The sequence below is a fragment of the Pseudomonas sp. AE27 genome (assembly GCF_037113495.1).
Lineage (GTDB): Bacteria > Pseudomonadota > Gammaproteobacteria > Pseudomonadales > Pseudomonadaceae > Aquipseudomonas > Aquipseudomonas palmensis.
In genome coordinates this window covers 915701-970861 of the sequence record NZ_CP146966.1, presented here as the reverse complement: position 1 = coordinate 970861, position 55161 = coordinate 915701, and the positions used below count along the sequence as shown (strand labels likewise).

Genomic DNA, 55161 nt, shown 5'->3' with positions numbered 1-55161 from the left:
TTCACCGAAGCGTTCAAGAACCCGGTCACCGATGGCAGCGGCATGATCCGCGAGCAGCAACGCCAGGCCTACAAGCTGCTGCAGGAAGCCGGCTGGCGCATCCAGGACGACAAGATGGTGGATGCCCAGGGCAAGCCGGTGGTGATCGAGTTTCTGCTCGCCCAGACCGAGTTCGAGCGCATCCTGCTGCCCTACAAGCGCAACCTGGCCGACCTGGGCATCGAGCTGAACATTCGCCGGGTGGATGTATCGGAATACATCAACCGCCTGCGCTCGCGCGACTTCGACATGATCGTGGGCGGCTTCCCGCAATCCAACTCGCCGGGCAACGAGCAACGCGAGTTCTGGCAGAGCGCCAGCGCCGACAAGCCCGGCAGCCGCAACTTCATGGGCCTCAAGGACCCGGCCGTGGACACCCTGGTGGACGGCCTGATCAATGCCGACTCGCGTCAGAGCCTGATCGAACACACCCGTGCCCTGGACCGCGTGCTGCAATGGGGCTACTACGTGGTGCCCAACTGGCACATCAAGACCTGGCGCGTGGCGTACTGGAACCATATCGGCCACCCGGCCACGCCGCCCAAGTACGACATCGGCATCAACACCTGGTGGATCAAGCCGGACGTGAAACCGGTGGTGCCGGGGGCCGCAGACGCCGCCCCAGCCGATGCTGCCCCAGCGGGCGAGGCACCTTGACATGCTGGCCTATATCTTTCGCCGCCTGTTGCTGATCATCCCCACCCTGCTGGGTATCCTGATCATCAACTTCGTGATCATCCAGGCCGCACCCGGTGGCCCGGTGGAACAGATGATCGCCAAGCTCGAGGGCTTCGACGGCGCCACCAGCCGCATCGCCGGTGGCGGCTCGGAAGTATCCGTGGCCGGCTCCAACTACCGTGGCGCCCAGGGCCTGGACCCTGCCCTGGTCAAGGAAATCGAGCGCATGTACGGCTTCGACAAGCCGGCGCCGGAACGCCTGTGGATCATGATCAAGAACTACGCCCGGCTGGATTTCGGCGACAGCTTCTTCCGCGACGCCAAGGTCATCGACCTGATTGCCGAGAAGATGCCGGTGTCGATCTCGCTGGGGCTGTGGAGCACGCTGATTATGTACCTGGTGTCGATCCCCCTGGGCATCGCCAAGGCCACCCGGCACGGCAGCCACTTCGACGTGTGGACCAGCTCGGCCATCATCGTCGGCTATGCGATCCCGGCATTCCTGTTCGCCATTCTGCTGATCGTGCTGTTTGCCGGCGGCAGCTACCTGGACTGGTTCCCCTTGCGCGGGCTCACCTCGAACAACTTCGATGAACTGAGCACCACGGGCAAGATCCTCGATTACTTCTGGCACCTGACCCTGCCGGTGACCGCGCTGGTGATCGGCAACTTCGCCACCATGACCCTGCTGACCAAGAACAGCTTCCTCGACGAGATCAACAAGCAGTATGTGATCACCGCCAAGGCCAAGGGCCTGAGCCCCAACCGGGTGCTCTACGGGCACGTGTTTCGCAACGCGATGCTGCTGGTGATCGCGGGCTTCCCCTCGGCATTCATCGGCATCTTCTTCACCGGCTCGCTGCTGGTGGAGGTGATCTTCTCCCTCGACGGCCTGGGCCTGATGAGCTTCGAGGCGGCCATCAACCGCGACTACCCGGTGGTGTTCGGCACGCTGTTCATCTTCACCCTGCTGGGCCTGGTGGTGAAGCTGATCGGTGACCTAACCTACACCCTGGTCGATCCGCGTATCGACTTCGACAGCCGGGAGCACTGAGATGACCCTATCCCCTCTCAACCGCCGCCGCTTCGAACGCTTCAAGGCCAACCGCCGTGGCTGGTGGTCGCTGTGGCTGTTCCTGATCCTGTTCGGGCTGAGCCTGGGCGCCGAGCTGATCGCCAACGACAAGCCGCTGGCGGTGCGTTACGACGGCGAATGGTACTTCCCCGCCCTCAAGCGCTACCCCGAGACCACCTTCGGCGGCGAGTTCCCGCTGGAGGCCAACTACAAGAGCCCGTACATCCGCGAGTTGCTGGCAGCCAAGGACAGCTGGGTGCTGTGGGCACCGATCCCGTTCAGCTACCAGAGCATCAACTACGACCTGAAGGTGCCCGCCCCGGCCCCGCCCTCGGCGCAGAACCTGCTGGGCACCGACGACCAGGGCCGCGACGTGCTGGCGCGGGTGATCTACGGTTTTCGCATCTCGGTGCTGTTCGCCCTGACGCTGACGGTGTTCAGCTCCATCATCGGGGTGATCGCAGGCGCCCTGCAGGGCTTCTATGGCGGCTGGGTCGACCTGGCCGGGCAGCGCTTTCTGGAGATCTGGTCGGGGTTGCCAGTACTGTACCTGCTGATCATCCTGGCCAGTTTCGTGCAGCCCAACTTCTGGTGGCTGCTGGGCATCATGCTGCTGTTCTCGTGGATGAGCCTGGTGGACGTGGTGCGCGCCGAGTTCCTGCGCGGGCGCAACCTGGAATACGTGCGCGCGGCGCGGGCGCTGGGCATGCAGAACGGCGCGATCATGTACCGGCACATCCTGCCCAACGCGATGGTCTCGACCATGACCTTTTTGCCGTTCATCCTGACCGGCGCCATCGGCACCCTCACGGCGCTGGACTTTCTCGGCTTCGGCCTGCCACCGGGCGCGCCGTCGCTGGGCGAGCTGGTGGCCCAGGGCAAGTCCAACCTGCAGGCGCCGTGGCTGGGCATGAGCGCCTTCGCGGTACTGGCACTGATGCTCAGCCTGCTGGTGTTCATCGGCGAGTCCGCCCGCGATGCCTTCGACCCGAGGAAATGAGATGAGCAACGACACCTTGATCGAAGTGCGCGACCTGTCGGTGGAGTTCGTCACCGGGGCGCAGCAGCAACGCGTGGTCGAAGGCATCAGCTTCGACATCCGTCGTGGCGAGACATTGGCATTGGTGGGCGAAAGCGGCTCGGGCAAGTCGGTGACCGCGCACTCCATCCTGCGCCTGCTGCCCTACCCGCTGGCCCGCCACCCCAGCGGCAGCATCACCTACGAAGGCCAGGACCTGCTCAAGCTGGAAGAAAAACAGATGCGGCGCATTCGCGGCAACCGCATCGCGATGATCTTCCAGGAGCCGATGACCTCGCTCAACCCGCTGCACAACATCGAGAAGCAGATCAACGAGATTCTCATGCTGCACAAGGGCCTGCGCGGCAAGGCGGCCACCGAGCGCACCCTGGAGCTGCTGGAACTGGTGGGCATTCCCGACCCGGTCAAGCGCCTCAAGGCCCTGCCCCACGAGCTGTCGGGCGGTCAACGCCAGCGGGTGATGATCGCCATGGCCCTGGCCAACGAGCCGGAGCTGCTGATCGCCGACGAACCGACCACCGCGCTGGACGTCACCGTGCAGCTGAAAATCCTCGAATTGCTCAAGGACCTGCAGGCGCGCCTGGGCATGGCGCTGCTACTGATCAGTCACGATTTGAACCTGGTGAAAAGAATTGCCCACCGCGTATGTGTCATGCAGCGCGGTTGCATCGTCGAACAGGCGTCGTGTGACGAATTGTTCCGTGCCCCGCAGCATCCGTACACGCAAATGCTGCTCGGTGCCGAGCCCAGCGGCAAGCCTGCCGACAACCCGGTGGGCCCGCCGCTGCTCGAGGTCGAGGACCTGCGCGTGTGGTTCCCGATCAAGAAGGGCCTGCTGCGCAAGACCGTGGACCACGTCAAGGCGGTGGACGGCATCAACTTCAGCCTGCCCCAGGGCCAGACCCTGGGCATCGTGGGCGAGAGTGGTTCCGGCAAGTCTACCCTGGGCCTGGCGATCCTGCGGTTGATCGGCAGCCAGGGCGCGATACGCTTTGAAGGCCAGGCGCTGGACGGCCTGACCCAGCAACAGGTGCGGCCGTTGCGACGCCAGATGCAGGTGGTGTTCCAGGACCCCTTCGGCAGCCTGAGCCCGCGCATGAGCGTGAGCGATATCGTCGGAGAGGGCCTGCGCATTCATCGGATTGGCACGGAGGCAGAGCAGGAACAGGCGATCATGGAGGCGCTCGAGGAAGTAGGACTGGATCCGCAAACCCGGCACCGCTACCCTCACGAGTTCTCCGGTGGCCAGCGACAACGTATTGCCATTGCCCGGGCACTGGTATTGAAACCGGCGCTGATACTGCTGGACGAGCCCACTTCGGCGCTCGACCGGACCGTTCAGCGCCAGGTGGTGGAACTGCTGCGTACGCTGCAGACCAAGTACAACCTGACCTACTTGTTCATCAGCCATGACCTGGCGGTGGTCAAGGCGCTCAGCCACCAGTTGATGGTGGTAAAGCAGGGCAAGGTGGTGGAACAAGGTCCGGCTACGGGTATTTTCAGCGCCCCGCAACATCCCTATACACAGCAGCTGCTGGAAGCCGCCTTTTTGGCCCCCACAGCTGTCGATTAACCTGAAGAGGAACAACACATGGGTTTTCTCGCCGGTAAGCGCGTACTGATCGTCGGTGTCGCAAGCAAACTGTCCATCGCATCCGGCATCGCTGCCGCCATGCATCGCGAGGGTGCAGAACTTGCCTTCACCTACCAGAACGAAAAGCTCAAGGGCCGCGTCGAAGAGTTCGCCGCTGGCTGGGGCTCCAGCCCTGAGCTGTGCTTCCCCTGTGACGTTGCCAGCGATGAAGAAATCGCCAAGGTCTTCGAAGAACTGAGCAAGAAGTGGGACGGCCTGGACTGCATCGTGCACTCCGTAGGCTTCGCGCCGGGCGACCAGCTCGACGGCGACTTCACCCAGGCCACCACCCGTGATGGCTTCCGCATTGCCCACGACATCAGCGCCTACAGCTTCGTGGCCCTGGCCAAGGCCGGTCGCGACATGATGAAGGGCCGCAATGGCAGCCTGCTGACCCTGTCGTACCTGGGCGCCGAGCGCACCATGCCCAACTACAACGTGATGGGCATGGCCAAGGCCAGCCTGGAAGCCGGCGTGCGCTACCTGGCGCGCAGCCTGGGCCCGGAAGGCACTCGTGTGAACGCTGTTTCGGCCGGCCCGATCCGTACCCTGGCAGCCTCGGGTATCAAGAACTTCCGCAAGATGCTGGACGCCAACGAAGCGCAGACCCCGCTGCGTCGCAACGTCACCATCGACGAAGTCGGCAACGCCGGCGCGTTCCTCTGCTCGGACCTGGCGTCGGGCGTGAGCGGTGAAATCATGTACGTGGACGGTGGCTTCAACACTACCGCCATGGGCGACCTTACCGAGTAAGGTTGGCAGGATGGGAAAAGGCCGCTGATGCGGCCTTTTCTTTTGTCCGGGATCTGGCCATTCGCCGGCAAGGCCGGCTCCTGAAGAGGTTGCGATCCCTGTAGGAGCCGGCCTTGCCGGCGAACGCCCCCGTACAACCAACACAAAAACAGAAAGGGCCGCATCAGCGGCCCTTTCCGTCTACAGCAGCATCACTCAGTAACGGGTGATGTCCGCCTTCTCTTCCAACTGCTTGCGGTACGCAGCGAAGTCCTGCTGGCCAGCACGCGACGCCAGGAAGCGACGGTAGGCCGCCTTCTCTTCGTCACTTGCCGCAGCACCTTCGTTGACGCCGTTCAGGCGCAGGACCACAAAGCTGCCGTCGTTCAAGGTGACGCTACCGAAGGTCGGCTTGTCCTTGGCTTGCGGCTTGCTCATGCGGAACACCGCCTGCAGCTCGGCCGGGTCGATGGCCTCCTGGTTGCGTGTGACCGCCTCCTGGACCTTCCAGCTCTGCCCTTCCTGGCTGGCTGCCAGTTCGACCTTGCCGTCGCGCAGGCCGGCGATCAGCGCCTCGCCCTTGGCCTTGGCCGCCGCACTGGCGTGCTCCCTGGCCAGGTGCTTGCGAATGCTGTCGCTCACCACTTCCAGCGGCAGTTGCTCAGGCTTGCGGTGCTCCTTGACACGGATGACCACGACCGTCTCCGGGTCCAGCTCGATGGCGGTGCTGTTGGCACCCTCTTCCAGCACTTCCGGGCTGAACGCCGCCTGGATCACTGCACGGTTGGCCGTGATGCCATCGCCACCTTCACGGCCGAACGGCGCCGAGGTGTTCAGCTTCAGGCCAAGCTCCTGGGCCGGCTGGGCCAGGTCGGAGGCTTCGAACGCCGAGTCCTCAAGCTGCTTGGTCACTTCGACGAAGCGCTGTTCGACCTGCTGGGTCTTGAGCTCGCGGGTCAGCTTGTCTTTCAGGCTGGCGAAGGTCGGCACTTCAGGTGCCTGCACATCCAGCAGCTTGATCAGGTGCCAACCGAAGTCGGTACGCACCGGCGCCGATACCTGGCCCTTGTTCAGCGCATACAGCGCCTCTTCGAAGGCCGGGTCGTAGACGCCCTGGCCGGCATAGCCCAGGTCACCACCCGTGGCGGCAGAGCCCGGGTCCTGGGAGAACTCCTTGGCCAGCTTGGCAAAGTCTTCGCCTTTGTCCAGACGCTGCTTGATCTCTTCGATGCGGGCCTTGGCCTGGGCATCGTCAAGCTTGTCGTTGACTTCGATGAGGATGTGCGCGGCATGGCGCTGCTCGGCCAGGTTGGCGATTTCCTTCTGGTACAGCGCCTGGAGCGCCTCGTCGTCGACCTTGACCTGGTCGAAGAACGCGGCCTTCTTCAGCTCGATGTAGTCGATGACCACCTGATCGGGGCTCATGAACTCCTTGGCGTGCTCGTCGTAGTGCGCCTTGATCTCTTCGTCGGTGACCTTGACCGCGGCCGAGTCGGCCTTGAAGGTCAGCGAAGCGAAATCACGGGTCTGCTTCTCCAGGCGGGCAAATGCCTCGACCTGCGAATCGGTAACGAAACCGCTGCCGGCCAGGCCCGCACGCAGTTGGCCGATCAGCATTTCCTGCGCCAGCATGTCGCGGAACTGCAGGCGACCGTAGCCCAGCTGACGAATCACCTGGTCGAAACGCTCGGGGCTGAACTTGCCGTCAACCTGGAACTCCGGCGTTTGCAGGATGACCTGGTCAAGCGCGGCTTCGGAGAAGCTGAACTTGGCATCCTTGGCGCCCTGGAGCAGCAGCTTGCGCTCGATGAGGCCCTTGAGTGCTGCTTCACGCAGCATTTTTTCATCCAGCAGGGAGGCGTCGAAATCCTTGCCCAGCTGTTGCATCAGTTGCCGACGTTGCATGTCGACAGCCTGGCTCAGCTCATTCTGGCTGATGGTGTCGCCATTGACCTTGGCAGCGTCCTGGCTATGGGTGGTGGCCTGGAAGATGGCATCGAAGCCGGTCAGCGCCATCAAGGCCACGATGACACCGATGATGGTCTTGGCAATCCAACCTTGTGAATTGTCCCTGATATTTTGAAGCATGCGTCCCCCAGAAACGGCCGTACTAAATAAACAACCGCGGAGCGTGGGTAGAGTCCTGATAGAAGAAAGGCGCATCCGAGGATGCGCCTTCTCGTAACTGGCGAAGCACACGGGAATCTGTTTTTGCGATTCCCCGTGCTGCGCTACCAGGCCAGGCGAAACCCGACCCGGTTAGGCGAAGCCTGAAAGAGACGCCTTAGTTGACGGCTTCTTTCAGTGCTTTGCCGGCCTTGAAGCCTGGCTTCTTGGCAGCAGGAATTTCCAGAGTCTTGCCGGTTTGCGGGTTGCGACCGGTACGGGCAGGACGATCGGTTACCGAGAAGGTACCGAAACCGACCAGCACCACGGAATCACCGGCTTTCAGGGCGCCGGTGACGGATTCGATGACTGCGTCCAGCGCACGGCCGGCAGCAGCTTTCGGGATATCAGCAGATGCGGCAATAGCGTCAATCAGTTCCGACTTGTTCACTCTAAGTCCCCTTATCTCTATTTGAGTTTGTTTCTAAGTATGTAATGAAAAGCAAAACGATTGCCGGGTGGCCCACCGACAAGTGGGCGCCGCTTTATAACAAGGGCCCGAATTAACGTCGTGGAGGCCCCCCAGCCAAATACGTACTAATGGGTACTGATTCGTTCCTTGGAATCGCTGTCGCGCTTTTCATCCTTGGCGACAATCTCGGGAGCCACATCTGGCAAGGGCTCCGGGGCGTATTGCAGCGCAATTTGGAGGACTTCGTCAATCCATTTGACAGGTTTAATCTGAAGATCCTGTTTAATATTGTCAGGAATTTCCTTCAGGTCGCGCACATTCTCTTCTGGAATGATCACGGTCTTGATCCCGCCGCGGTGTGCTGCCAGCAGTTTTTCCTTCAAACCGCCAATGGCCAGCACCTGGCCACGCAGGGTGATTTCCCCGGTCATGGCCACATCGGCGCGCACCGGAATCCCGGTCAGGGCCGACACCAGTGCAGTGCACATGCCGATGCCAGCGCTCGGGCCGTCCTTGGGGGTAGCCCCTTCCGGCATGTGAATGTGGGTGTCGCGCTTCTCGTGGAAGTCGGCCGGGATCCCCAGGCTGCGTGCACGGCTGCGCACCACGGTCTGCGCGGCAGTGATCGACTCGACCATCACATCGCCCAGCGAACCGGTCTTGATCAGTTGACCCTTGCCCGGAATCACCGCGGCCTCGATGGTCAGCAGCTCGCCGCCCACCTGGGTCCACGCCAGGCCGGTTACCTGCCCTACCTGGTCCTGCTGCTCGGCCAGGCCGTAGCGGAACTTGCGAACGCCCAGGTAATGCTCGAGGTTGTCACCATCGACCTTGACGGCCACCTGCTTGAGCCCGGCATGTTCCTTGACGACCTTGCGGCAGATCTTGGCGATCTGGCGCTCCAGGCCCCGCACACCGGCTTCGCGGGTGTAGTAGCGGATGATGTCGCGGATGGCGGCAGTGTCGATCTCCAGCTCGCCCTTCTTCAGGCCGTTGGCCTTGATCTGCTTGGGCGAGAGGTACTTGACCGCAATGTTGATCTTCTCGTCTTCGGTGTACCCCGGCAGACGAATCACTTCCATCCGGTCGAGCAGCGCCGGCGGGATATTCATCGAGTTGGAGGTGCACAGGAACATCACGTCCGACAGGTCGTAATCGACCTCCAGATAGTGATCGTTGAAGTTGTGGTTCTGCTCGGGGTCGAGCACTTCGAGCAGTGCCGAGGCCGGGTCGCCACGCATGTCGCTGCCCATCTTGTCGATTTCATCGAGCAGGAACAGCGGGTTGCGCACACCCACCTTGGTCATCTTCTGGATCAGGCGACCTGGCATCGAACCGATGTAGGTACGGCGGTGACCGCGGATTTCTGCCTCGTCACGCACGCCACCCAGGGCCATGCGCACGAACTTGCGATTGGTGGCGCTGGCAATGGATTCGGCCAGGGAGGTCTTGCCCACACCCGGCGGGCCGACCAGGCACAGTACCGGGCCGCGGATCTTCTTCACGCGCTTTTGCACGGCGAGGTATTCGAGGATGCGTTCCTTGACCTCGTCCAGGCCATAGTGGTCGGCATCCAGGATCTCTTCGGCCTTGGCCAGGTCAAGGCGCACCTTGCTCTGCGCCTTCCACGGCACCTGCACCAGCCAGTCGAGGTACGAGCGCACCACGGTGGCTTCAGCCGACATCGGCGACATCTGCTTGAGCTTGTTCAGCTCGGCCTGGGCCTTGGCGTAGGCATCCTTGGGCAGGCCGGCAGCGTCGAGGCGCTTTTTCAGCTCTTCGACTTCGTTGTGGCCTTCGTCGCTGTCGCCGAGCTCTTTCTGAATGGCCTTCATCTGCTCATTCAGGTAGTACTCGCGCTGGCTGCGCTCCATCTGCTTCTTGACCCGGCCACGGATGCGCTTCTCGACCTGCAACAGGTCGATTTCGGCATCCAGCAAGGCCAGGACGTGCTCGACCCGGGCGCCCAGGTCGATGATTTCGAGAATTTCCTGCTTCTGCTCGATCTTCAGGGCCATGTGGGCGGCCATGGTGTCGACCAGGCGGCCCGGCTCGTCGATGCTGTTGAGCGACGAGAGGACTTCAGCGGGGACCTTCTTGCCCAGCTGCACATACTGTTCGAATTGCGACAGCAGGCTGCGCACGAAGACTTCGGACTCGCGATCGGCGGCCTCGACTTCGTCGATCAGCGCCACATCGGCGCGAATATGCCCGTCGACTTCGACAAAGCGCTCAACCGCACCGCGCTGCTCGCCCTCGACCAGCACCTTGACGGTGCCATCGGGCAGTTTGAGCAGTTGCAGTACGGTTGCGATGGTGCCGACACGGTACAGGGCATCTTCACCTGGATCGTCATCAGCTGGATTCTTCTGGGCCAGCAGGAGGATCTGCTTCTCGCCCGTCATCGCGGCCTCGAGGGCCTCGATGGACTTTTCACGCCCCACGAACAGCGGGATGACCATGTGCGGGTAAACGACGACATCGCGCAATGGCAAAAGAGGCAAGTCGAGGGTTGTCTTCATGATTTCGCCTCTACAGCGGCCTTATGGCCGTAATCCGATGGAAATTTGAGCATGGAGTTAATGTGGGGGCAGGCCCGCAAAAAAACAAGCTCTGCGACAGGAAAAGCAAAGGGGCCCGTAGGCCCCTTGCTGGTTTGCTGCCGTCACCCGACTCAGGCGTCGGGTGCAGCCTTAGCTTGCGGCTCGCTGTTCTCGTAGATCAACAGCGGCTTGGACGAGCCATCGATGACGCTCTCGTCGATCACCACCTTGCTGACATCCTTCTGCGAAGGAATCTCGTACATGGTGTCGAGCAGGATGCCTTCGAGAATCGAACGCAGGCCACGGGCACCGGTCTTGCGCTCCAGTGCCTTGCGGGCCACCGACTTGAGCGCATCGCTGCGGAACTCCAGGTCGACGCCTTCCATCTCGAACAGCTTGCCGTATTGCTTGGTCAAGGCGTTCTTCGGCTCGGTGAGGATCTGCATCAGTGCAGCCTCGTCGAGCTCGTCGAGGGTTGCCAGTACCGGCAGGCGACCGACGAACTCGGGAATCAGGCCAAACTTGACCAGATCGTCCGGCTCGACTTCACGCAGCGACTCGCCAACCTTCTTGCCTTCTTCCTTGCTGCGAACTTCCGCACCAAAGCCGATGCCACCGCGGGTGGAACGGTTCTGGATGACCTTTTCGAGGCCCGAGAACGCACCGCCGCAAATGAACAGGATGTTGCGCGTATCGACCTGCAGGAACTCCTGCTGCGGGTGCTTGCGGCCACCTTGCGGTGGTACCGAGGCAACCGTGCCCTCGATCAGCTTGAGCAATGCCTGCTGCACGCCTTCGCCCGAAACGTCACGGGTGATGGACGGGTTGTCCGACTTGCGCGAGATCTTGTCGATTTCGTCGATGTAGACAATGCCCATCTGGGCCTTTTCCACGTCGTAGTCGCACTTCTGCAGCAGTTTCTGAATGATGTTCTCGACATCTTCACCGACATAACCCGCTTCGGTCAGCGTGGTGGCATCGGCAATGGTGAACGGCACATTCAACAGACGCGCGAGGGTTTCGGCGAGCAGGGTCTTACCCGAGCCCGTCGGTCCGATCAGCAGGATGTTGCTCTTGCCGAGCTCGACATCGTCGTTCTTCTTGTCACGTTGGTTCAGGCGCTTGTAGTGGTTGTACACCGCTACGGCCAAGACTTTTTTCGCGCGCTCCTGACCAATGACGTACTGGTCCAGGATGCCGCTGATTTCTTTCGGCGAAGGCAATTTATGCGCGCTGCTCTCGGCCTGGGCTTCCTGCACCTCCTCACGGATGATGTCGTTGCACAGGTCGACGCACTCGTCGCAGATAAAGACCGAGGGGCCGGCAATCAACTTGCGTACTTCATGCTGGCTTTTGCCGCAGAAGGAGCAATAGAGCAATTTGCCGTTGTCCTCGCCGTTACGGGTGTCAGTCATTCGATCGATCCAATCCGGTAGGCTTGCAACACAAGATGAAGGCAATTGCGGGCTTTTTCAAGTCCACAGGTGGCGGGAGGGCCCGCCCACCCGCTTGGCTGCCTATCAAACAGGCCGCTTGTGGAGCACCGAGTCGATCAGGCCGTATTCGGCAGCACGCTCGGCGCTCATGAAGTTGTCGCGGTTGGTGTCACGCTCGATGGTTTCGAGGTCCTGCCCGGTGTGATGGGCCAGCAGCTCGTTCAGACGCGAACGGATCTGCAGGATTTCCTTGGCGTGGATCTCGATATCCGAGGCCTGACCCTGGAAGCCACCCAGCGGCTGGTGAATCATCACCCGCGAGTTCGGCAGGCAGAAACGCTTGCCATGGGCACCGGCAGCCAGCAGGAACGCGCCCATGGAGCACGCCTGGCCGATGCAGGTGGTGGAAACGTCGGGCTTGATGAACTGCATGGTGTCGTAGATCGACATGCCTGCTGTCACCGAACCACCCGGCGAGTTGATGTAGAGATGGATGTCCTTGTCCGGGTTTTCCGCTTCAAGGAACAGCAATTGCGCTGCGATCAGGTTGGCCATGTAGTCCTCTACCGGGCCGACCAGAAAGATCACCCGCTCCTTCAACAGGCGCGAGTAGATGTCATAGGCGCGTTCGCCACGAGCGGATTGCTCGATAACCATCGGGACCAGGCCGCCTGCGGCCTGGATGTCAGAGCTCTGCTGATAATAAGAATTGCGGGACATGTCCTGCACTCACTCCCAAATAGTCATGTCTTGAATACGCACAAGCCAGCTCGAAGGCTGGCTTGTGGTGTTTTCCTACAAGAGAAGGAAATCAGTCAGCGGCAGGTGCCTGCACCGGCTTGACAGCTTCTTCGTAAGAGACCGATTTGTCGGTCACAGTCGCTTTCTGCAGAACAGTATCCACAACTTGTTCTTCCAGCACAACCGAACGGACTTCGTTCAGCTGCTGGTCGTTCTTGTAGTACCAGGCCACGACTTGCTCAGGCTCCTGGTAGGCCGAGGCCATTTCCTGGATCATTTCGCGAACGCGGTCTTCGTCTGGCTTGAGGTCGAACTGCTTGACCACTTCGGCGACGATCAGGCCCAGCACGACGCGGCGCTTGGCTTGCTCTTCGAACAGCTCGGCCGGCAGTTGCTCAGGCTTGATGTTGCCACCGAACTGCTGAACGGCCTGCACGCGCAGACGGTTCACTTCGTTTTCCAGCAGGGCCTTTGGCACTTCGATCGGGTTGGCAGCCAGCAGGCCATCCATTACCTGGTTCTTGACCTTGGTCTTGATGGCCTGGCGCAGTTCACGCTCCATGTTCTTGCGAACTTCGGTGCGGAAGCCTTCGATGCCGGTTTCCTTGATGCCGAACTGGGCGAAGAACTCTTCGGTCAGCTCAGGCAGTTTTGGCTCGGAAACGCTGTTGACGGTAACGGTGAACTCGGCGGCTTTGCCAGCCAGGTCCAGGTTCTGATAGTCCTCGGGGAAGGTCAGGTTCAGAACGCGCTCTTCACCGGCCTTGGCGCCGACCAGACCTTCTTCGAAGCCTGGGATCATGCGGCCGGAACCCAGCACCAGCTGGGTGCCCTGGGCCGAACCACCGGCGAACACTTCACCGTCGACCTTGCCGACGAAATCGATGTTCAGCTGGTCTTCGTTCTGGGCAGCACGGTCGGTCGCTTCAAAGCGAACGTTCTGCTTGCGCAGCACTTCCAGCATGTTGTCCAGGTCGGCGTCAGCCACTTCGGCGCTCAGGCGCTCGACGTTGATCGACTCGAAACCGGCAACGGTGAACTCAGGGAACACTTCGAAGACGGCAACGTATTCCAGGTCCTTGCCCGCTTCGAGCGACTTCGGCTCGATCGACGGCGAACCGGCCGGGTTCAGCTTCTGCTCGACCACGGCTTCGTAGAAGGAGGACTGGATCACATCGCCTACTGCTTCCTGGCGAGCGTCAGCACCGAAACGGCGCTTGATTTCGCTCATTGGAACTTTGCCTGGACGGAAGCCAGCGATCTTGGCCTTTTGGGCGGTCTGCTGCAGACGCTTGTTGACCTGGCTCTCGATACGCTCAGCCGGCACGGTGACGCTCATGCGGCGCTCGAGAGCGGAAGTATTTTCAACAGAAACTTGCATGGATATTCCTCGTTGCACAGACGTTAGCCGGCGATACCGACTCCAGAATCAAGGGCAAGCATTCTAGTGACTCAAACACCAGAAGTCACCCCGTTCAAATCAAGGAGAACAGGCCGCGGCACATTTGAATTTCGCACAACTGCCCCGAAGCCTCTTGCCTGGGCGCCGGAACCCGCCGTTGAAGGCGTTGCGGCCTGACCGGCGGGCATCCCGATGCCCAGTGGAGGCTATGGAACAGAAACTTTTCAACACACTACCGCGCCTCAGGGCGCAGCATCTTCAATTTCGTTGAACTCGCAGTATTCCTGCCAGCTCAGGCCCAATGCCTCGGCCACTTCGCGGTGCACTTCAAGACGCATCTCGCGCAGTTGTTCGGGCGACTCGGCAATCAACTCCAGGGTCAACTCCCAGGATTGAAGGCCACGCTCCTGCGCCTGGTCATCGAACGCCCACTGGATCTGCTGCTGTTGCTCGTGGGCATTGAGCCCGGCTATCTCTTCGAGCAACTGCGGGTTTGCCTGGGCAAACCGCTCTAGCGCGACCGCCTGGCGTGATTCTTTTGCAATCATGGTGCATTCCTTCCTGCGGCCGATAACCCGGCCACTGCTTCAACCGCCTGAAATCTATCAGCTTTGGCTTATTTGTCACTAGCCAGGGTGACATCGGCGACAGGTGAACAGCAGAATGCCGCGCACCTTAACATCTGGCCCTGTGCCACCCAAGCGCTGCAGCAAATCAACAAACGGCCGCCCGGTTTCTGCCAGACTCACCGGCGTCTTCTTTTCGGATACCTGCATGAATCACGAATTGTTCTGGGTCCTTGGCCTGCTGTTCAGCGCCGTCGCGCTGTTTGTCATCAATCGCCCGCGCATGGACGTGGTGGCGCTGCTGGTGATCGTCGCCCTGCCCCTGCTCGGCATCCTGAGCGTGCAGGAAGCCCTGGCCGGCTTCAGCGACCCCAACGTGGTGCTGATTGCCGCGCTGTTCGTGATCGGCGAAGGGCTGGTGCGCACCGGCATCGCCTACCGCATCGGCGAGTGGATGGCCGAACGCGCCGGCAACAGCGAAACTCGCCTGATCGTGCTGCTGATGGTGTCGGTGGCAGGCCTGGGCTCGGTGATGAGTTCGACCGGCGTGGTGGCGATCTTCATCCCGGTAGTACTGAGCATCGCCGCACGCATGAAGGTGTCGCCCAGCCGCCTGATGATGCCACTGGCCTTCGCCGGGCTGATCAGCGGCATGCTCAGCCTGGTGGCCACGCCTCCCAACGTGGTGGTGCACAGCGAGCTGGTACGCCACGGTGAAACCGGTTTCAGCTTTTTCAGCTTCACCCCTTTCGGCCTGGTGATCCTGGTGCTGGGGGTGGGCTACATGCTGCTGACGCGCAACTGGCTGGGCAGCGCGACGCGCAAGGATGGCAGCACCGAAACCCGCCGCACCCTGCTCGACCTGATCATCGACTACAAGCTGGCCGGGCGTGAACGACGCCTGCGGGTCAGGCCCCATTCGCCGCTGATCGGCCACAGCCTGAGCGAGCTGAAGCTGCGCACCGAGCACGGTGCCAACGTGGTCGGCATCGAGCGCCAGCACAAGTTCAGCACCCGCGTGATCAGCCCCGACTCCAGTACCCTGGTGCACGAAGGCGACGTGCTGCTGCTTGACCTGTTCTCGCCCAAGGACGACCTGCGCAACCTGTGCCAGACCATGCGCCTGGAGCCTCTGCACTTCAAGGCCGCCTACTTCATCGACCAGTCGCGCGAAGTGGGCATGGCCGAAGTGGCGCTGCCACCGGGCTCGCAGTTGATCGGCAAGAACCTGCTGGAGCTGACGTTCCGCAGCCGCTGGGGGCTGAACGTGGTGGGCCTGCGTCGCGACCAGGCGGCCATCGACGAGCAACTGGTGGAAGAAAAGCTCAAGCTGGGCGACACCCTGCTGGTGATCGGCACCTGGAAGGCGATTCGCCAGCTGCAGACGCAACCGCGAGACTTTCTGGTGCTGAGCCTGCCGGCGGAAGTGGACAACGTGGCCCCGGCCCTGAATCAGGCGCCTTATGCGCTGATCAGCCTGGCGGTGATGGTGGGCCTGATGATCAGCGGCCTGGTACCCAACGTGATCGCCGCGCTGATCGGCTGCCTGCTGATGGGCGCCAGCCGCTGCATCGACATGGAGAGCGCCTACCGGGCGATCCACTGGCAGAGCCTGATACTGATCGTGGGCATGCTGCCCTTTGCCCTGGCGTTGCAGAAAACCGGAGGCATCGCCCTGGCGGTGGACGGCCTGGTGGGCGTGCTGGGCGGTGCCGGGCCCTACGTGATCCTCGCCACGCTGTTTGCGATCACGGCGCTGATCGGGCTGTTCATTTCCAACACCGCAACAGCGGTACTGATGGCGCCGGTTGCGATCACCACCGCACAGCAACTGGGCGCATCGCCCTACCCGTTCGCCATGATCGTGGCGCTGGCCGCATCCGCCGCGTTCATGACGCCGGTGTCGTCGCCGGTGAACACCCTGGTGCTGGGGCCGGGGCAGTATCGCTTCGCCGACTTTGTGAAGGTGGGGGTACCGTTCACGATCCTGGTGATGATTGTGAGCGTGCTGATGGTGCCGTGGATTTTTGCTCTGTAGACGGCGGTGCTGCCTTCGCCGGCCATGCCGGCTCCTGCAGGAGCCGGTTTGGCGGCCACAACCCACTAACAATAACAATTATCATTTGAGAAATAATCTCGTTATACTCCGCAGCCTCATCAGCCCTGCACCGATCGCACTCGATGGAATCCAGCCCACACGCCCCTGCCAGCGCCCATGCGTACCTGCAGACGCTGTACACCGATCACCATCGCTGGCTACGCCAATGGCTGCGCAACCGTATGGGTTGCCCGGAGTCGGCGGCTGACCTGGCCCAGGACACGTTCCTGAGCATCCTGGCCTCCAAGGACCTGTTCAGCATCCGCGAGCCGCGCTCGTTCCTGTCCACCGTGGCGCGGCGCCTGATGGCGAACGTACACCGGCGCCGACTGGTGGAGCAGGCCTATCTCGAAGCCCTGGCCAACCTGCCCGAAGCCGTGGAGCCCTCGCCCGAGGTGCGCACCCTGGCCCTTGAAGCCCTGACCCTGCTGGACAGGCTGCTCGACGAACTGCCGGCCAAGGTCCGCGAAGCGTTTCTGCTGTCGCACCTGCAGGGTCTGAAAATCGCCGAGATCGCCGAGCGCCTGCAAGTCAGCACACGCTCGGTGAAGCTGTACCTGGTGCGCGCCAACCAGCACTGTTTTTTTGCGCAGTTGCCATGAGCACACCGCAACCGGCCTTCAAGCCCCGCACCACCCGTGAGGCTGCCCACTGGCTGACCCTGTGGATGGACGGCGACCTGCCGCCCGAGCAGGCCCAGGCCTTTGCACGCTGGCGCGCCGCCGACCCGGACAACGAACGCGCCTGGCTGCATATAGAAAGCCTGCGCGGTCGCCTGGCCGGGCTGGAGCCCACCGCCGGCTACCGCAGCCTCAGCCACGGCGGCGGCAGTCGTCGGCGGGTGGTCAAGGCATTGCTGCTGCTTGCCCTGGCCGGCGGCACCGGCGGCCTGGCCTACCGCGAGCCCTGGCGCAGCGGTGCGGGCCTGGCCTACCACAATGGCGCCAGCGCCCCTCGACACATCACCCTGGCCGATGGCAGCCAACTGACCCTGGATGCCGACAGCACGGTGGAGGTGGGCTTCACCCCCACCCAGCGCACCGTGCACCTGCGCAGTGGGCGGCTGCTGATCAATACCGGGCATGATGACGCGCAGCGCCCCTTCAGCGTGAAGACCGCCCAGGGCAGCGTCCTCGCGCTGGGCACCCGGTTCGTGGTGCAGGTGCAGCCCGAGCGCACCGATGTGCAACTGTTCGAAGGCGCGCTGAAACTCAGCCCGCTGCACACCACGCCGCAGCGGCTCAGTGCCGGTGAGCGCACACGCTTTACTGCCATGCGCATCGACGACAGCACCCGGGTGGGCCGCGAGCCTTCATGGGGCGTAGGTGCACTGGAGGCCGACGACATGCGCCTGGGGCACTTCATTGCCGAACTGTCGCGCTATCGCCCCGGCCTGTTGCGCTGCGCCAGTGAAGTGGCCGACTTGCGCATCTCGGGGGTCTACCCGCTGGCCGACAGCGATGCGGTACTCGACGCGCTGACCCAGTCGCTGCCGGTCAGCATCATCCGGCGCTCACGCTACTGGGTTACGGTCAGCGCCCGCTGAGGGAACTAGCCACTCAGCACGCCAGCTCGATGCCCACCGCGTGGCCGGGCCCCGCCGTTACACTGACCTGAGCCCCGAACACCGTCTCGATGGTATGTGCATTCAGTACCTGCGCGGGGGGCCCGCTGGCGCACAACCGGCCCTTTTCCATCAGCCACAGCCGGTCGCAGTAGCGCGCCGCCAGGTTGAGGTCATGCAGCACGCACACCACCGCGATATGTGGCAGGCGGGCCAGCCGGCGCAACAGGCGCATCAGATTCTGCTGCTGGCCGATATCCAGCGCGCTGGTGGGCTCGTCGAGCAGCAGCAGGCGCGGCGCCTGGCCCTCGGTGGGGCCCGCAGGACTGATGGCCAACTGGTTCAGCGCGCGGGCGATGGTCACCCGCTGCAACTCGCCGCCCGACAGCGACAGCACACCGCGGTCGAGCAGATGAGTGATGTCCATGGCCTCGACGATGCCGGCGCACGGCAACCCGGCATGCCCCTGGCCCAGCTGGATGAATTCGCCGACCTGCCAGTCGAACGCACTGTCCATGTGCTGGGTGACCAGGGCGCGGTTGCGCGCCAGCTGGCGCGGCGAATAGGCGCTCAACGGCTGATCGAGCAGCCGCACTTCGCCGCAGTCGGGCGTGATATAGCCGGAGATCAGCGACAAAAATGTGCTTTTGCCTGCGCCGTTGGGGCCGATCAGCCCCAGTAGCTGGCCGCCCTGTATGGCCTCGGTGACCGGGCTGAGGGCAAATGGCCGATGCAGGCCGACAGCGAGAAGATCGAGCATTCAGAACTCCCGGACCTTGCGGCCCAGCAACAACCAGAGAAAGTACGGCCCGCCGATCACGCTGGTGACCAGGCCGACCGGAATCTCGGCAGGGCTGACCAGGCTGCGCGCCAGGGTGTCGGCAAGCAGCAGCAGAATCGCCCCGCACAGCATCGAGGCCGGAATCAGCAGACGGTGGCCCGGCCCGAAGTACAGGCGCAGGCAGTGCGGCACCAGCAGGCCGATGAAGCCGATGATGCCGGTGAGTGCGACGCACAGGCCCACGCCCAGCGAGGAGGCCAGCACAATGCGATTTTTCAGGCGCTCGGCATTGAGCCCCGCCGCATGGGCAGACACCTCACCCAACTGGAACAGGTCCAGGTCGGCGGCGCTGCGCACCAGCACCAGCAAGGTCAACGGCAACACCACCAGCGCTACGCTCAGGGTCGACCACTCGGCACTGCCCAGGCTGCCCATGCCCCACAGGCTCAATTGGCGCAACTGTTCTTCGCTGGCCATGAAGGTCAGCATGCCGCCCACCGCGCCGGTCAGGGTATTGATCACCAGGCCGGCCAACAGCAGGGTGATGGTCGATTCACGCCCCTTGTAGCCGCGCCCGATGCGGAAGATCACCAGCGTTACCAGCAACGCCCCGACAAACCCGGCCAGAAACTGCCCATACAGCTCCAGGCCGGCAAAACGCCCATTGAACAGCACGATCCAGATCGACACCGCCAACCCCGCACCGCTGGCCTGGCCCAGCAGCGTGGGGTCGGCCAGCGGGTTGCGAAACAGCCCCTGCATGGCGGTGCCGCCTGCTGCCAGGGTCGAGCCCACCAGCACCGCCAGCAGCAGCCGCGGCAGGCGTACCTCGCTCCACACTTGCCATTCCAGCGGCGCGGGCAGATGGCCCAGCAGGATGCGCGGCGACAGGCCGATGCTGCCCACCAGCGAGCACAGCGCCAGCAAGGCGCACAGGCCGGCCAGCATCAGCAACAGCGTGGGCAATGAGCGGGTGTGCGAGCGCGTCATGGGAACAGCGCCCCGGCATCACGGCGCAGTTGCAGCATGGCCGCCACGGTGCGTGGGCCCAGGTTGAGCAGCGCCTGATCGTCCACCTGCACCAGGCGCCGGTGCTGACCGGCCGGGGTCAGCGCCAGGCCGCCGAGCTTCCACAGGTTGTCCTCGCCGCCCAGGGCCTGCAACCCGGCGCGGCTGATGATCACGAAATCCGGTGCAAGCGACACCATCGCTTCGGCCGCCACCTGCTTGTAGGCACTGAACGGCGCGCAGTTCTCGATGCCCGCCTGCTCCAGTGCGGCATGGGCTTCGGTGCCGCGCCCCATGATCAGCGGGATCATGCCCGCTCGATTGAAGATGAATAGCGCCCTGGGGCCCTTGAGCGGCGCCAGTGCAGCCAGCTCGGCGGCCAGACGTTGCTGCTCTGCAACCAGCGGCTGGCTCAGGGTTTCACGGTCGAAGGCCTTGGCCACCTGTTCTATCTTGCGTGGGATATCGGCGATGCGCTTGCCCCTGGGCACTTCGATGACCTCGACGCCCACGGTATCCAGCTGGCGCAGCACCACGGCCGGACGCGCCGCATCGCTGAGCACCACCCGCCGCGGATGCAGGCTCAGGATGCCTTCGGACGACAACTGGCGCAGATAGCCCACCGACGGCAGGCGAGCCACTTCGGGTGGGTAGTGACTGGAATCGTCACGCCCCACCAACCGCGAAGTGGCCTGCAACTGCGCGGCAATCTCGGCCAGGTCGTTGCCGATGACCAATGTGTCGGCCTGATCGGCATGCACGGGCGCTGTACCTATTAAAAGAAGCAGGCACACACTCAGCAGCCGAGCGCTCATTGCCCCGCCTCCAACCGATCGAGCAACTCGCGCCAGGCTGGCTGCTCGGGCTGCCCGGCAGGGCGACGTCCGAACAGTTGCACGATCAGGCGCTGCTCGGCATCGAAGATCTCCAGGCTGTTGACCCCGCCTACGGCATTGGGTTTGTACACGCGCCAGGCTTCGGCTTCGACGGTGTCACGTATGCCGAAACGGGTTGGTGCGGCGTCACCGTCACCCGGCATGTCGAACACCAGGCTGTCGCCCTGCCGCGTGGCGCTGTCGAGCTTGCCGGTGTAGATCTGCGTGGAGCCGGGGCTATAGATGAAGACCATCAGTTCCAGCCCGCTGTCGGCCAGTTGCCCGAGCAGCGCCGCAGTGCCCGCGCTGCCGATACGCCGGGCAAACTGCGGGGCCACGCCCTGGTTGCCCTGATAGCGGGTCAGGCCATGACGCTTGAGCAGCGCGAAGTGGTCATGCACATCCCCCATCGCCGCCCAGTCGTCGACCAGCCCGGCGACCTGTACATCTTGTTTGACCAGCGCCTCGCGCGGTGTGAAGTGCGGCTGCTCCAGGCTGCCCTGGGCATACAGCTCGGCCCACGCCTGCAGGTTCGAGCCGGGTAGCGACGCCAGGCGCAGCAGCGGCGCGGCATGCCGGTCGAACACCCGCAGCTCGAAATCACCAGCGGCCTGGCCACGGGTGAGGCACAGCCAGTGCCAGGCGCGCAGGTTCAGGCGCAGGTCCAGGCCATCTTCGCCAAGCACCAGACCGACCTGGGCAACATCGTCCGACCGTGGGAAGCGCCCCACCTGGTCGAGGAATGCATGACTGGCCTGGGTCATGACCCTCAGCGGGCCAAGGTGATACAGCCGGGCCGCCACTTCGGCGGCAGGCAGGGCGAGGCTGAGGCAGTCTTGCCCAAGGCGTTGGCGGAGATCGCTGGCAGTAATAGCAGGCATGTGGGGATTCCTTGTGAGCAGAAAAGGTTCAGTGAAGGGCTGGCTGCAAGGGTGCGTCGCAGCTGGCAGCCGCCGGGGCAAGCGCAACACCGTCGCCGTCCTGGCTGGGCAGCAGCCACACGAAGTCGGCACCCTGCACGGCTGGGGCCTGGCCCTCCTCACCCAGCACCAGCACCTTCAAACCGGGATCGCGCGCGCTATGCCTGAGGTACTGGGGCGCGCCCTGGGACTTGAGGGTGTGCAGCACACCGGCGAACAACAGGCGCGGGGCCGGCGCGGCGTCGAGCACCTGGGCCATGCGCCGGTCGCGACCGTGCTGAATGGCGAGCATGGCGTTCAGTCGCGGCAGGTCGATCTCGCCACAGTGCATCTGCACGATGCGCTGACGCTGCACCTCGGCGATTGCCGCTTGCGGAAACAGGCTGGCCGCATCCGCACGCGCGTCGGCTGCCACCTGCTTGCGTTCGCGGGGAGACAGGTTGCCGGCCAGCACCGGGGCCGGGGCCTGCATCAGTGCCTGCATCAACGGGCCGTATTGCTCCCAGCTCCAGCGCTCATCCCACTGCATGATCTTGCGCAGACGCGCCAGCCGCACGTGGTTGCCTGCGCCCAGCCACGCCTGCACATCGCCAACCGGGCGCTGCTGATCGCTATCGAGCATCTCGAGCACCACGGCGCCTTGCTGGCGCCGCTCGGCCAGGCCGGTGGCCAGCCACTGCTCGATCAGGTGATGAGCCACGTTGTCGTGGGTCTCCCCCACCATCACCGTGGGGGCTTGCGCCAGTACGTCGAGCAATTGCCCGGCATCGATCTGCTGGCCTCTGCGCACATCAACGATCGCGCCCCAGCCGGGGATGTTGGCTTCGACACGGGCATAGGCGGTCTGGGCCGGCGGCGTATTGACCGTGGCGCAGCCGACGAGCAGGGCAAGGCATGCCCCAAGCAGGCAGTTCGTATACATGAGAGGGTCCTGTGGGGTCAGTATTCGAACGTGACGCCGAACGAGGTGGTACGCCCACGCCCGGTACCGCGGTCCAGTGAGGCGGACATGATCGAGTCCACCGAGGCGTTGTAGCTGTAGGTCTTGTTCTCCACGTTCTCGACGTTGAAGAACAGGCTGACGTTCTGCTGCACCTGCCAACTGCCGTAAAGGTCCCAGATCACGCCGGTAGACTGTGTCTTCCTGGTTTCGTACCAGTCCCAGCTTTCTTCGGCAGGGCCGGAGTACTCGCCGCGGGCGCCGAGCACCACGCGCTCGTCGAACCAGCGCGTGCCCAGGTCGAGGGTCCAGTAGCGGTCGGGCTGGCTGTTGATGTCTTCGAGTTCGATGCCCGAGGTGGTCGGCGCCTTGGTGGTGGCGCGGGTCCAGGAGAGGTTGGCGTAGACGAAGCCTGCGTCGTAGCGGCCCTCGATCTCGTAGCCGCTCATGCGCACCTGCTCGGGCCAGTTGACCCAGTTGGCCTTGGCCGAATATTCGCCGTCGTCATCGACGATGTCGAACGACTGCGGGGTGATATAGCCGTCGATCTTGCTGATGAAGCGGTTGACCTTGAGCTGGGCGTAGTCGTTGCTGCTGAACAGCACGGCGCGACTGAGATTGAAGCCGAACTCGTAGTTGGTGGAGCGCTCCTGGCGCAGGTAGGGGTTGGCCCCCACGCCGTCGGCATCGCTGGCGTCGGCGGTCATCGGTACCTTCTCGAAGAACATCTCCTGCACCCGCGGTGCACGCGAGGTGCGCGACCAGCTGGTATAGAGCTGCATCCAGTCATAGGGCTTTACGGCAAAGCCGATACGCGGGTTGAAGCTGTGCTCGCGGCGGGTGATGTCCACATCGCCCCCGCCGATACCCGCGCACTCGCGCAAAATCGAGCACTTGGGCACGTGGCCGCTGACCTTGTAGCCGTCGTAGTGCATGCCCAGGGTCATGGCATAGATGTCGTAGTCCAGCTCCAGGGTACTGAACAGGCTTTCGGTCTGCTGCTTGCCTTCGGGGTTGGCCCCGCGTTTTTCCGGCGTGTCGGCAACGAAGTCGTCGGTGTAGTAGCGCATGCCGTTGCTCCAGCTCGCTTCCACCGGGCCGAGGTTGAAACGGCTGAGGTTGGTGAAGTCGAAACCGTGGGCATCGTCGTGGGTCTTGCGGCCGATGAAGGTGGATTCCTCCACCGGCGGGTAATCGAGCTGGGTCTTGTTCTGGTAGGCGTTTACCGTCAGGTTCACCCATTCGTTGTAGGGCGTGTAGGCGTACTTGGCGCGGTAGGTTTCGTTGCGCAGTTCCCATGGGTAGTTGTGGTAGAACTCGTTGCGGTACTGCACGCCGCTGAGGTCCAGGCGGTGCAGGTCGTTGGGCTGCAGGCGCACCTTGAGCAGGCCCGAGCGCGGGCTCTGCTTGGTGGTGTCGTAGTGGTTTTCCTGGCCGGAGCTGGTCTTGTATTCGCCGGTTTGCGAACTGCTGGCGGCGGCGACGATGCCGTACACGCCTTCGCTATCCTCGGGACGGGTTCGTGCGCCGGCGGCGAGCATGCGCGTGTTGCCGTAACCGTTGTTGCCGGTGCGGTAGGTGCTGCGCACACCCACGCGGTGATCGGGCTTGACGATGTCGTCGATATCGAAGGTGCGGAAGTTGGCGGTGCCCCCCAGGGTATTGGCACCTTCGGCGCCGTCCACCGCGCCGCGCTGCACATCGACACCGGCCAGCAGGTTGGGGTCGACGAAGGCCATCGGCCCGCCTGAACCGTGACCGGCGTTGTTGCGGAAGGTCTGGGTCACGCCGTCGATCATGGTGTTGACCCGCCCCAGGCCCGACAGCCCGCGGATGTTCACCGAAACCCCGGGCTGGCTGCGCGAATGCAGGGTGTAGGTACCGGGCATGGAACGCACCAGGCTGTTGAGGTCCTGGCGTTCGGCGTGCACTTCGCGGCTGCTGCGGATCACGCCCGGGCGCTCGCCCAGTGCGTTGACCAGCGTGGGGCCCACCTCCAGCGCGCTGCGGCTCTGTTCCTCGGCGCGCAGCACGAAGCTCTTGTCCTTGAGCTGCACGATGCGCAGCCCGGTACCCATCAGCAGCAGGTCGAAGGCTTCCTTGCGGTTGTACTCGCCATCCAGGCCCTGGGTCTGGCGCTTGTCGGTCAGCTCCGGGGCAAAGGTCAGCATCACGCCGGTGGCGCCCGCCAACTGGTTGAGTGCGGGCGCCAGCGGGCCTGCCGCAATCTGGTAATGCTTGCGTACAGCTGCGTGCTGAGCGGTGGGCGCCTCCATGGGCGCCGCCATTGCAACGCTGGCACCACTGACGGCAAGCGCCAGCACAGTAAGCGCGCCCTGCGCCGCCTTGAAAACACGGTGCCTGTCGGGCTGCTGGCCTGGATTTACGGTCGGCGCGATGCGTTTCACGTGAAGCTCCCTGGAACGTTGCAATGGTCTTGCAATAGAGGTCACGTGAGGCAGTCAAAAAGGGAAATGAAAATCAGTATTATTTTTAAAATCATTCATCAGGATGCGCGCGGATAAATGTTGGAACAGTTCTGCCCGTGATGTTCACGCGCCTACGGCGCAAAGGACGCTATGCTTGCAGGGCCTTCCGTTGACGAACGGTGCCACAGCACCCGCACACGGAACGGCCGACTCGAGTGGCAGGGAGGCCGTGATAAAGGAACCGCACATGGAAAAATACCGATTGGCCGCTGCGCAGCTCGACGAGAGCCTCAGCAGAATTCGCGAACAACGCGATCACCTCCTCGCCCTGGGGGAGGCGGAGCAAGCCGCTCCACTCACCAGAATCCTCAACATCGTTCGACTGGAGCTTGAGCTGTCACCGGTAGGTGGGCCCAAGGCGACCAGGCACTGACGCGAGGGCACTGAAACGCGAAAGCCACCTTGATAGGTGGCTTTTCTGTTCTATAGAGTGGCGCGTCGCTTGATAGCCCTACTCTCCTGGACCCTGCCCCATGACTGATCGCCAGATTATCGTCCCCGACGAGATGAAATTGCTTTGCGAGCGTGCTGGTTATGCCCCCGCGGTAAAGGTGGGCAGAACCCTGTACTGCGCCGGGCAGGTGGGTCGAACGCCGGAGCTGGAGGTGATTGAAGACCCGGAGCAGCAGTTTCTGGCGGCCTGGGAAAACCTTCGCCTCGTGCTCGCGGCGGGCGGTTGCGGGTTTGACGACGTGGTCGAAATGACGACCTATCACATCGACATGCAACGCCATATGCCGCTGTTCAGGAGCGTGAAGGACAAGGTCTTTCCAAGGGGCACCTGTGCATGGACCTGCATAGGCGTCAGCGAACTCGCCCGACCAGGGTTGCTGGTGGAGATCAAGTGCATTGCGGTGCAGCGGTAGGTGCGGGTAAGGAGTAGAAGCCCAGAAACGAAAAAAGCCGCTCAAGGCGGCTTGTTCCGGGCTTCAACGCACTTCAGCGAAGGGCGGTGAAAGCATCTATGGTGCGGACGAAGAGACTCGAACTCTTACAGCTTGCGCCGCTGGAACCTAAATCATGAAGGTCTACCTGTAGCCCTTTAAATTCAATGGGTTACGACGCCCGCACTCGTCAAGACCGTTCAGATCGTCCCACCCTGTGTCACATCACACCGCGTGTGCAGCACAATCCTGTCACACCACCATCTACGGCGTTCTGCCGACCAACTCCCTCCCATCATGCCGCCCTTCGACTCCCTGCCGCCCGCAAGGTCAATTACAGGTGACCTTTCACTGCTGATCCAGCCTGGCAGTGAAGCTTACCGTTTACGTGCACAGTCCCTTTGCCGGAGCTGTTCAATCCTGACAACTTCGTCTGTCCATCGACTTTGTTGAAAAGATAGGCTGAATCAATTACTTCCTTGCCAAGTATATTGCCAGTATCAGCATCCAGAGAAAGTTTTGTATTCCCAGCAAATGCGTAAACAGTGTTCCCATTCACGCTAACAGCCCTGACTGTAGCTGGATAGGTCACAACACGCCAAGCAAGTTCACCGGTGGCACGATAACGCGAAATATTGGTTCCGACATCACTAGCCACAATCATGTCAGAAGGGAATGCCTCCCCTGAAAATACCAGGGGCAAGCTGTTCGCTGCATAAACAAGATTTTTTGTACCCTCACCTGGCACAAAATATGATTGAGTTTCATGCCTTGTATACTCAGGCGCCGTATATTTTATTGGCTCGGCAGCACAAACATTTAATGACAAAAAAAGGCTGACAGATGCTAACGCAACAACCGAAAAATCACTTTTCACTGAAAAGTCCTACTTTGGAATTAGCAGCTAATCATATAAGTTTTTCAACCAGTAGGCGCAAATGCCGCGACTCATGCCAAACCTGGCGATGAGCGCGGCCGCGCGCAAGCTTGTCGCTCCCGAAAAAAGGCATCGCCATTTTTTACGGCTCGAACCAGCCCGTTACCGTTTGGGATACTCGCGCGATTACCGACGCGTTAGTCCCGCCCGTACTCGGCATGTAGAACTGCCCACCTTTGAAAGTCAAAAAGACGGTAAGCGGAACCGCGTTTACTTCGGCGCTGTCTTTCTGGAACGTGTGAACCTCGGGGGTATGAATAGACCCGTCCATGTCAAAGAACATGTCAGCCCGCATGGGGAAGCTGCTAGATGCCAGTTGGTAGCCAGATTGCAGGTACACCCCGGTTGCGAGTGGCGGGATAAACCGCGACAGGTCAATACGTTTGGTGCCGCTGGGGACCACGCCATCTAGGTAGGTAGAATTGGTACCGTTGTTTCCGTGCGCATACACAACGTTGGTCCCGGCCATGCGGCATCGCACGGGGCCGCCACCACCGTCGAACATGTTTCGCACTTCGGCAGTATCGAGATAGAAGCTGGCGCAGTAGCGGTAGTGTTGCCAGCCTGCCGGGGCGGGCAACAGCATGCATTTAGGCCCAACCGAGCCGATGGTGTCCAGGGTAACCGTACCTGCCGTATTCGCGGTGATCTTCGCTACCCGCATCGTCCAACTTGGGGTGCCGGAGAGAAAAATCTCGTTGAGCACGAGAACGTCAGTCCCGGCCAGGGCATTATCCGCCCAGGTGTAAGTTGCGTTGTCGATAACGTTCACATCGGTGACTTCGCCACAACGGCCAAGGGTGCACACGCTGCCGACCACCGACTTGACGAACAGGAACGGCGCGACCTTGAATGACGCCGTTGCGTCCGCGTCGTTGGCAACCGCAAAAGCTGCGTACCAATTATTCAAAGTCGAGGAGGCCATACCATGTGCAAGGGCGTCGGGCAGCGTCATCGCGTTCTGAAAGGTAGGCGCTTTGAAAACAGGCGCTCGCGACTTGACGTACTTTCCAAAGCGACGGAACCCGCCCATACACCATGTATCCCCGGACAGAGTCACGGTCTGCGCGGCTGCCCATACAAGCATGTCCCGAGGACCATTCGGGGATTCCTCCTGCACGAACTTCCCAAGCTGCACAGGCGTACCACCATTGGCAGGCTTGACTTTTGCTTCAAACGAACCATCTGCATCTATGCTCGGCTTTCCGCTTCTGGCTGCATTGAACGCTGCATCAGTCGCGTAGTCGGCTCGGCTCACGAGTTCGCGCAATTTATCCTGAACGGTGCGCGGCACAGTATTCGGGCCTTCCGCAGAGTAGCCGATTAGACCAGACCCAGCTTGCCCCGACATCGCCTGGACTACTGTGATGCTTCCGTCTGGCGCGGCGTAGATCACATTGGCGGCATTGTTGACCGGCCCCTGGCCGGTTGCGAGGATGGAAGCAATAAACGCCTCCGCCCACCCCCTGGTTGCAGCATCCTGTGGGCTCAATGGGTTCGCGAGATTTGCGATCCTCCAGCCTTCGGCATCGAAGTAATCGGCGCCAATTGGGCGTTTCAGGGCGCGGCTCGACTCTGCAAATCCCTGCTGAATAAGCATGGTCAGCCGATCAAAAACGGTCTCATGCGTCTCAGCCAGGAACCTGCCCTGGTTGCGCAGATCCGTTGGCTGGACGGCAATCATCACCCTGGAGATCGTCAAGGTTGCCCCCGGCAAAGCGAGAACACTGGCAGCATATGCCGAGATGAGCGTACCGCCGCCTTGCGTACCAGCGCCGGCCAGCGAGTACTGAGCCCCGGTCAGCGTTTCGGTTGTTCCGTCCTGCTTGACCAGAACGGCCTCGATGTCAGAGTTCTGCAGGAATCGAAACGGGATTGGAAAGTTCGGTCCACCCGTGCTGTACGTTTTAACGCTATCGGTGGTCGATACGGTCAATTTTCTATGCTCCAGAAATGCGAAAGCCCCGCGGGTGCGGGGCTCTCTATTGGGTTTGTTGATTGTTACCTGGCGATTCCCAGTGGGTCTTGGTAGCTCTGTGATGGCCTGATCAGGAACTCTTGTCCGTTCTCCTGGCGGATTCGATCCTCAGTTCTGCGCAGGGAACCTGGGTTCAGCGCTTCCTGCACCGAGAACATGAACAGATGATCCATCGCGATTCTCGCGTAGAACAGGTTCATGAACGGTGTATTGTTCTGGGCCAGGCGGAGGGCTGATGCCGCAGTGTCGTCCCCCTCTTTGGCCCTGGCCCAGAGGTTGATCAGGTCGGCGGCAGTGCCCAGGGCAGGTCCTGCAGCTGATTCGAGCGCCGTGTTGCCGAAGCGGTTGGCCTCACCGAACAGGTAATCGCCGAAGATACCCAGGCCGCCGCCCTGCACCATCGCCGCCAGCCAGGTCTTGGGATCATCGGCAGGACGAGGCTCACGCCCTTTTGTGACGTCCTTCGATGCGGTCGACAGGTAGCCGAACGCAGTGGTCCACAAGATCAGTTGCGCCAACGCCAGTCGTTCGCCATTGCCATTTCGTAGCGCCTGCACCAGGTCTCGACCGCCACGGAAATCGTTGCCCAGCGCAGTCGGCGTATACCCACGGCCATACAGCTCACGACCGAGTGTCTTCTGCATGTAGGCAGCCGGGAAGCTCTTGAACTGGGTGATGAAGCGCAGCAGATCACCCGGGACGGTACCGGGCTGGGTGCCCTGATTCATGATCGATCGCGTGCGGGCGTCCGGCTCGAGTACCGCATAGGTCACCCGATCGTTGACGTAGGCGCGCAGACTGCGCTCAAGATCTTGGCGGGATTCGCGAATAGCGCCATCCGACACCGGACGATTGCGCTCTGCCAGGTACTGGCCTATGCGCTCGTCGCTGATCGCCGCAACGCCATCTGGGGTCATGTAGTCACGGCCATCGGCCATACGCATATCCATTTCGCGCAGCAGGTCCCACTTGCCAGCGTCCAGGTCGTACAGGCCTAGGGCGCGCTTGAAGTCTGAATTCAAAGAACCCCAAGCCTTGCCTTTGTTCTGAGCCAAGTTGTGCGCCATCATCAGGCCGGCGCTGGCCTTGTTGGCGTCAGTCCACCAGGACAGACCGTTCAGTCGGAAAAAGTGACTCATGCCACGGGACATCTTGCCGCCCACCGAGTCGTCGGCGGAGAACCGGCGCATGATCTCCCCGCGCATCGAGTCAGCGTACACGCCATAGGCCGAAAGGATCTGGCGCTGTTCAGCGCTGCCTCTGCCCTTCAGCAGGCCGGCGCCCATCTCTGCCAGGCTGCCAAGAAAGCTCCGCCCTTGATACTTCATCTCGCTGGCGGCCACCGGCAGGTCAGTGAAACTGGACAGAAGCGCGCCGCCGAGCTTCGACAGGGACTGCCATGCTCGGACGTTGGCCGCCACCCGGGCCTGTGTCGCATTACCTGGGATGCGTGTTTGGCCGCTGACCTCCTTGAAGCGATTAGCGATTGCGTTGCGCCTAGCATCGTTGAAGTTCTCCAGCGCCCTCGGATTCCCGTCGCGCAGGTCTTCCTTGATCACGTCCATGGCCATGTTCAAGTTGGCCTCTGGATTGGTGCCGAGGCGGCGCATCATCGCCGTGTTCTGCCCCGATAGATCCAGCCCGCGTAGCACAGCCTCGCGCAGGTTGCCTGTGCCGAAGAGCTGGTTGTACTCATGCCAGGCTACGCCATCCTTGAAGTGCAGGACGCGCTCCTGGCTGATCTTCTTGGCCAGATTGGCCGGCCCTTTGAACCCGTTCGGCTGCTGGCCTGTTGGTGACTTGAGGTGATCGCCGGAGACCAGGCCGTCGAAGACCCCCTTGAGGAATGCCATGGGGTCGCCACCTTCGCGGAAGGTAGCCTGGTCCAAGCGCGGCAGAATCTCTTCAGCCCAGCGCTCGAAGCCAGCGACTCCAATCTTCTCGCTGTCGTGGCTCTGGCGGGCGATGTAGCCAGGCATCTTTCCGATGCTGGCGCCGGCACGGTTGGCATCGATGCGGGCCCCCTCCTGATAGCGCTGGATGATTCGGGCAATCTCGACCACCTGCGGGTTCAAGTCCTTGGTCTCGAGATCGCGGCCAACCCGCCAGAGCGCATCGGCGATGTCTTGGTCGGAGTCTCCCCGGGCAAGCACTGCAGTCAGGTCGGCGCGGTCCAGATCGGCCAGCATTCCTCCGATGTAGGCGTCACCCAGCGCCTTCTGCTCAGCAGCGACCGACAGCCGGGAGCCCTGGCGCGCGAGGTTGGTGCCTACAAGGAACGACTCCACGCCAAGGTCAGGACGATCGGCGAACTGGTCACGGACAAAGGCCACAAGGCGGGCCCGGGCGCGCACGTTGATCAACGCGTTACGCCTCTCGATTATGGCTGCGTGTTCAGCCTGCCTGGCCAACTCATCGGCTGCACGCAGCGCGGCCTGCTCGCTGCCCAGGGCGCCTTCGCGAGCCAGAATCTCCTGGGTTCGCCCGCGCAGCAGCTGGAATATTTCTTGAATCTCGTTCGGCTCCATGTCGCCGGCTGCGGCCCTGACCGCGTCGGCGCATGGGCTGATTCCCGATGGAAGTGCCATCAACCTCTCCCCAGTTCGCAGATGGCCGCGGCACGATAGGCCTTGGCGTATTGTTGGGCCTTCGCGGCTTCTGCATCTGCCGCTGCCATTTCGTCTCGACCCAGCGCCTCAACCTGGGCGCGCTGATCGGCTGGCAACTGCTCAAGCATCTCTCGCGCCAGCGCTTCGTCCTCGGCTAAGGCCGCCCGCGCGTCTTCAAGGTCGTCGGCCGACTTCGGCTGCCCATCGATGCGCCGACTCTCGACTTGCCCTTCTGGGTCAATGCGGCGGCCCTGCGGCCGCTTCAAGTACTCCAGAGCACTGGCTGCCTTGGCGGGATCCTCCAGCTCGAACAGCTTGGCTACATCGATCTCCCGACCGCTCATAGCCTGGGCTACAGCGGTGCGAAGGGCATTCTCGCGAATGACCCAATCTGCTCCCTCGGCGTTTTCACGGGCGGTGCGGATGGCCGCTCCCAGCGGGCGCTGCTGGTAGCCCTGCATGATCTGCCTGGCCCTGGCCTGTACCTGCGGCTGTAAGCGCTCTGGAACTTGCCCCCGCTCAATCATTCCTGCGTCGCGGCGATCCAGCTCGCCGGCCCGGTTACGCTCCAGCAGGGTGTCGATCTCGCTGGTGCGCGCGCGAATTTGTTCGCGCTCTACCGCTATGGCGTCGCGGGCTGCTCGCTCTGCCTGCTTGCGGGTCAGGCGTTCACCCTGCAACGCCTTCGCCCGATCGCGGTAGGTCGCGTCAAGGGCCATATCCTGAGCCACAAGACCTACCCGCTCGGCCTTGAGGTCGGCCACATTGCCAACGCGCTCACCGGTAAGTGCAGGCCTGATTTCGTCCAGCGCCTGCTGCTCAGCCGACCGATACAGCACGGCTCGGTCGGTATCGAGTTGCCTGGCAAGGCCAGAACGCAGCGCAGCTTCAGGGTCTTCATCGAACATGCGGGCGAGATCCATGCCCCTGCCTGAATCAACCGAACGAGCGGGTGCACCAGCACTCAGGGCGGTATCGACCGGCGTAGCTTCGGTGGCAAGCCGGCGGCGAAGTGCATCACTCACAGCGCCGCCAATGGAGTGCAGCCCCCCACCAAGTACCCCACCAAGTGCGATGTTGGCCAGAGAGTCGGAAAGGCCATACTCGGTCTGATCAGCCTGGGCAGCCAGCAGCGGCAGCGGCTCAACTATGGCAGCGCCGACCGAACCCTCCACAGCGCCAACACCACCACGCACTGCTGCCCGCCCCATTGGTGTGGCGGCGCCTGCCAGCAAGCGGGCGTACCGTGCCTCGCCAACAACAGGCACAAAGGCCGAAGCAATGTTGAGCGGATCGAGCAGGGATGCAGCAAGGCTGGCTGTAATCTGGGTTGGCATGTTGCCACTGCCCGCCCTGGCCATGATCTGCTGGCGCGCCAGCTGCTCACGATGCCGCTCGATCAAGACCTCCAGCGCTCCTTGGCGAATGCCCTGGTCGGGGATCTTGATGTCGAGCCCGGCCCCAGCAACCTGCTCGCGTGCCTGCTCGGCGCCCAGCAAGGGTGTCTCAGGCTCAAGCCGGCCGGCATTGGGCGCAAAGTATGATTCCGGGCCCATGACGACGGCGCGACCTTGCTCTTGCTGGTTCAGCTCTTCCAGGCGAAACGCCGACGTGCTGGGGTTGGTCGAGAACGCCTCGTCGAATGCCGCGCCGAACACATCCCCGCTGTTCGCCGGAACGTCCAGTAGCGTGCGCTGGTCAAGCGCCGGGGCATCGCCTGCATAAATAGTCAATTGTTGATCCCCAGGCCGCGCACGCGACCGATCTGCGATGCACTGCTATCCCGCTGTTGCAGCCCCTGCTCTGTCAGTTCATCCCAGGTTCTGGTGATCGGCTTGCCATCCTTGCCGAGCAGGCGATACCCGTTGAGCGTTAGCGATAGACCCGACTCGTCGTTGTTCGGCACCCACTGGCCGCCATCGATCACAGCTTCGCGCAGTTGCTCAAGGTTCACGTCGTCTGGAACGCCACGGATCCCAGGCAGCAGCATCAGGTCGTCAGCGCTGATGCTTTCCAGCGCCTGGCTGGCGCCAAGCTTCACTGCGGCGGTATCAAGTGATTTGGGCACCCGGTAGGTGCCGAAGAATTCATACTTGTCGTTCACCATGCCGTTCACCACCCGCTGGGCGGCCTTGTCCGGCGCCATGCCTTGGCGAACGTAGGACAGGGCCGCCTTGTTGGCTGCCTGGTACATGGTGTTGAACGTCTCGATACCACCGACCTGCCCCTGCAGCGACTGCGCGAAGGGCGCCATGCTGGACTGGACTGCGGCCTCGACGTTGGTCGCCACCCCTTTATCCAGGCCCTTTTTCAGCTCAGCCTCACTGAGCGAGGCAACCGACGCCATGCGCTCAGCAACATCTTTCGGCAATCCAGTGGCGATTACCTGCGCCTCGGGAGGAAGCTTCTTGCCGAGCTGCTGCGCGATCAGCGGAAAGTTTGCCCCCCACTGCGCCTGCTGCTGCTCGATCAGCGTGGCAGCGTTCTCGCCGCCGGCCACCTGGCTGTTGAAGCCAGCAGCTATTTGGTCCGCCGCTGCATCCGGGAGAAGCCTTGGAGCCTGGACGCCTAAGCGGCGCTGCTCCGCAATGGTAGCGTCGGCATATGCCTTGTAGGCCTCTGGCGTTCCGGCCTGCTGGGCTGCTGCAAAGGCTTCGCGGACAGGACTGCTGTAGGTCGCAGCGTATGCAGCCGGATCCGCCTGCTGCTGTTTCATGAGGCCGGTGGCAACGGTCGCCAGCCGCCGGTAGAGCTGATCATCCTCCGCAAACCCATCCCCAGCGCTACCGCCCTGGGCCGGCTGGAACTTGGCGAGGATCTCCTGGCGCTCTTGCGGCGTAGCGGTGGCGAATTCCCGAATGGCAGGCGCAACTGCCTGAACCTTTGCGAACGACTCATAGGCCTGGCCGCCCTTATCGCCGTATGCCGCGTTGAAGTCGGCACGGCTCGGCGGGTTGTCGAATTCGAACCCCTGAAGGTATGCGGACTGGGCATCCTGAACACGCGACTGCAGCTCTACCCGGGCGATGGCCTGAAGCTGGCGCGCCTCAACTTGGCGCTGCCGGGCTTCTGCTTCCTGACGCCTGAAGCCTTGGTCAATGCCGTTGCTGGCCCGAATCTGATCCTCGGCCGTCATGCCGCCTTTAAATTGCTCGTACAGTCCCTTCGCTTTCTGTGGTGAGTCCATCAGCATGCGCTGTATCACCGACTGGGAAAGGGTGCTGTTCATGCGCTGGCGCTGCGCCTGCAGCTCCTCTGGAGACCAGCCGTTGCGAGCTCCGCGTGCCTGGATGACCGCGTCCATTTTGGCCCGGTTCTGCTCGATGGCCTGCGGGTCGTTGTAGTTCAGCGCTGCACTGTCCAGCGAGAGCTGAATCGACGAATTGTCGACATCATCCTTGTAGGCCTGCTGCTCGCGAAACTCGTAGGTTCCTAGCTTGCCTTCAAGACTGGTTCGACGCTGCAGCGAAGCTTGGCGGAACATCTGGCGCTGCTGTTCGCTGGCCAGGCCGTCATAGATCGCCTGCTGCTGCTTGTCGAACTCGCCCAACACAGACTGGCTGATGTTCAAGGCAGCACTACCCTTGCGGGTAAACGCTCCATTCTCAGGATCGTACAGGGCCTTGTTTTGCCAGGTGCCGAGCTGATTGTCGGCGTTGAGCAGCGCCGTTTGGTTCGCGTCCTGGACCTCGCGCTGGTAGACCTGATCCAAGTCGCCGGCCAGGCTCGACAACCCTCGACCAAGGCCAGACGCATCGGTCGATGCCTGCGCAACGCGCGGGGCGGCAACTGCCTCCGGTCCGACGCGACGCTGGTAATCTGGAATTCTCGCCATGGTCAGCCCCTGCTGTACATGCTGTAGGCCTGGCCGCCACCGGTGAGCAGCGAGCCGAAGGCGTTGAGGCGTGACGTGCGTTGATTGGCCTTGGCCTGGCGCATTTCTTCGTTCCCCTGGGTTACCAGACCCATGGCCTGGTTGAAGGCGTTGCGGCGCAACTGGTCCGCATCTTGGCTCGACATGTCGAGCGTGCTCTGCTCTACCCGGCCGGCAGAGCCCTCGCCTACCACAACGCCATTGCCTGCGAAGCCGGCCCGCTGGCTTGCCGCTGTCTGCCGGCCCTGCTCGTTCGTCAGGTCCGCGGCGAAGTCACCTTGGTTGATCACGTCGCCGGCCTGCTCGTTCAGGTACCGCTGCTGGCGCTTGGCGGCCTTCACCGAGTCCTTGCCGACCTGGATCTGGGAATACGCGCTCAGCAGGCCGCCACCTGCTGCTGCGCCAGCACCTGCTGCTGCGCCCATCAGAACCCCCTCAATGTCATTGGATGGAACAACTCGCCGTTGACCCCATAGGGCACGGCCTCATGCATGTGGAAACCGAGCCAGCGCAGCCAGCGCAAGGCCTTGGTGTAGCGAGCATCGGTGTAGTTGATCAGCACCTGGTGGCGCTGGCGCATGGCGGCGACTTCGCGGTCGCACTCGATGAGGAATGACCGGCGGTGCTGGTCAATTGCGCTGGTGCTGATGAGCCACGGCACACCGATGCGTTCGTCGTACTTGATGTCGCCGAACATAGCCACGGCCTTGCCGTCAACGACGTAGGCCCGGGGGTGGATGCTGCTGGTCACAGAGTCGCGAAGCTCGGCCTCGACGCTCAGCCCGCGCAGGCTTTCGAACTCGAGCCGGTCTTCCGCCCGCACGGTCGCAAGTACTTCGGCGATCAGCCGGTCATCGACCGGCAACATTTCAGCCGCCGGACTGGACATTGGGCATGACCCCCAGAATTGTGAGCGGGAGCGGATCGGTCTGGCGGATGAACAGGCGACCATTGGAATCCCACTGGCACGGAATATCCATTTCAGCCCGGCCTGTCAGCAGTTCAATCGGCTCGCCGTAGTTCTCGCCAGCGCGCTGCTTGAATTCATCCAGGTGGTCAGCATCTGGCCCGGCGAAGATGCCCCGACTTTCTTGGCACAGCACCACCACCTGGTTGATCCGCTTCTTGCTTCCCAGGAACGCCTGGTTGTTCTGCAGCGTAATGTCTAGCGTCTCGAAATCGCCGGTGATTGGCAGGCCGATGTGCACAACCAGCGTTGGGCTGTCCAGCGTGACAGTGCCATCAGTTACTACCTGCTGAGGGATGACGTTGCCGTCCCCCAACATGCTGACGGTCTTGCCCTCGAGGTGGCCAAGCGCGCTGACCGTCGTAGCTGCCAGGCCCCAGCGGGTGGCTGATATGCCGCGCAGCGAATATGGCACCACGGTCTGTGGTTCGACGGTGACCTGGGTTGGCGATAGGTAGGCAGTGATCCGCACGGTGAGGATCTCGCCAATGCTGGTTTCCGTGCCGCCGCCGTACATGATCACGCTGCGACCGACCATGTCAGAGTCGAACGTCTCCACGCCCACGGTTAGGGCCAGCGGGTTCGGGTACTTCCAGTCTGTGCCCCCGCTCAGGACTGCAGAGCCGGTGCGGCGTCCATCGTACGTCAGGCCGCAATCGACGAAGAAAGCCCGGTCGAACCAGTAATCGCCACTGCCGAACTTTGTCAGCTGCCGGGTGGCCATGCGCTCGATGTAGCGCTTCGTCACGCCGTTGATCGTGCGCCTCACCACCAGGTAGAGCGCATCTTCGTCACCCTCTGGGACGCTCGCCACGGATTCGACCTGCCCATCGGTGTCATGCCAACTCCATCCGTAGACCTCTTGGTCGGGAAGGAACGTGAAGCCGACCAGCATCCCGTCGTTCCTCGCCATCCACAGCACGCCGTTGGGCGCAAGGGCAAAGGCCTGGTCTTGGATGGTGAAGCCGCGCAGCAGGTGTGACGATAGAACGCTCACATCCTGCGGCTGGAAGCCGTCCGACACGTAGTTGTAGGCCAGGGTCGACAACTTCCCGCCCCGGGCCTGGATGTACAGCGCGGTGTTTGCGTAGATGGCTGGCAAAACCTCGCTGCAGCCGAAGTAGCTCTGCTCTACCGCCGAGACGTTTGAAGGGGTGACCCCCGAATCGCTTGAGCCGGTGATCGTAATCTCTGCGCCAGAGGTCAATGCCAGCAGCTCGCGCAGCGATACCAGGTGGCGGATCTGGTTGACCTGCCGACTGGCAATCACGAACTCGATGCCGTCATCGTCCTTGTTCGGGTCGGAATAGCCGAAGTTGTGGAAGTCACCAGTGCGGGACATCCAGACCGTTTGAGGATTGGCCCGGCTCGCGGCGAAGGTCATGCGCTGCTGGTAGTAGCCAACCACGGACGGGTGGTTGCTGTCGGCGAACGGGTTGTAACCGATCGGCACGGTGTTGTCGGTGGCCGGCGTGATGTTGATGTCGTTGAATGTCGTACTGGACGACTGGCCAACAAAACCAAACACACCGGACGACTTGTTCTTGTAGATGTTGTAGTGATCGGCACCGGCCACTGCAGTCCACGAGAGCGTGGCACCGGGCTTGTTGTCCCAACTGCTCACAGTAGCCGTGTTGCTCGCCCATGATTCAACTGAGCCGGCGGATATGCTGCTGACCGCAGTCACTTTGTACTGATAGTCCGTGGCATCACCTGATCCACCATCTCTGGGTGCCGCAGAGAGCCCGCCGGGCGCAGCGATTGCTGGCTCAAACTTGATTACAGTCAGGGTCCAGGACGTCGGTGCAAGCCGCGAAAGCTCGCGCGGCGGGTGGTCGGGATGAACGATCGTCAGCACGTCCGCTGACTGCGTGAACTTCAATTCAGGCAACTGAGCGGTGGTGTACGGCGAGACGATTTCGTATGGCAGGTCGGCACTCACAACTTGGCCGCCGGCACTTACGAACCGAATGTACAGGTCGCCGAACTCAAGAATGTAGGTCTGCTCAGTCGAGAATTGAAACGGGATCAGCCGTGTGCGCGCGGCGCTGTTCTTCACCTCAGCGATGAAGCGCGTACCCGAGCGGTTTTGCACGCCACCCTCCGGCAGAACAACGAAGTTCCTGCACGTCTTGAGCGCTGTGTAATACCGACCCAGATCGACCCTGGCATAGGTGGCCGGGGAGATCTCACCGGCGGCGAATGAGGGCTGGATGACTTCAGTCATGCTCCACGCCCCGCGATGAATGAGGATTCGCCCTGATACTGCGTCACGCCCTCATTGAGTGCAGCGGCAGCAGCTATGAGGACCTCATCCTTGTATTCGGCTTTGCACGCCTGGACGATTGAGGCCTCTTTTGCGAGGGGCCCAGCGATCTGGCTGGCCAAGTACCAGGCCAGGGCCGAAACGAAGATCGGGTCGAACATTTCCGGAGATTCGACCTTCAGGGTGTACTCAATGGTTGCAGGTGAAACGCTGGTGCTGATCAGGAGCTGACTGGCACCGCTGATGATACGGAACGGGATGGGCTGGATCTGCGGAGCATGACAGCCCGCGCCGGCGGGCCATGTGCCCTGCGGCCAGCCTGGGTTCACAATGCGGCGAACGCGCATGCAGTCGGTAGGAACTGCATACGCATGGCTATGTTCGGGGCTCGGGTTGTTGTCGACTTCCGCCAGCTGAACAAAGGCTGTGGCGAACCCCCAGTCGCAGTCAGCGCGCAGCACGTAGTCGCGGCTGCTCTCGTAGAACTGCTTGCAGATTCGGGCTGGCTGGCTGTTCTCCTCCAGGTCATCGATACGGGTACCGTTGCCGATGCGGAAGATCGCCATGTTGCAAATGTCGATTACCGAGGACATGAATCTGGCTCCATGAAAAAGGGCCCCGAAGGGCCCTTGGTGGGTGCTGGTTCTGACTTAGGCGTCCGGGCCTTCGTCGTCATCGTCAGGGTTGCCGCCGTCGCCACCAGCACCGCCGCCCTGGTTGCCGGTGGTGGTGTCGTCGGGTTTCACGTACGGCTCACCACCAGCGGTCAGTCGATCTGCTTCGGCTTGGGCGTCGTCCTTGCTCGCGCCCACGAAATCACCGACCTTCTCGCCGGTGGCATCGATGACAACCCAGCGGCCGCCGCCGTTGTGCTTGACGGTGAAGGCCGGCTGCACCGCCCCGCTCCCCTGGCTGCCGGTGTTGGTGCTGGCCGTAGGCTTGGTAGTGGCGGACGGCGTCCAGCCCTGCGGCTCCATCCACTTGCCCAGGTGGTTTTCGCTTTGGATGTCGAACGGCTGGCCACCAGCCTCTGGCGGGTCTTGGATCTTCCCGCCGTAGTAGCCGCGTTCAAGTGCGATAACTTTCATGGTCGCTCCTTAAACGATGGTGAAGCCGCTGGCGTAGGTGGCAGTGTCCTGCACATCCTTAACCAGGCCAGCCCAGAAGGTGCCAGCAGTGAGCGGCCCAGTGCCAACGGTGTAGTTGACGCGCAGGTAGCGTCGGACGCCGCGCGGTACAGCCACAGCCACAGGACGCTTGCCGGCAGTCATATCGGCCATGGCCACAGAGCCCGAGTCGAACAACGTCACCCAGGTGGCGTTGTCGTCACTGGTCTGCAGCTGGAAGTTCACGGTGGCAGCGCCAGCAGCGGCGGCTGCAACCAGAACAGCGATGACCAGATACAGCGGCTCGCCGGCGCCGATGTCGCGGCGGGTGTTGCCGTGGGTCAGCGGTCCCAGGTCCAGCACGTCGGTCGATGCCGCCGTCGCGGTGACTACCTGGCCAGCCAGCCCGCTGAACATGTTCAGCTTGTCGGTGATCATGGGGTTTCTCCAATCTTGGATTTTGGTAGGAAAACGCCGGTCAGATGACCGGCGCCTCGGTGTTGAGCAGCGCGTCGCAAGTACGGAACGGCACGCCACGCAGGCTGGTGATCCACTCGCCGTCGTACTCTTGGATCTTGAGCCGCACGTTGTTTTTGTTCATCGCCTGGATGTCGAGGCACTCGGCAATGGTGCGGTTCATGTAGAACGCGGCGCGGCCCATGCGCAGGTTCGGGATGCGGTGCACCGCGCGCACCATCGCCTCGATCAGCTTCACGGTGCTGCCGTTGGTGTCTGCCACCAAGTCGCTGATGTCGATGTTGCAAATGCGGACGGCGTAGCGCCAGTCGCGCAGGGCAGCACCGGTTTCCCACTTGTAGTGATCGCGGTAGGCGCGGAAGAACTTGCCGGTGCCATCGTCGACGAGCTCCACGCCCATGTCGTTGTGGTCGAGACCGGCTTGCGAACCCTTCGGGAAGATCCCATGCACGGTCTGATCGCCCCAGACCACGAGCCACACCGAGGTGTTGTCGGAGCCCGAGCCGCCCATCTTGATGATGTTCTGCCCGTTCTTCGCGGTGCTGTCGCTGTACCGCGGCGCCAGGCCCAGGGGCTTGGCCGGCTCCAGTGCACTGTTGGAGTAGAACAGGGCGGTTGCCATGTCCTGGTTCATGCCCTCGATGAACGCGGCGTTCTCGGACAGCCGGAATGCTGCGGTGTTGCCATTGAGCGCTGCCAGCTTTTCGTCGACAACGCCGAGGTTTTCCAGCAGCGCACAGGTTTCATCGACCTGCACGGTGGTGGATTTGCCACGGGCGATACCGGCGTTCAGCGCGCGCCAGGTGCCGGATGGCAGACCTGTACGCATGGTGGTGCGGTGGCCGGTCGCCAGGTTGCCCTCAAGCCACAGCATGTCGGTGAGGATTTCGTTGGTCTGGTTCAGCATCTCGATGATGCGCGCCGGCTTGCTGTCCGGATCCTGGCGCTTGGCCCAGTCGGCCAGCGTCAGCGCATTGTTGGCGATAACGGACATGGTTTACGTACTCCTTGGGGTGATCAGGATTTGCCTGGGCCGTAAAAGACTTCGGCATTTGATTTGCGGGACGAGTTGCCGGAACCGCTATGCAGCTGGCCCTCGGCCAACTGCTGGCCGATCCGGTGGAAGAGCCGTACAACTTCGGGGTGGGAGCCCAGGCCGGACTCCTTGAGCATGGTGCTCAGCTCGGGCGTGCCGAACTGGGCCAGGGCCTTCTGGGCCACACCGACGTTGGCGTCGAAGTTGGCACCGCCGAAGTCCGCGTCATCACGCAGGGACTTCTCCCAGCCGGTGACCAGACCCTGGCGCTGTTGCAGGCCGGCCTGCTCGGCAGCCAGTGCGCGCTGCGCGTCGAAGGCAACCAGCTTGTTGGCCTGCTCCTGGGTCAGGTTCAGTTCCTTCAGCAGTGGGGTTACCTCGGCCAACTGCTCGGCGCTGAGTTCGTAGCCTTCGGGCAGCTCGGCGAAGGTGTAGGCCTCAGGCACAACAGGCTTTTGCGCCTGATCGCCCTCGCCTTCAGTCTTCTGGCCCTGCTGCTGGCCTTCCGGAGCCTTCTGGCCCTGCTCGGCCTGCTGTTGCTGCTGGCCCTGCTGTGCAGCAGGAGCACCGCCGAGGATGTTGCTCTGTGGCTCGCCAGTGGCCTGGGTGGTAGCTGCGCCGCCAGCATCAGCACCATCGGCGCCGGCTTCGTTCATGAGGAAGTGACCGAGACGGCCGTGGATGAAGAGGTTCATGCTTCACCCCCGGCCAGTTTGCTGCGCAGTTCGTAGCCCATCAGCGGCCAGACCTTGGCCACAGCATTCTCACGAGCGATGCGGCGACCGATCTCTTCGTCGAAATTCTCAGGGCTGGCACATGCCGACTCGCCAGTGACGGTGAACCCGTTTTTGAGCACCAGAACGCAGAAGGTGAGCAGAGCCAACTCACCGTGCGCACCAGTGAGGCGCGTCAGTTCATCCTGCTTGTGCAGAGCAGCCTGCACGCCTTCAGATGCGGTGAAGTAGTACTCGCCGACGATGTTCGCCTGGACGTCAGCAGGCTTGATACGCGGAGCGTTGAGCCCCTTGGCCTGAATCTGTTGCTCGATTGCTTTGTCGTTCATGGTCATTCCTCGCTATTGACCGTGGTGTTTTCCGTGACCATCACCTGGTACAGGTGCGGGCACAGGGTGTTGATGCGCTCCAGCAGGCTCAGGCCGTGCTGGCGGCGACCTTCGTTGAAGGCCATTGGGATTGGTTTCGGGTCGTAGACCGGATGGAACACGCGAGCAGCCTCAAGCTGCTTCCACACCAGGCGCCGGCCACGGGGATCTGCCATCAGCCACTTGAAGTCCTGGGCTGCCTGCTCTTGCTCCAGGCGTGCGGCGTCCTCCCGCTGCTGCAGGATCTCGGCGTCTTCGACCATTTAGGCCCCCAGCATCTGACCCAGGACGTTGTCCGGGGTGACTTCGGTTTCAGACAGGAGCTTGGCGCCCTGGATGGCTTGGCCCATGGCCTGCTGCGCCTGCTCGGCCTGCTTCTGGCGCGCGCGCTGCTCGCGGATGGCCGCGACCTGATCGGCGCCACGGACAACGGTCGGCACCACGCCGATGGCGTCGGCGTACTCCTCGACGAGCTGGTCCGAGTCGACCTTGTCCAGGACCTCGGGAAATGCACCCGAGAGGTTGCCGGCCAGGGTCGCAAAGCGCTCCAGCCCCAGCACGTTCTGCGACTTCTGGGCCTGGGCCAGGATCGATACGTACACCGCCTGAATCTCGCTGTTCGCGTTGATCAGCTCTTCGGGCGGTGGCGGCAGCAACGGGTCGCCATCGATGATGCCGGCCCAGATCGGGACCGACTGACGCAGCATGATGTTGAAGGTACGGTCGATCAGCGGGTCAAGCAGGTCATCGTTGATGCGCTCCAGCACCGGGCCGAGCATCAGCATCTTCTCTTCCTTGCGTGCCGCGATCTCGGTAGCGGTGCGCACGGTGTCTAGCTGGCTGACCATCAGGAACAGATCGACGAAGAAAGCCTCGTTGATGCGCGCCTCGTGCTCCTTGATCTTGCTCTGGATCGGTGCCAGCCAGGCCGCATTCGGCTGGTAGATCGGTGCCATCTGGTTGTGGCCGCCAACCATTGGCACGTACGTCACGCCGCCTGGGATGGTGCTGCTGGGCTGGCCCTTGAGCTCTGCGGGAGCCTGTAGGGGTGGGTTAGCCCCGGTCTCGGTCATGCGTGCGGCCTGGCGCTCGTACAGCTGCAGGGCCTTCACGTCGCCAAGGCAAATGCGGCCAGGGCCGGTGCCGTAGGCATCGCCTGGCAGCAAGTCCCAACGAAACGCCATGGCCGGGAATTCGTGATAGCCGCGGTGCTCGAGCACCTGGTCGCCAGGAGCCCCAGCTTCCCAGGTGAGCGCGCTGAACGGCAAGCTGCGGCCGTCTGCGCGGTCTGGGTTCGCGTTCATGTTGAGCTCAACCCGCTGGGCACAGCTGATGAACTGGTCGCCGTTGCCTGCGTCCAGCATCGACTGTGCTGTGGGGCTCAGCGACGCTCTGCCGAACTTCTCGGCAAGTTGGTTCACGGTCCACTTGAATTCGCGGTAGATCGCGTTGCAGCGGCCGTCTGCGCCGTTCGCCAGGTAGTACTCGCCCCAGGTGAACGCCTCGCAACGAATCACGGTGTCCGGGCTTTCATCAACCCAGATGCAGCCAGTGCCGAATGTGGCGCCTTCCTGGTAGCAGGTCGGAAGCACCTGGTACAGGTTCGAGCGCAGAAACACGTCGCGCATGCGCTGGGTGCACTCGTAGAACCACGACTTGACTGGGCCAAACTCCATGATGGTTCGCGCCACGGGCGCAAGGTTGAACCACGGGCGGGCTGGCGACGTGATGCCGCTCATCATCCCCGACGCCGTGGTGCGGCTGGCCATGGTCGCCCGGTTGTTGATGATCTTGTTGTTGCGCCGGTCGCCGCGGTTGGTGTCGTCGGACATCACCCGGGAGCGCATGGGCAGGATGAAGTCGGAGATTTCCTTGGCGTTCACATCCCAGGACGACCGCTCATTCTTCAGCGCCAACAGCCGCTTCTCGGCCAGCTTGCGTGGGCTGTCGGTGGCCATGATTATTGCCCCAGCAGGGTCTTGGTGGTGGTCGGCGCTGCTGCCGCGCTTGCACCGCCCAAGATGGTGGACGAGATGCCGGCAGCCTTGGCGCGCCGGCGCTTGTCATTGGCCAGGCCTTCAGCATCAGCGGTGGACACGTCGTTGGTGTCTACCTGTTCAGGGGTGGTGTCGTTGCTTTTCGGCGCGCTGAATGAGTCGCCGAGCACGGCATCGCTCAAGCCGAGCGTTGCAACGCTGGCCACTTTCTTGACTGCTCCGCCCACGGGGGAATCCTCAGTTATCGAATGGGTCGTAGTCGGACACGTGGCTGCTGCCACCCCGCCCGGCCTGGTACTGGCTCTTCATCACCGGCATGGTGAAGGTCAGGGCCAGCGCGTCTCCGTCGTCTGGGCTGATGCCCAGGCGCTTCTTGATGTCTTTCTTCTTCTCCAGCGCGATCTGGTCCGACCCGTTGTGGTCGTACTCGGGGCTGGTGAGTTCGGTTTCGAGCTCGGTATCGCTCTCGATGGCCAGGCCTGCCTTGATAGCCTCACGCATGCGCCACCAGATGTAGGTCCGCATGTTCGCGTAGTGCCGGTCGGGCGCCTGGCTGGCGAAGTTCACGTCGATGATCATCACGCCGGGCAGCAGGCGCCGAAGCTGGTCGGCGACCGGGCCGCCAACCCCGGTGGAGTCGACGAACACCGCATCAGGCCGGTGCTCGACCACCAGGGTGCAGACCTTGGCAATGAACGGTGTGGTGTCGCGCGTCTCGCTGCCGGGGATCTTGATCGGCTTGATGCTCTTGGCATCCATGCCGCGCCGGAACCGAATGACGTTGTTGTCCATGCCGCCGCGGGCAATGTCGATGCCGCAGACCAGGGCGTCGTCCATGCCGAACACGCCTTCGCGCCGCATGGCCTCGGCCACCCAGTCGGTTGGGATCAGCTGCAAGTCGGAAGCCCTCGGGAACATGCCGCGAACGCGGATACGGACGAAGTCGCTGTCTTCGCCGTAGTCGGCGATCCACTTTGCGATCTGCGTCTTGTTGGTGCCGTCGACAGTGCGGCTGTCGACCTGGCGGTGCCGCCAGCGGTGCTTGAACTTGGTGAAGCACTCGCGGAAGCGGCCGCTGTTACGGGTCGGGTTGCCGAAGGCAGCCCAGATGATTTCGGTATCGGCGTCGGTCAGCGCGCCCTCTGCCACTTCCCATACCAGATCGGCGATGGCCGAGGCCTCGTCGAAGATCAGCAGAATGCGCTTCCCTTCGTTGTGCAGGCCGGCGAAGGCCTCGGTGTTGGTGTCGGACCAAGGCACCGCGTCGATGCGCCAGTTCTTTTCGTGGCCCGGGTCGGTGCTGATCAGCGCGGTGCCGGTCAGCTTGAACCAGTGGGCGGTGATCGAAAGGCGGTTCCACTTGGCCACCTCTGGCCAGGTCTTGGTGCGCAGCTGGCTTTCGGTGTTGGCCGTGACCACTCCACGGGTGTCGACCTCGGTGTCGAGCGCCCACTTGATGATCCAGGACACCAGCGCAGACTTGCCGATACCGTGGCCGCTGGCCACCGCCTCGCGGATTACCTCGCCGCGATCTCTGGCGCCGGCACGCAGCTGCTCACCGATCGAATCCAGCACCTCGCGCTGCCACTTTCGGGGGCCGGTCTTGTTGGCCAGCTCTGTGCCTTCCTCGCCCCATGGAAACGCATACAGGACGTAGCCCAGCGGGTCGTCAGTGAAACTGGCGATGTCGTCCGCCAGCTCCTGCTCGTAGTCAATCTCGGCGGGAGCGGTCACGGGCACGCGCCTTGGCCTTGGCCATTCGGTCGGCGAGCCCGGTCACGTTCACCTCAACCTGCTCCTTGAAGGCGTTCACGTTGACGTGCTTGCCCAGCAGCTCCAGGTTTCGGACCTTGTCGGGCCACTTGATCTTCTTGAGGAAGGCCATGGCTGCCCGAGAATCCTCAGTCGCCCTGCCGATCTCGGTGATGTCCATGCCGGACAGCGACAGCCGCCACGCCTTTGGCCAGTCGCTCAACGCCTTGAGAGTCAAGTCGTCGTTGAGGATATCGATCACATCCAACTGATCGATCTCTGTCAGCCGCTGCAGCACGTAGTCGGCGTCGACCTTCAGCCGCTTGCTACGATCCTGCATGGCCTGTTCTATGGCTGCCTTGACTGCTGGCCGCTTCATCAGCTGGTAGGCCTGCTCACGGGCCCTTGCTGGGGCATACCCTGCCCTGATGGCCGCTTGCGTTGCGTTCAGGTCGACCAGGTACTCGACGACGAAACGCTGCTGCTTTGCGGTCAGGGCCATCAGTGGATCACTCGCCGGTTGCGGCCGGGGCTACAACCTCGCCGCTGTTGGTTGTTTCGCTGGTGCTGGTAGTGCTCGAGCTATCGGCAGGCTGATCGACAACGGCCGGCACCAGGCGCATCCACTCGAACCTTGGGAATATCGCTGCGGTACCGCCGGCCGCCGCATACAGGGTCAGGCCGAGCGAGTCGTTGACATGGGTTACGGCCTCGATACGGTGCACCACACCATCGGGTGTCTTCACTTGGTACTGTGTCATTGCGCTGGTCCCGTGCAAGCCGTGCGGACATAGTCCTGCAAGGCGTTCAGTTGGCGGATGGCGTCGTCGCCGTCGTTGGCGATTCGGACAATTCGTTCAGCAGCCGCTGGGTCAAGTTCGGCTCGCGCTTCTGCATGGCCCACGCCGGCGGCGGTGGCAGATCCAGTGGCGGTGCAACTGGTGGCGAGGACTGACAGCCGGCGCTTGCCAGCAGCGACAGCAGCACGCAGGTCTGTATTGGTCTGGTTCGCACGTTCGCGCTCCTGGGTGTGCTGGGTGTCGAGGTCGGCCAGCAGCTTGATGGTGTTGCGGCGCGACTCTGCGGCGCGCTGCAGGGTGTCGATGTCCTGGGCCTGCTGATCGAGCTGGCCGGCCTGGTGCTGGATCTTCTGCCAGCCGCCGTACATGAGCAGGCCGCAGGCGACCAGGGCGGCTATCAGGTAGTTGGTCATCGGATCACCTCTTGTACCAAGTCAGCTCAAAGCAGCGTGCTTCAGCGGGGATCTCGGCCTTGGGCCAGCGCAGGCAGTCCATGTGCTTGCGCTCTGGCCGCTTGCGGTTCACTCGAAGCGTCTGCACTAGGTATGCCGAACCGGCGGCGGTGGTGATGAAGTCGCCGACCGCAATGCCATCAGCCCCATCGACGTACAGCTTGCAGGGCGTATAGGGCTGTCTCCGGCTCATTGCGCGCCCATGCACTTGGCGTGGCGGTCGAGCTGGCGCTGCCAGACGCCCCAGCAGCGTTTGTTGGGCTGGCCGTTGACCTTGGTGCTGCAGTCGTAGCCGGCGGCGAACCGGTACTTGAGCAGGTCGTGGCAGGCCTGGACGTAGTTGCCGGCCAGCAGATCCCGGCGGGGCGAGCCTGCGCGCCAGGTGCCCATGCCGTACTGGCCGACGAAGTCCATGTACAGGTCGAACTCGTCCTGGAACAGCTTCACGCCCGGCAGGCTGGCGGCGAATGCCTTCTCGTCCTGGGTCAGCAGGTTCCGGGCCAGCACCTCGGCGCGCTGGCGGGTGATCGTGTCACCCATGCGGACCCTGGTGCCGTCCTCGTAGCGGGTGCTGCCGTGACCGATGGTGGGCACGTCGCCCTTAGTGGGGATGACCGCCACGTCGGTGAACCCCTCACTGGCCTTCCAGGTGCCGAAACCGGCAGCACTGACAGCCAGCAGGCCTACAGCAATGCGCTGGCGGACGCTCATCGCTCGCACTGCTCACGCAGGGCCCGGAGCCGGGCAGCGCTTTCGGCTGACTCGCGGCGGTCCTTACGGATCTGGAACCACGTGTTGACCAGGAAGCCCAGGGCGGCCAGTGCCACACCGATGATCCCGATCCAGTTCACCTGGGACAGCCAGCCGGCCAGGCCCGCTGACGCCCCCACCAGCATGCCTTTGTTCGCCACCGAGGCGCCGACTGCTTCAACGATGCCTTCCGGTTTCGACATGCTGCTACTCCTGCTGCCTGGGGCTTTCATAGGGCCTCCAGAAACGACAAACCCCGCTCGATGGCGGGGTCTGGTGATGAATTCATGGATAACAAAAAGCCCAGCGCGATGGCTGGGCTTGTTTGAAGCGGTAAAACCGCAATCTGACGGCAATATGCCAGTCTTGTGTTAACACGTCAACGAGTTAAGCGGCCTGCTTCATGTCGCAGCAGGCCTGGACGTAGTTGTTGCCAGCAATGATCAGCTCGCGCACCTTCAGCCTTGGCATGCTCATGATCTTTCCCACCTGCTCCATGGTCATATCAGTGCAGTAGTAGATGCGCAGGCAGTCTGCAGTTCCGGGCCTACGTCGCCACAGCGCTGCCACCGCCGAATCAACCATAAGCGCCTCGTCATCGGTGATGTCGGCCGGAAGGCGGGATGTCGGTTGCTCTACGTTGTCGCGCATGATGGCGTAGATCTGGGAGACCCCATATCCTGGGATGCCGGCGCCCTGCCACACCCAGCGCCCCCATTGCGTCAGTAGCTCTTCGGCGTCGTATATCATCGCTCACCCCCTTTTGCCAGAACTTCATATCCCGCACTAACCCAGCTGCCTTTCGCCCATGAAAACGGCCTGTACCACTTAGCTGACGATACCCACCGTTCTGCAGAGTCGTAAAAACAGCCTCGCGCCCCGCAAGCTTGGCAAACTTCCCGCCGGACATTGAACACATACGCGCCTTGAGCAATATGACCTGGGCCTGATGGTTGAAGCCTGATCTGTTTGCAGGAGCTGCATCGAACGTTATTAACAAATCTCACTGGACCTCTCCTTGCGTAGTTCTGCGTATGAAGTTCAGCGGTTGCGATCTTCGTTCATACTGCTTTGCAACCCCTCCTCGCGCTTGCTCTTCATCGCGATCAGCTGGCCGCGCCCGAGGCACCAGGTGGAACCGATTGCCATGGCCAGCAGCAACATGCAGCCCGTGTCAGTGATGGTCCAGGTCATGCTGCAGCCCTCCGACTCAAATGGTTTTCGCATCGCTTGCAGCGGGTCCAGTTTCCGGCCTCAAACATCGGTGCCCGTCCGCTGGTGAATGCATCAACGCCACAGAGAGACCTCCAGGCGTAGCATTGGCCGCCATCAGCGTCTTTGGCTGATTGCTCCTGCACGAAGTAGTGCGCTCGTACCGAAAATGGAAAGGCAGGCTTGAGCCAGCCGCGCTCGGCTGTGCTCGCAGGCCCGGTGATCATCGCTACCTGGTTCATGCAGCCTCCTTCAGCTGTTTGATCTTTGCCCGGTACTCGGCCTTGATGGCCTTGAGGTCGTCGATGGTCAGGCGCTGGGGCTTATGAGGCCCTTCGAGCCAGTCCACGTGGTCGGCGCCGATGCGCTTCACCAACCGGATGCGGTACTCGACCGCGTTGCCGGACAGGTTTCGATTGCACTTCACGCACTGGCGGTGCACGTTGAGCGGCTCGAAGCGCAGTTCCGGGCACGCGCCCACCGACCGGTAATGCCCGGCGTCCCAGCGGCTGCCGGTGATCAGGTCGTGGTCGCTGGGGAGCGAGTCGCAGCTGATGCAGGGCAGGTGCTGGTCGCGCAGGCGGATGTATGTGTTGAATTCGGCCTGGGCCTCGCGCATGTAGTCGCCGCGGCTCTTCAGCTTCTCCTTGCGCACTTTGATCTCGCGGCGCTCGCGCTGGTCGATGGCCTTGCGGGCCTTCTGCTGGTTGGCCGGGGCATGGGCAAGTGCGCACTTCGGACTGCACACCACCTGCGTGCTGTTGAAGCTCGGCCGGAACTTCCCCCCGCAGGCCTTGCAGGTCTTCTGCTTCACTTCCTTGAGGGCTACGCGCGTCATGCAAAGCTCCCGATCTGGTCAGCAGCAGCCAGGGCGGCCTGCTCTGTTTCGAAGTGAGCCGACAGCACCAGGCGCCAGCAGGCGTTGAACACGTCGCGGTACAGCGGCTCGAAGGCCGTGTCATCCATTGCCGCCCAACTGATCGACTTGGCTTCCTTGCGGACCCCTTCGGGTGTGCGCACCAGGTGGAAATGGCCGGCCTCGATGGTCACCCACTCGCGGAACGCTTCACGGCTCTTGTCGACTGCAGGGAAGCGCTGGGCGCGATCGGCTTCGAGCTGGGCGATGTAGGAATCCACGGCAACTGAGAGCTGCCCTGGCTTGCCGCTGCACTCCTCGAAGTACTTGGCCAGGCCACGAATGCCCCGCAGCTCCTGGCGAGGCACCAGGCCGCCCACCGGCTCCCAGTAGTCCCAAGCCAGATCGAGCATGGCGAAGAACTTGCCGTGGAACCTGGCGTTGCGCATCTTGGTGAACTTGCCGTGGATGACCTGGCCAGCCTTCCAGCACTGGATGGTTTCTCGGTCAGCCTCGGTGGCCGGCACTAGGCCCTGGGCCGTGCGGATAAGTGCAAGCTCAGCCATGGGGCGCCTCCTTGGCCATGGCCGCGTCGATTGCTGCCTGAAGCTTGTCGCCGGAAGGCAGCATTCCAGGGCCTATCGAGCCTGCAATCGCCTTGTATTCAACAACGCCGCATCCATCGCGCAGCCACCTATACCGCAAGGCATCCTTGCGCAGCGCCTCGTTCTCGGCCTTGAGCTGGTCGCGCTCACCAGTCAGAGCATGCAGCGTCATCCTGGCGCCACACACCTCCTTGGCGCGCTCAGTTGCTATTTCGATTTCGTGTTGCGCGACTACTTCAAGCCGCTCGATCTCCGCGAGCAGGGCTAGGACATCAGCCGCAGGAACGCCGATAGCGGGAACGGGATCGCCTTTTCCAGCCTGATGTTCGGACACCAGGCGTTCGGCGAAATCCCTCAGTTTTGCCTTGTCGATGCTCATGGCGCCACCTTCAGGCCGGCTTTCTCAAGCGCATGGATCGTGTAAGAAGGGGTTTTCGAGCACATTGGGTCGGTCACCTTGGCAGCCTTTTCGGCATCGAACACGGTCATGCCGCCGCCACAGGCCGCGTAGTCGGCAACCCAGTGCGATGGCGCACCCAGGTCCACCACCACGGCCTCGCGGGAGGCTTGCCAGAAGACCCATGCATCACCAGTAGTGCCCCAGTAGTAAGATTTTTCATCCGAGCCCAAGCGGAAATCGCCATCCTCCCAGCCCATAACTTCGCGGGCGAAGCTCTCGAACTGCTCGCGCATCTTGTTGGTGTCCATCAGTGCTTCTCCTCACGCTTGCACAGCAGCTTCCAGGCAACGATCACCGGCCAGCCGAACGACAGCACCAGCAGGAATGCATAGTGCTTCCAGGTCCTGGCCTCCTCGGCCGCCAGGCCAACCAGTAGGCCGAAGAAGGTGGTTTGCACCCATCCGTAGAGCAAGATTGCGGTATTCATCACACCACCTCCTTGCCACGGTGCGATTCCCAGGTGAACGGCAGCACGATCACCCCGCCCTCACGCAAGCGGTCGGCGGAGCGCTCGCCCATTGCCGCCGGCAGTTCGCGAACATCCAGGTTGGAAATCACGATGGTGGGCAACATCCGCTCGTATCGGCCGTTGATGATCGAGAACAGGCGGCTCAGCTCGAAGTCGCTCGGGGCCTCTTTGCTGGCACCGACCTCGTCCAGCACCAGCAGCGTGGGACGCACCAGTGCGTCGAGGATGCTGCCCTCGGTCTGGCCTGAGCTGCCGTCGAAGGTCGCGCGGATCACCTGCAGGATGCCGCCCAGCGTGCGGTAGGCTGCGGTGTACTCGGTCAATGCCATGACGGCCTGAGCCATGGAGACGCCCAAGTGAGTCTTTCCGGTGCCAGGATGGCCAACCAGGATCACGCAGCGCCCTGCCTCCAAGTTCTGCTGGAACTGCTCGACGTAGAGCCGGCAGCGCGCCAGGGCCTTGGCCTGGCCAGGGCTGGAAGCCTGGTAGGTTTCGAAGGTCTTGCCCTTGAAGCGCTTTGGCACCAGGGCATCGCCGAGCTTCCAGGCCAGTTCGTGGCGTTGACGTTCGACGAGCTCAGCCTTCTCCTTCGCGATCCGGGCGGCCTTGCAGTGCGGGCATGGCGAACGGAATGTGTGGCTCAGCACCTGGGTGACGGTGGCCGGGTATTCCCCGTGCTCCTCGCAGACCGCCATCGAGGTGACTTGTGGGCTGGCCATGCTGGACAGGTGCACGACTTTCTCAGAACGCATAGGAACCATCCTCTCGGGGGATCAGGCCGGCGGTGTAATCGCGGTCAGCGAAGCCGTGGTGGCGTGACTGGGCAGCCGGAGCGGCTTCGGCCAGGCGCTTGATCACCCAGGACGCCTTGAAGCCCTGCCACCCGGAATTCAGCGCTTCGGTGATTGCGTCGTTCGCGGAGATACCGGCGTCGGCGCACTTGGCCAGCTCGGTGTTCACGGTTGCCCAGACGGTGGCGGTCACAGCAGCGCGCTTGACCTTGCGCTGGGCCAGCCAGTCGGCCAGCAACTGCTCAGGGACGTTGTGCGGGTTGTCAGCCAGCAACTGGGCCATACCGAATGGTGCCTTGCGCTCAGCCTTCGGTGGCTCGACGGGCTCTTGGGGGGGATTAATCTCTTTCGAAGAAAGAGTTAATAGGGGTTCTTTCTTGGAATAGAGAAGGGAGTCGTCGGTTTCGGTCTGTTTCGCAGTAGATCCGATTCGGACGATTTGAGCCGAGTCAGACGATATGGTCTGTTTCGGATGCTCAACAAATACCCACTCCTTCGGGTCGCACAGGCCGATATCGCCACGGGCACCACCCTCACGGAACAGCACTCGGCGGCGCAACAGGCCAGAAATAGCCTTGGAGATCGTGTCGGGGTGAATGTTGGTGGCCTTGGCGATGGCGGTGGCCGGGATGCGTTGGGCGCCTTCGTTGAAGTTCAGGGTGGCCTTGGCCACGTACAGCACGACCTTCATCTCGTGCGCCGACAGGTTGATGGCCATCAGGCCATCCATCAGCTGATTGTCCATCCGGGTAAACCCCCCGGTGTTGCGTAGCGGGATGATATTTGTCATGATTCGTCTCGTTGAATAGCTGTCGAAGAAACCACCATGCCCGGTGGTTTTTTTGTGCCCGGCCTCCGGGCGCACTACCGTTTGCGGAACGCTTGAATCGTTCCTGTCATTGCCCTTGGCCTGGTGCGCCTGGTCAGTTCCTGCTGAATCCCGAGCTTGGCCAGTTCGCTTGGGGTCATCCCCCGCCGCGCCGCCTCGACCTCCAGCAACTTCAACTCTTCCGGGTCAAGCAACTCGCCAAGCTCCATGCCCTGCTTTTCTGGCATATCGCCTCCGGTCCTTCGCTGGTCCCTACTGGGTCCCTGCGGTTTCTCTTCAGGCCGCGCGGTCGTCGCGGATAGAATTGCCAACAACATCGAGCAGCCAGGACTTAAGAACTTCGCGGGCCAGCACGGCTTTCTTGGTGCCGTGAATCTGAGCGGCGTATTCCAGAAGGCCGTCGAACTTGTCGTCCAGCAGGACCTTCATCTGGTTGATGTTCTTTTCGCTGGGTCGTGTCAGGTCGCTCATTGCGGGTGCTGCTCCTAATGGGTTGAAGGTGGGTTAAGCGGCTGATTTTTTTGGTGACGCATGGGAAAGAAGCCACTCAGGGTCGAACGGTTTTCCGTTTCCCTGAGCGACTTCGGCCAGCGCCTTGGCGTAGCTCGTTTCCCCGGTGTATTCGGTGCGCGGCAGGCACCCTTTGGCGATCCATTTATCAACGGATTGCCGGCTGACCCGGCACGCGGCCGCTGCTGCGATGGGTCCGCCGGCGCTTTCAATTGCGGTATGAACGGCGTTCATGGCGTGATGCCTCTTATCAACTTGCGGTTGATATTACAGATCAACTGACTGTTGATGCAAGCGTATGAGACGATCAACCGATGGTTGAGATAGAGAAAATCCGCGCCGAGTTTTCGAAGCGCTTGCATGAGGCGTGCTCAATAGCGGGCGTGCGAGAACGCGGCCGCGCCGTGGACATAAAGAGCGAGTTGAAGCGCAGGGGCGTTGACACCTCAACCACTGCTATAGGGAAGTGGTTGAATGGCGATTCGATCCCTGAAAAAGACAAGCTTTTGCCGCTTTCTGATTGGCTTGGCGTCAGACCCGAATGGCTGGAATACGGTCGCGGGCTTCCCCTGCCGAGCCTGGGCTTTGAGGTTTCAGAGACCGCTTCCCATTACTCGCTTGTAGAGGGAATGAAGGCCGGGGCTGCTCTTGGAGCAGTTGCAGGGATGGCTATGGCAGCGGCCTCGCCAAGGGCTGGCAGCAATGATATAGACCAGGTTGAGCAGCTACCCATGCCTCTTACGCTCTGCGTACGCCATGCAAAAAAGGCGTTAGGGCAGTCGAAAAGGAAGGGGGCAGAGGAGTTCGCTCAATCAATCGTTGGTGTGCAGCGATGCCCACGAGAAGCTGTTGAATTGATCGATGCGATACTCGAAGCTCTTGCCTTGGAGGAGCTCGATCCTGAAGAGATAATGGCCCTCACCACCCTGGTGAAGAAGCGCAGGAACGAGAAGGTGCATGGAATCACCTCTACCAGATCGGAAGGGATGCGAGACAATGAACTTAAGTGAAGACAAGCTTTATAAAGCTCACGAGAGACATGCCAGGACGCTGACTTTCCTAGTCTACGCCGCGTTTGCCGGCATAGTGTTTTGGCTTGACGGAGTGATCAGATCCTCATACTCAAGCTGGGCCGAGGGTGCCTATTTCCTTCTCTATATCGTTTCTTTTTTCGCCATATTCGCGTTTTCATCCATCACAGAATGGTTCTATGCGAGGCTGTCTCGAGAAACCGAGCAGCCAAAGCCCCATCCTCCGCTTGCACTCCACTTCAAGGATGCAAAGAGCGTGATGGAATACTCATGC

General features: G+C 62.3%; 62 protein-coding genes and 1 tRNA gene (2 of these 63 only partly in view). 12 read left to right on the top strand and 51 right to left on the bottom strand.

Features of this window, described 5'->3' with window-relative positions:
• The 5 genes in view from V9K84_RS04640 to fabI are tightly spaced (at most 18 nt apart) and all read left to right on the top strand, a layout consistent with a single transcriptional unit that may run on beyond the window.
• Nucleotides 1–696, top strand: the 3' end of a protein-coding gene (locus V9K84_RS04640) for an extracellular solute-binding protein (RefSeq protein WP_088515226.1). 1167 nt of this gene lie to the left of the window's left edge; 696 of the gene's 1863 nt are visible here — the last part of the coding sequence; its start codon lies off the left edge, out of view; its stop codon occupies nt 694–696.
• Nucleotide 697: 1 nt separating this feature from the next.
• Nucleotides 698–1771 carry a microcin C ABC transporter permease YejB gene (locus V9K84_RS04635; RefSeq protein WP_043864486.1) on the top strand — a complete coding sequence of 358 codons (1074 nt, stop codon included), beginning with the start codon at nt 698–700 and terminating at the stop codon, nt 1769–1771.
• Nucleotide 1772: 1 nt separating this feature from the next.
• Nucleotides 1773–2792 carry an ABC transporter permease gene (locus tag V9K84_RS04630; RefSeq protein WP_043864487.1) on the top strand — a complete coding sequence of 340 codons (1020 nt, stop codon included), beginning with the start codon at nt 1773–1775 and terminating at the stop codon, nt 2790–2792.
• 1 nt (nt 2793) lies between these two features.
• Nucleotides 2794–4404 (top strand): ABC transporter ATP-binding protein, encoded by a 1611-nt coding sequence (locus V9K84_RS04625; RefSeq protein WP_043864488.1) that lies wholly within the window; start codon nt 2794–2796, stop codon nt 4402–4404.
• Nucleotides 4405–4422: 18 nt separating this feature from the next.
• Nucleotides 4423–5217: an enoyl-ACP reductase FabI gene (gene fabI / locus V9K84_RS04620; RefSeq protein ID WP_043864489.1), complete on the top strand. Its 795-nt coding sequence runs from the start codon at nt 4423–4425 to the stop codon at nt 5215–5217.
• Nucleotides 5218–5412: 195 nt separating this feature from the next.
• Here the strand turns inward: fabI and V9K84_RS04615 are convergent, their stop codons facing one another.
• From V9K84_RS04615 to V9K84_RS04585, 7 genes are all read right to left on the bottom strand, one after another.
• Nucleotides 5413–7284: a SurA N-terminal domain-containing protein gene (locus tag V9K84_RS04615; RefSeq protein WP_088515227.1), complete on the bottom strand. Its 1872-nt coding sequence runs from the start codon at nt 7282–7284 to the stop codon at nt 5413–5415.
• A 196-nt stretch (nt 7285–7480) separates the two neighbouring features.
• Nucleotides 7481–7753: an HU family DNA-binding protein gene (locus tag V9K84_RS04610; protein WP_003183171.1), complete on the bottom strand. Its 273-nt coding sequence runs from the start codon at nt 7751–7753 to the stop codon at nt 7481–7483.
• A gap of 146 nt (nt 7754–7899) precedes the next feature.
• Nucleotides 7900–10296 carry an endopeptidase La gene (gene lon, locus V9K84_RS04605; RefSeq protein WP_043864491.1) on the bottom strand — a complete coding sequence of 799 codons (2397 nt, stop codon included), beginning with the start codon at nt 10294–10296 and terminating at the stop codon, nt 7900–7902.
• A 152-nt stretch (nt 10297–10448) separates the two neighbouring features.
• Nucleotides 10449–11732 (bottom strand): ATP-dependent Clp protease ATP-binding subunit ClpX, encoded by a 1284-nt coding sequence (gene clpX / locus V9K84_RS04600; protein WP_043864492.1) that lies wholly within the window; start codon nt 11730–11732, stop codon nt 10449–10451.
• A gap of 105 nt (nt 11733–11837) precedes the next feature.
• The gene (gene clpP, locus V9K84_RS04595) at nt 11838–12473 is read right to left on the bottom strand and encodes an ATP-dependent Clp endopeptidase proteolytic subunit ClpP (RefSeq protein WP_043864493.1); all 636 of its coding nucleotides are present in this window, start codon (nt 12471–12473) and stop codon (nt 11838–11840) included.
• Nucleotides 12474–12564: 91 nt separating this feature from the next.
• Entirely contained in the window at nt 12565–13875 is a 1311-nt protein-coding gene (gene tig, locus V9K84_RS04590; RefSeq protein ID WP_043864494.1) for a trigger factor, read from the bottom strand.
• Nucleotides 13876–14138: 263 nt separating this feature from the next.
• Entirely contained in the window at nt 14139–14444 is a 306-nt protein-coding gene (locus V9K84_RS04585) for a DUF6388 family protein (RefSeq protein WP_043864495.1), read from the bottom strand.
• A 226-nt stretch (nt 14445–14670) separates the two neighbouring features.
• Between V9K84_RS04585 and V9K84_RS04580 the strand changes: the two genes are divergently transcribed.
• The 3 genes from V9K84_RS04580 (at nt 14671) to V9K84_RS04570 (ending at nt 18106) form a co-directional block, all read left to right on the top strand.
• Nucleotides 14671–16500 (top strand): SLC13 family permease, encoded by a 1830-nt coding sequence (locus V9K84_RS04580; RefSeq protein ID WP_088515228.1) that lies wholly within the window; start codon nt 14671–14673, stop codon nt 16498–16500.
• Nucleotides 16501–16643: 143 nt separating this feature from the next.
• Nucleotides 16644–17162, top strand: a complete 519-nt coding sequence (locus V9K84_RS04575; RefSeq protein ID WP_043864497.1) for a sigma-70 family RNA polymerase sigma factor — start codon at nt 16644–16646, stop codon at nt 17160–17162.
• Nucleotides 17159–18106, top strand: a complete 948-nt coding sequence (locus V9K84_RS04570; protein WP_088515229.1) for a FecR domain-containing protein — start codon at nt 17159–17161, stop codon at nt 18104–18106. The genes V9K84_RS04575 and V9K84_RS04570 overlap by 4 nt, the downstream gene beginning before the upstream one ends.
• Nucleotides 18107–18119: 13 nt before the next feature.
• Here V9K84_RS04570 and V9K84_RS04565 read toward each other — a convergent pair whose 3' ends face one another.
• From V9K84_RS04565 to V9K84_RS04540, 6 genes are read right to left on the bottom strand one after another with little or no spacing between them, the layout of a single operon-like run.
• On the bottom strand, nt 18120–18884 hold the full coding sequence (locus tag V9K84_RS04565) for an ATP-binding cassette domain-containing protein (protein WP_088515230.1): 765 nt from the start codon (nt 18882–18884) through the stop codon (nt 18120–18122).
• Entirely contained in the window at nt 18885–19895 is a 1011-nt protein-coding gene (locus V9K84_RS04560; RefSeq protein ID WP_054915286.1) for an iron ABC transporter permease, read from the bottom strand. It abuts the gene before it with no gap.
• Entirely contained in the window at nt 19892–20674 is a 783-nt protein-coding gene (locus V9K84_RS04555; protein WP_168186855.1) for an ABC transporter substrate-binding protein, read from the bottom strand. Before V9K84_RS04555 ends, V9K84_RS04560 begins: the two co-directional genes overlap by 4 nt.
• 50 nt (nt 20675–20724) lie before the next feature.
• Nucleotides 20725–21669 carry a ChuX/HutX family heme-like substrate-binding protein gene (locus V9K84_RS04550; RefSeq protein ID WP_088515232.1) on the bottom strand — a complete coding sequence of 315 codons (945 nt, stop codon included), beginning with the start codon at nt 21667–21669 and terminating at the stop codon, nt 20725–20727.
• A 28-nt stretch (nt 21670–21697) separates the two neighbouring features.
• Nucleotides 21698–22630: a ChaN family lipoprotein gene (locus V9K84_RS04545; protein WP_338794132.1), complete on the bottom strand. Its 933-nt coding sequence runs from the start codon at nt 22628–22630 to the stop codon at nt 21698–21700.
• 17 nt (nt 22631–22647) lie between these two features.
• Nucleotides 22648–25056 carry a TonB-dependent receptor gene (locus tag V9K84_RS04540; protein WP_218195176.1) on the bottom strand — a complete coding sequence of 803 codons (2409 nt, stop codon included), beginning with the start codon at nt 25054–25056 and terminating at the stop codon, nt 22648–22650.
• 268 nt (nt 25057–25324) lie between these two features.
• Here V9K84_RS04540 and V9K84_RS04535 point away from each other — a divergent pair, with 268 nt between their 5' ends.
• On the top strand, nt 25325–25510 hold the full coding sequence (locus tag V9K84_RS04535; protein ID WP_054915290.1) for a hypothetical protein: 186 nt from the start codon (nt 25325–25327) through the stop codon (nt 25508–25510).
• A 100-nt stretch (nt 25511–25610) separates the two neighbouring features.
• The gene (locus V9K84_RS04530) at nt 25611–26003 is read left to right on the top strand and encodes a RidA family protein (RefSeq protein ID WP_058541313.1); all 393 of its coding nucleotides are present in this window, start codon (nt 25611–25613) and stop codon (nt 26001–26003) included.
• Nucleotides 26004–26102: 99 nt separating this feature from the next.
• Here V9K84_RS04530 and V9K84_RS04525 read toward each other — a convergent pair.
• From V9K84_RS04525 to V9K84_RS04340, 38 genes are all read right to left on the bottom strand, one after another.
• Nucleotides 26103–26206, bottom strand: a tRNA-OTHER gene (locus V9K84_RS04525).
• 149 nt (nt 26207–26355) lie between these two features.
• On the bottom strand, nt 26356–26898 hold the full coding sequence (locus V9K84_RS04520) for a hypothetical protein (RefSeq protein ID WP_338794126.1): 543 nt from the start codon (nt 26896–26898) through the stop codon (nt 26356–26358).
• 142 nt (nt 26899–27040) lie between these two features.
• Nucleotides 27041–28894 (bottom strand): hypothetical protein, encoded by a 1854-nt coding sequence (locus tag V9K84_RS04515; protein WP_338794124.1) that lies wholly within the window; start codon nt 28892–28894, stop codon nt 27041–27043.
• Nucleotides 28895–28959: 65 nt separating this feature from the next.
• The gene (locus V9K84_RS04510; RefSeq protein WP_338794122.1) at nt 28960–31524 is read right to left on the bottom strand and encodes a hypothetical protein; all 2565 of its coding nucleotides are present in this window, start codon (nt 31522–31524) and stop codon (nt 28960–28962) included.
• A complete protein-coding gene (locus V9K84_RS04505) occupies nt 31524–33278 on the bottom strand; it encodes a hypothetical protein (RefSeq protein ID WP_338794120.1) in 1755 nt (584 codons plus the stop codon). The genes V9K84_RS04510 and V9K84_RS04505 overlap by 1 nt, the downstream gene beginning before the upstream one ends.
• Nucleotides 33275–35380: a hypothetical protein gene (locus V9K84_RS04500; RefSeq protein WP_338794118.1), complete on the bottom strand. Its 2106-nt coding sequence runs from the start codon at nt 35378–35380 to the stop codon at nt 33275–33277. The genes V9K84_RS04505 and V9K84_RS04500 overlap by 4 nt, the downstream gene beginning before the upstream one ends.
• A gap of 2 nt (nt 35381–35382) precedes the next feature.
• Nucleotides 35383–35844: a hypothetical protein gene (locus tag V9K84_RS04495; RefSeq protein WP_338794116.1), complete on the bottom strand. Its 462-nt coding sequence runs from the start codon at nt 35842–35844 to the stop codon at nt 35383–35385.
• Nucleotides 35844–36287 carry a hypothetical protein gene (locus V9K84_RS04490; RefSeq protein ID WP_338794114.1) on the bottom strand — a complete coding sequence of 148 codons (444 nt, stop codon included), beginning with the start codon at nt 36285–36287 and terminating at the stop codon, nt 35844–35846. The genes V9K84_RS04495 and V9K84_RS04490 overlap by 1 nt, the downstream gene beginning before the upstream one ends.
• A gap of 1 nt (nt 36288) precedes the next feature.
• Nucleotides 36289–38613, bottom strand: coding sequence for a hypothetical protein (locus tag V9K84_RS04485; protein WP_338794112.1), 2325 nt, complete (start codon nt 38611–38613; stop codon nt 36289–36291).
• Nucleotides 38610–39245 (bottom strand): hypothetical protein, encoded by a 636-nt coding sequence (locus V9K84_RS04480; RefSeq protein ID WP_338794110.1) that lies wholly within the window; start codon nt 39243–39245, stop codon nt 38610–38612. The genes V9K84_RS04485 and V9K84_RS04480 overlap by 4 nt, the downstream gene beginning before the upstream one ends.
• 57 nt (nt 39246–39302) lie before the next feature.
• Nucleotides 39303–39740 carry a hypothetical protein gene (locus V9K84_RS04475; RefSeq protein WP_338794108.1) on the bottom strand — a complete coding sequence of 146 codons (438 nt, stop codon included), beginning with the start codon at nt 39738–39740 and terminating at the stop codon, nt 39303–39305.
• A 9-nt stretch (nt 39741–39749) separates the two neighbouring features.
• Nucleotides 39750–40196, bottom strand: coding sequence for a Bbp16 family capsid cement protein (locus V9K84_RS04470; protein WP_338794106.1), 447 nt, complete (start codon nt 40194–40196; stop codon nt 39750–39752).
• Nucleotides 40197–40236: 40 nt separating this feature from the next.
• A complete protein-coding gene (locus V9K84_RS04465) occupies nt 40237–41229 on the bottom strand; it encodes a major capsid protein (protein WP_338794104.1) in 993 nt (330 codons plus the stop codon).
• 23 nt (nt 41230–41252) lie between these two features.
• Entirely contained in the window at nt 41253–41966 is a 714-nt protein-coding gene (locus V9K84_RS04460; protein ID WP_338794102.1) for a hypothetical protein, read from the bottom strand.
• Complete coding sequence (locus V9K84_RS04455; RefSeq protein ID WP_338794101.1) at nt 41963–42334, bottom strand: Gp49 family protein; 372 nt, start codon at nt 42332–42334, stop codon at nt 41963–41965. The genes V9K84_RS04460 and V9K84_RS04455 overlap by 4 nt, the downstream gene beginning before the upstream one ends.
• A 2-nt stretch (nt 42335–42336) precedes the next feature.
• Complete coding sequence (locus V9K84_RS04450; protein WP_338794099.1) at nt 42337–42636, bottom strand: hypothetical protein; 300 nt, start codon at nt 42634–42636, stop codon at nt 42337–42339.
• The gene (locus V9K84_RS04445) at nt 42637–44331 is read right to left on the bottom strand and encodes a portal protein (RefSeq protein WP_338794097.1); all 1695 of its coding nucleotides are present in this window, start codon (nt 44329–44331) and stop codon (nt 42637–42639) included.
• 2 nt (nt 44332–44333) lie between these two features.
• A complete protein-coding gene (locus tag V9K84_RS04440) occupies nt 44334–44597 on the bottom strand; it encodes a hypothetical protein (protein ID WP_338794095.1) in 264 nt (87 codons plus the stop codon).
• A 10-nt stretch (nt 44598–44607) separates the two neighbouring features.
• Complete coding sequence (locus V9K84_RS04435) at nt 44608–46104, bottom strand: terminase (protein WP_338794093.1); 1497 nt, start codon at nt 46102–46104, stop codon at nt 44608–44610.
• Complete coding sequence (locus V9K84_RS04430) at nt 46082–46624, bottom strand: terminase small subunit (RefSeq protein WP_338794091.1); 543 nt, start codon at nt 46622–46624, stop codon at nt 46082–46084. Before V9K84_RS04430 ends, V9K84_RS04435 begins: the two co-directional genes overlap by 23 nt.
• Nucleotides 46625–46631: 7 nt before the next feature.
• Nucleotides 46632–46883, bottom strand: coding sequence for a hypothetical protein (locus tag V9K84_RS04425; RefSeq protein ID WP_253086337.1), 252 nt, complete (start codon nt 46881–46883; stop codon nt 46632–46634).
• Nucleotides 46880–47335: a lysis system i-spanin subunit Rz gene (locus V9K84_RS04420; RefSeq protein ID WP_338794088.1), complete on the bottom strand. Its 456-nt coding sequence runs from the start codon at nt 47333–47335 to the stop codon at nt 46880–46882. Before V9K84_RS04420 ends, V9K84_RS04425 begins: the two co-directional genes overlap by 4 nt.
• A gap of 4 nt (nt 47336–47339) precedes the next feature.
• Complete coding sequence (locus tag V9K84_RS04415) at nt 47340–47567, bottom strand: hypothetical protein (RefSeq protein WP_338794086.1); 228 nt, start codon at nt 47565–47567, stop codon at nt 47340–47342.
• Nucleotides 47564–48085: a glycoside hydrolase family protein gene (locus V9K84_RS04410; protein ID WP_338794084.1), complete on the bottom strand. Its 522-nt coding sequence runs from the start codon at nt 48083–48085 to the stop codon at nt 47564–47566. Before V9K84_RS04410 ends, V9K84_RS04415 begins: the two co-directional genes overlap by 4 nt.
• On the bottom strand, nt 48082–48327 hold the full coding sequence (locus V9K84_RS04405) for a holin (RefSeq protein WP_253086334.1): 246 nt from the start codon (nt 48325–48327) through the stop codon (nt 48082–48084). The genes V9K84_RS04410 and V9K84_RS04405 overlap by 4 nt, the downstream gene beginning before the upstream one ends.
• Nucleotides 48328–48511: 184 nt before the next feature.
• On the bottom strand, nt 48512–48874 hold the full coding sequence (locus tag V9K84_RS04400) for an antiterminator Q family protein (protein WP_338794079.1): 363 nt from the start codon (nt 48872–48874) through the stop codon (nt 48512–48514).
• Between the two features lie 291 nt (nt 48875–49165).
• Nucleotides 49166–49318: a hypothetical protein gene (locus V9K84_RS04395; RefSeq protein WP_338794077.1), complete on the bottom strand. Its 153-nt coding sequence runs from the start codon at nt 49316–49318 to the stop codon at nt 49166–49168.
• Nucleotides 49315–49578 (bottom strand): hypothetical protein, encoded by a 264-nt coding sequence (locus V9K84_RS04390; protein ID WP_338794075.1) that lies wholly within the window; start codon nt 49576–49578, stop codon nt 49315–49317. The genes V9K84_RS04395 and V9K84_RS04390 overlap by 4 nt, the downstream gene beginning before the upstream one ends.
• A complete protein-coding gene (locus V9K84_RS04385; RefSeq protein WP_338794073.1) occupies nt 49575–50174 on the bottom strand; it encodes a recombination protein NinG in 600 nt (199 codons plus the stop codon). The genes V9K84_RS04390 and V9K84_RS04385 overlap by 4 nt, the downstream gene beginning before the upstream one ends.
• Nucleotides 50171–50758 (bottom strand): DUF1367 family protein, encoded by a 588-nt coding sequence (locus V9K84_RS04380; RefSeq protein WP_278929606.1) that lies wholly within the window; start codon nt 50756–50758, stop codon nt 50171–50173. The genes V9K84_RS04385 and V9K84_RS04380 overlap by 4 nt, the downstream gene beginning before the upstream one ends.
• A complete protein-coding gene (locus V9K84_RS04375; RefSeq protein ID WP_338794068.1) occupies nt 50751–51176 on the bottom strand; it encodes a hypothetical protein in 426 nt (141 codons plus the stop codon). The genes V9K84_RS04380 and V9K84_RS04375 overlap by 8 nt, the downstream gene beginning before the upstream one ends.
• Nucleotides 51173–51505, bottom strand: coding sequence for a hypothetical protein (locus V9K84_RS04370; protein WP_338794066.1), 333 nt, complete (start codon nt 51503–51505; stop codon nt 51173–51175). Before V9K84_RS04370 ends, V9K84_RS04375 begins: the two co-directional genes overlap by 4 nt.
• Nucleotides 51505–51684: a hypothetical protein gene (locus tag V9K84_RS04365; RefSeq protein ID WP_338794064.1), complete on the bottom strand. Its 180-nt coding sequence runs from the start codon at nt 51682–51684 to the stop codon at nt 51505–51507. The genes V9K84_RS04370 and V9K84_RS04365 overlap by 1 nt, the downstream gene beginning before the upstream one ends.
• A complete protein-coding gene (locus V9K84_RS04360; RefSeq protein WP_338794063.1) occupies nt 51684–52478 on the bottom strand; it encodes an ATP-binding protein in 795 nt (264 codons plus the stop codon). Before V9K84_RS04360 ends, V9K84_RS04365 begins: the two co-directional genes overlap by 1 nt.
• The gene (locus V9K84_RS04355; protein WP_338794061.1) at nt 52468–53307 is read right to left on the bottom strand and encodes a replication protein; all 840 of its coding nucleotides are present in this window, start codon (nt 53305–53307) and stop codon (nt 52468–52470) included. The genes V9K84_RS04360 and V9K84_RS04355 overlap by 11 nt, the downstream gene beginning before the upstream one ends.
• Before the next feature lie 74 nt (nt 53308–53381).
• Nucleotides 53382–53573, bottom strand: coding sequence for a hypothetical protein (locus V9K84_RS04350; protein WP_338794059.1), 192 nt, complete (start codon nt 53571–53573; stop codon nt 53382–53384).
• A 49-nt stretch (nt 53574–53622) separates the two neighbouring features.
• Nucleotides 53623–53817 (bottom strand): hypothetical protein, encoded by a 195-nt coding sequence (locus V9K84_RS04345; protein ID WP_207877482.1) that lies wholly within the window; start codon nt 53815–53817, stop codon nt 53623–53625.
• A gap of 33 nt (nt 53818–53850) precedes the next feature.
• On the bottom strand, nt 53851–54090 hold the full coding sequence (locus V9K84_RS04340; protein ID WP_338794054.1) for a hypothetical protein: 240 nt from the start codon (nt 54088–54090) through the stop codon (nt 53851–53853).
• An 80-nt stretch (nt 54091–54170) separates the two neighbouring features.
• Between V9K84_RS04340 and V9K84_RS04335 the strand changes: the two genes are divergently transcribed.
• Together V9K84_RS04335 and V9K84_RS04330 are read left to right on the top strand one after the other, a co-directional pair.
• Nucleotides 54171–54866, top strand: a complete 696-nt coding sequence (locus V9K84_RS04335) for a hypothetical protein (RefSeq protein ID WP_338794053.1) — start codon at nt 54171–54173, stop codon at nt 54864–54866.
• A protein-coding gene (locus tag V9K84_RS04330) for a hypothetical protein (protein ID WP_338794051.1) crosses the window boundary here: on the top strand, nt 54853–55161 show its 5' portion. Its footprint extends 300 nt past the window's final position; only the first 309 of its 609 coding nucleotides appear in the window; its start codon is at nt 54853–54855; the stop codon falls past the right edge of the window. The genes V9K84_RS04335 and V9K84_RS04330 overlap by 14 nt, the downstream gene beginning before the upstream one ends.

Excerpts from the sequence above, each read along its gene's own strand:
- V9K84_RS04635 (WP_043864486.1), top strand. The coding sequence starts at position 698 with ATGCTGGCCTATATCTTTCGCCGCCTGTTGCTGATCATCCCCACCCTG.
- V9K84_RS04630 (WP_043864487.1), top strand. The coding sequence starts at position 1,773 with ATGACCCTATCCCCTCTCAACCGCCGCCGCTTCGAACGCTTCAAGGCC.
- V9K84_RS04625 (WP_043864488.1), top strand. The coding sequence starts at position 2,794 with ATGAGCAACGACACCTTGATCGAAGTGCGCGACCTGTCGGTGGAGTTC.
- fabI (WP_043864489.1), top strand. The coding sequence starts at position 4,423 with ATGGGTTTTCTCGCCGGTAAGCGCGTACTGATCGTCGGTGTCGCAAGC.
- V9K84_RS04615 (WP_088515227.1), bottom strand. The coding sequence starts at position 7,284 with ATGCTTCAAAATATCAGGGACAATTCACAAGGTTGGATTGCCAAGACC.
- lon (WP_043864491.1), bottom strand. The coding sequence starts at position 10,296 with ATGAAGACAACCCTCGACTTGCCTCTTTTGCCATTGCGCGATGTCGTC.
- clpX (WP_043864492.1), bottom strand. The coding sequence starts at position 11,732 with ATGACTGACACCCGTAACGGCGAGGACAACGGCAAATTGCTCTATTGC.
- clpP (WP_043864493.1), bottom strand. The coding sequence starts at position 12,473 with ATGTCCCGCAATTCTTATTATCAGCAGAGCTCTGACATCCAGGCCGCA.
- tig (WP_043864494.1), bottom strand. The coding sequence starts at position 13,875 with ATGCAAGTTTCTGTTGAAAATACTTCCGCTCTCGAGCGCCGCATGAGC.
- V9K84_RS04585 (WP_043864495.1), bottom strand. The coding sequence starts at position 14,444 with ATGATTGCAAAAGAATCACGCCAGGCGGTCGCGCTAGAGCGGTTTGCC.
- V9K84_RS04580 (WP_088515228.1), top strand. The coding sequence starts at position 14,671 with ATGAATCACGAATTGTTCTGGGTCCTTGGCCTGCTGTTCAGCGCCGTC.
- V9K84_RS04575 (WP_043864497.1), top strand. The coding sequence starts at position 16,644 with ATGGAATCCAGCCCACACGCCCCTGCCAGCGCCCATGCGTACCTGCAG.
- V9K84_RS04570 (WP_088515229.1), top strand. The coding sequence starts at position 17,159 with ATGAGCACACCGCAACCGGCCTTCAAGCCCCGCACCACCCGTGAGGCT.
- V9K84_RS04565 (WP_088515230.1), bottom strand. The coding sequence starts at position 18,884 with ATGCTCGATCTTCTCGCTGTCGGCCTGCATCGGCCATTTGCCCTCAGC.
- V9K84_RS04560 (WP_054915286.1), bottom strand. The coding sequence starts at position 19,895 with ATGACGCGCTCGCACACCCGCTCATTGCCCACGCTGTTGCTGATGCTG.
- V9K84_RS04550 (WP_088515232.1), bottom strand. The coding sequence starts at position 21,669 with ATGCCTGCTATTACTGCCAGCGATCTCCGCCAACGCCTTGGGCAAGAC.
- V9K84_RS04545 (WP_338794132.1), bottom strand. The coding sequence starts at position 22,630 with ATGTATACGAACTGCCTGCTTGGGGCATGCCTTGCCCTGCTCGTCGGC.
- V9K84_RS04535 (WP_054915290.1), top strand. The coding sequence starts at position 25,325 with ATGGAAAAATACCGATTGGCCGCTGCGCAGCTCGACGAGAGCCTCAGC.
- V9K84_RS04530 (WP_058541313.1), top strand. The coding sequence starts at position 25,611 with ATGACTGATCGCCAGATTATCGTCCCCGACGAGATGAAATTGCTTTGC.
- V9K84_RS04510 (WP_338794122.1), bottom strand. The coding sequence starts at position 31,524 with ATGGCACTTCCATCGGGAATCAGCCCATGCGCCGACGCGGTCAGGGCC.
- V9K84_RS04500 (WP_338794118.1), bottom strand. The coding sequence starts at position 35,380 with ATGGCGAGAATTCCAGATTACCAGCGTCGCGTCGGACCGGAGGCAGTT.
- V9K84_RS04495 (WP_338794116.1), bottom strand. The coding sequence starts at position 35,844 with ATGGGCGCAGCAGCAGGTGCTGGCGCAGCAGCAGGTGGCGGCCTGCTG.
- V9K84_RS04490 (WP_338794114.1), bottom strand. The coding sequence starts at position 36,287 with ATGTTGCCGGTCGATGACCGGCTGATCGCCGAAGTACTTGCGACCGTG.
- V9K84_RS04485 (WP_338794112.1), bottom strand. The coding sequence starts at position 38,613 with ATGACTGAAGTCATCCAGCCCTCATTCGCCGCCGGTGAGATCTCCCCG.
- V9K84_RS04480 (WP_338794110.1), bottom strand. The coding sequence starts at position 39,245 with ATGTCCTCGGTAATCGACATTTGCAACATGGCGATCTTCCGCATCGGC.
- V9K84_RS04475 (WP_338794108.1), bottom strand. The coding sequence starts at position 39,740 with ATGAAAGTTATCGCACTTGAACGCGGCTACTACGGCGGGAAGATCCAA.
- V9K84_RS04470 (WP_338794106.1), bottom strand. The coding sequence starts at position 40,196 with ATGATCACCGACAAGCTGAACATGTTCAGCGGGCTGGCTGGCCAGGTA.
- V9K84_RS04465 (WP_338794104.1), bottom strand. The coding sequence starts at position 41,229 with ATGTCCGTTATCGCCAACAATGCGCTGACGCTGGCCGACTGGGCCAAG.
- V9K84_RS04460 (WP_338794102.1), bottom strand. The coding sequence starts at position 41,966 with ATGAACCTCTTCATCCACGGCCGTCTCGGTCACTTCCTCATGAACGAA.
- V9K84_RS04455 (WP_338794101.1), bottom strand. The coding sequence starts at position 42,334 with ATGAACGACAAAGCAATCGAGCAACAGATTCAGGCCAAGGGGCTCAAC.
- V9K84_RS04450 (WP_338794099.1), bottom strand. The coding sequence starts at position 42,636 with ATGGTCGAAGACGCCGAGATCCTGCAGCAGCGGGAGGACGCCGCACGC.
- V9K84_RS04445 (WP_338794097.1), bottom strand. The coding sequence starts at position 44,331 with ATGGCCACCGACAGCCCACGCAAGCTGGCCGAGAAGCGGCTGTTGGCG.
- V9K84_RS04430 (WP_338794091.1), bottom strand. The coding sequence starts at position 46,624 with ATGGCCCTGACCGCAAAGCAGCAGCGTTTCGTCGTCGAGTACCTGGTC.
- V9K84_RS04425 (WP_253086337.1), bottom strand. The coding sequence starts at position 46,883 with ATGACACAGTACCAAGTGAAGACACCCGATGGTGTGGTGCACCGTATC.
- V9K84_RS04420 (WP_338794088.1), bottom strand. The coding sequence starts at position 47,335 with ATGACCAACTACCTGATAGCCGCCCTGGTCGCCTGCGGCCTGCTCATG.
- V9K84_RS04415 (WP_338794086.1), bottom strand. The coding sequence starts at position 47,567 with ATGAGCCGGAGACAGCCCTATACGCCCTGCAAGCTGTACGTCGATGGG.
- V9K84_RS04410 (WP_338794084.1), bottom strand. The coding sequence starts at position 48,085 with ATGAGCGTCCGCCAGCGCATTGCTGTAGGCCTGCTGGCTGTCAGTGCT.
- V9K84_RS04405 (WP_253086334.1), bottom strand. The coding sequence starts at position 48,327 with ATGTCGAAACCGGAAGGCATCGTTGAAGCAGTCGGCGCCTCGGTGGCG.
- V9K84_RS04400 (WP_338794079.1), bottom strand. The coding sequence starts at position 48,874 with ATGATATACGACGCCGAAGAGCTACTGACGCAATGGGGGCGCTGGGTG.
- V9K84_RS04395 (WP_338794077.1), bottom strand. The coding sequence starts at position 49,318 with ATGACCTGGACCATCACTGACACGGGCTGCATGTTGCTGCTGGCCATG.
- V9K84_RS04390 (WP_338794075.1), bottom strand. The coding sequence starts at position 49,578 with ATGAACCAGGTAGCGATGATCACCGGGCCTGCGAGCACAGCCGAGCGC.
- V9K84_RS04385 (WP_338794073.1), bottom strand. The coding sequence starts at position 50,174 with ATGACGCGCGTAGCCCTCAAGGAAGTGAAGCAGAAGACCTGCAAGGCC.
- V9K84_RS04380 (WP_278929606.1), bottom strand. The coding sequence starts at position 50,758 with ATGGCTGAGCTTGCACTTATCCGCACGGCCCAGGGCCTAGTGCCGGCC.
- V9K84_RS04375 (WP_338794068.1), bottom strand. The coding sequence starts at position 51,176 with ATGAGCATCGACAAGGCAAAACTGAGGGATTTCGCCGAACGCCTGGTG.
- V9K84_RS04370 (WP_338794066.1), bottom strand. The coding sequence starts at position 51,505 with ATGGACACCAACAAGATGCGCGAGCAGTTCGAGAGCTTCGCCCGCGAA.
- V9K84_RS04365 (WP_338794064.1), bottom strand. The coding sequence starts at position 51,684 with ATGAATACCGCAATCTTGCTCTACGGATGGGTGCAAACCACCTTCTTC.
- V9K84_RS04360 (WP_338794063.1), bottom strand. The coding sequence starts at position 52,478 with ATGCGTTCTGAGAAAGTCGTGCACCTGTCCAGCATGGCCAGCCCACAA.
- V9K84_RS04355 (WP_338794061.1), bottom strand. The coding sequence starts at position 53,307 with ATGACAAATATCATCCCGCTACGCAACACCGGGGGGTTTACCCGGATG.
- V9K84_RS04350 (WP_338794059.1), bottom strand. The coding sequence starts at position 53,573 with ATGCCAGAAAAGCAGGGCATGGAGCTTGGCGAGTTGCTTGACCCGGAA.
- V9K84_RS04345 (WP_207877482.1), bottom strand. The coding sequence starts at position 53,817 with ATGAGCGACCTGACACGACCCAGCGAAAAGAACATCAACCAGATGAAG.
- V9K84_RS04340 (WP_338794054.1), bottom strand. The coding sequence starts at position 54,090 with ATGAACGCCGTTCATACCGCAATTGAAAGCGCCGGCGGACCCATCGCA.
- V9K84_RS04335 (WP_338794053.1), top strand. The coding sequence starts at position 54,171 with ATGGTTGAGATAGAGAAAATCCGCGCCGAGTTTTCGAAGCGCTTGCAT.